General features: G+C 71.0%; 58 protein-coding genes and 1 riboswitch (2 of these 59 running past the window's edge). Of the genes, 17 read left to right on the top strand and 41 right to left on the bottom strand.

Annotation, left to right across the window (positions count from 1 at the left end; genetic code table 11):
- The 3 genes in view from pknB to NYZ95_RS13810 are tightly spaced (at most 52 nt apart) and all read left to right on the top strand, a layout consistent with a single transcriptional unit that may run on beyond the window.
- Nucleotides 1–1,218, top strand: the 3' portion of a protein-coding gene (pknB, locus tag NYZ95_RS13820) for a Stk1 family PASTA domain-containing Ser/Thr kinase (protein ID WP_262851891.1). Its footprint begins 828 nt before the window's first position; the window shows 1,218 of its 2,046 coding nt (coding positions 829–2,046); the start codon falls outside the window, past its left edge; the stop codon is at nt 1,216–1,218.
- A gap of 52 nt (nt 1,219–1,270) precedes the next feature.
- Nucleotides 1,271–2,155 (top strand): deoxyribonuclease IV, encoded by an 885-nt coding sequence (locus NYZ95_RS13815; protein ID WP_262851890.1) that lies wholly within the window; start codon nt 1,271–1,273, stop codon nt 2,153–2,155.
- Nucleotides 2,152–3,069, top strand: coding sequence for a DMT family transporter (locus NYZ95_RS13810; RefSeq protein WP_262851889.1), 918 nt, complete (start codon nt 2,152–2,154; stop codon nt 3,067–3,069). The genes NYZ95_RS13815 and NYZ95_RS13810 overlap by 4 nt, the downstream gene beginning before the upstream one ends.
- Nucleotides 3,070–3,177: 108 nt before the next feature.
- Here the strand turns inward: NYZ95_RS13810 and pdxY are convergent, their stop codons facing one another.
- Complete coding sequence (pdxY, locus tag NYZ95_RS13805; protein ID WP_262851888.1) at nt 3,178–4,035, bottom strand: pyridoxal kinase PdxY; 858 nt, start codon at nt 4,033–4,035, stop codon at nt 3,178–3,180.
- 35 nt (nt 4,036–4,070) lie between these two features.
- On the opposite strand from pdxY, the gene NYZ95_RS13800 reads away from it, so the two are divergent.
- On the top strand, nt 4,071–4,697 hold the full coding sequence (locus tag NYZ95_RS13800) for a flavin reductase family protein (protein ID WP_262851887.1): 627 nt from the start codon (nt 4,071–4,073) through the stop codon (nt 4,695–4,697).
- A 122-nt stretch (nt 4,698–4,819) separates the two neighbouring features.
- Here the strand turns inward: NYZ95_RS13800 and NYZ95_RS13795 are convergent, their stop codons facing one another.
- From NYZ95_RS13795 to NYZ95_RS13775, 5 genes are read right to left on the bottom strand one after another with little or no spacing between them, the layout of a single operon-like run.
- On the bottom strand, nt 4,820–6,154 hold the full coding sequence (locus NYZ95_RS13795) for a class II 3-deoxy-7-phosphoheptulonate synthase (RefSeq protein WP_262851886.1): 1,335 nt from the start codon (nt 6,152–6,154) through the stop codon (nt 4,820–4,822).
- 45 nt (nt 6,155–6,199) lie between these two features.
- Complete coding sequence (locus tag NYZ95_RS13790; RefSeq protein WP_262851885.1) at nt 6,200–7,225, bottom strand: ATP-dependent 6-phosphofructokinase; 1,026 nt, start codon at nt 7,223–7,225, stop codon at nt 6,200–6,202.
- Between the two features lie 32 nt (nt 7,226–7,257).
- Nucleotides 7,258–7,902, bottom strand: a complete 645-nt coding sequence (locus NYZ95_RS13785) for a response regulator (protein ID WP_262851884.1) — start codon at nt 7,900–7,902, stop codon at nt 7,258–7,260.
- Nucleotides 7,903–7,912: 10 nt separating this feature from the next.
- Nucleotides 7,913–9,073, bottom strand: a complete 1,161-nt coding sequence (gene macS / locus NYZ95_RS13780; protein ID WP_262851883.1) for a MacS family sensor histidine kinase — start codon at nt 9,071–9,073, stop codon at nt 7,913–7,915.
- An 11-nt stretch (nt 9,074–9,084) separates the two neighbouring features.
- On the bottom strand, nt 9,085–9,807 hold the full coding sequence (locus tag NYZ95_RS13775) for a lysophospholipid acyltransferase family protein (RefSeq protein WP_262851882.1): 723 nt from the start codon (nt 9,805–9,807) through the stop codon (nt 9,085–9,087).
- Between the two features lie 130 nt (nt 9,808–9,937).
- Here NYZ95_RS13775 and NYZ95_RS13770 point away from each other — a divergent pair, with 130 nt between their 5' ends.
- Nucleotides 9,938–10,726 carry an alpha/beta hydrolase gene (locus NYZ95_RS13770; RefSeq protein ID WP_262851881.1) on the top strand — a complete coding sequence of 263 codons (789 nt, stop codon included), beginning with the start codon at nt 9,938–9,940 and terminating at the stop codon, nt 10,724–10,726.
- On the top strand, nt 10,723–11,157 hold the full coding sequence (locus NYZ95_RS13765; protein ID WP_262851880.1) for a hypothetical protein: 435 nt from the start codon (nt 10,723–10,725) through the stop codon (nt 11,155–11,157). The genes NYZ95_RS13770 and NYZ95_RS13765 overlap by 4 nt, the downstream gene beginning before the upstream one ends.
- Nucleotides 11,158–11,160: 3 nt before the next feature.
- Here NYZ95_RS13765 and NYZ95_RS13760 read toward each other — a convergent pair whose 3' ends face one another.
- The 10 genes from NYZ95_RS13760 to NYZ95_RS13715 all read right to left on the bottom strand — a co-directional run bounded on the left by NYZ95_RS13760 (nt 11,161) and on the right by NYZ95_RS13715 (nt 21,773).
- Nucleotides 11,161–12,162, bottom strand: coding sequence for a Gfo/Idh/MocA family oxidoreductase (locus NYZ95_RS13760; protein WP_262851879.1), 1,002 nt, complete (start codon nt 12,160–12,162; stop codon nt 11,161–11,163).
- Nucleotides 12,159–13,313, bottom strand: a complete 1,155-nt coding sequence (locus NYZ95_RS13755; protein WP_262851878.1) for a Gfo/Idh/MocA family protein — start codon at nt 13,311–13,313, stop codon at nt 12,159–12,161. The genes NYZ95_RS13760 and NYZ95_RS13755 overlap by 4 nt, the downstream gene beginning before the upstream one ends.
- Nucleotides 13,310–14,218 carry an ATP-binding cassette domain-containing protein gene (locus NYZ95_RS13750; RefSeq protein ID WP_262851877.1) on the bottom strand — a complete coding sequence of 303 codons (909 nt, stop codon included), beginning with the start codon at nt 14,216–14,218 and terminating at the stop codon, nt 13,310–13,312. Before NYZ95_RS13750 ends, NYZ95_RS13755 begins: the two co-directional genes overlap by 4 nt.
- Nucleotides 14,215–15,252, bottom strand: a complete 1,038-nt coding sequence (locus tag NYZ95_RS13745) for an ABC transporter permease (RefSeq protein ID WP_262851876.1) — start codon at nt 15,250–15,252, stop codon at nt 14,215–14,217. Before NYZ95_RS13745 ends, NYZ95_RS13750 begins: the two co-directional genes overlap by 4 nt.
- Before the next feature lie 70 nt (nt 15,253–15,322).
- The gene (locus NYZ95_RS13740) at nt 15,323–16,285 is read right to left on the bottom strand and encodes a sugar ABC transporter substrate-binding protein (protein WP_262851875.1); all 963 of its coding nucleotides are present in this window, start codon (nt 16,283–16,285) and stop codon (nt 15,323–15,325) included.
- Nucleotides 16,282–18,201 carry a 3D-(3,5/4)-trihydroxycyclohexane-1,2-dione acylhydrolase (decyclizing) gene (gene iolD / locus NYZ95_RS13735; RefSeq protein WP_262851874.1) on the bottom strand — a complete coding sequence of 640 codons (1,920 nt, stop codon included), beginning with the start codon at nt 18,199–18,201 and terminating at the stop codon, nt 16,282–16,284. The genes NYZ95_RS13740 and iolD overlap by 4 nt, the downstream gene beginning before the upstream one ends.
- A complete protein-coding gene (gene iolB, locus NYZ95_RS13730; protein ID WP_262851873.1) occupies nt 18,198–19,058 on the bottom strand; it encodes a 5-deoxy-glucuronate isomerase in 861 nt (286 codons plus the stop codon). Before iolB ends, iolD begins: the two co-directional genes overlap by 4 nt.
- The gene (locus NYZ95_RS13725) at nt 19,055–19,951 is read right to left on the bottom strand and encodes a Cgl0159 family (beta/alpha)8-fold protein (protein WP_262851872.1); all 897 of its coding nucleotides are present in this window, start codon (nt 19,949–19,951) and stop codon (nt 19,055–19,057) included. Before NYZ95_RS13725 ends, iolB begins: the two co-directional genes overlap by 4 nt.
- Nucleotides 19,948–20,907 carry a 5-dehydro-2-deoxygluconokinase gene (gene iolC, locus NYZ95_RS13720; protein WP_372500475.1) on the bottom strand — a complete coding sequence of 320 codons (960 nt, stop codon included), beginning with the start codon at nt 20,905–20,907 and terminating at the stop codon, nt 19,948–19,950. The genes NYZ95_RS13725 and iolC overlap by 4 nt, the downstream gene beginning before the upstream one ends.
- Nucleotides 20,904–21,773, bottom strand: coding sequence for a TIM barrel protein (locus NYZ95_RS13715; RefSeq protein ID WP_262852043.1), 870 nt, complete (start codon nt 21,771–21,773; stop codon nt 20,904–20,906). Before NYZ95_RS13715 ends, iolC begins: the two co-directional genes overlap by 4 nt.
- Before the next feature lie 123 nt (nt 21,774–21,896).
- Here NYZ95_RS13715 and NYZ95_RS13710 point away from each other — a divergent pair, with 123 nt between their 5' ends.
- Entirely contained in the window at nt 21,897–22,637 is a 741-nt protein-coding gene (locus NYZ95_RS13710) for a GntR family transcriptional regulator (protein WP_262851871.1), read from the top strand.
- Here the strand turns inward: NYZ95_RS13710 and NYZ95_RS13705 are convergent.
- The 6 genes from NYZ95_RS13705 to NYZ95_RS13680 all read right to left on the bottom strand — a co-directional run bounded on the left by NYZ95_RS13705 (nt 22,618) and on the right by NYZ95_RS13680 (nt 27,177).
- Nucleotides 22,618–23,649 (bottom strand): ROK family glucokinase, encoded by a 1,032-nt coding sequence (locus NYZ95_RS13705; RefSeq protein WP_308212245.1) that lies wholly within the window; start codon nt 23,647–23,649, stop codon nt 22,618–22,620. The genes NYZ95_RS13710 and NYZ95_RS13705 overlap by 20 nt on opposite strands.
- Nucleotides 23,650–23,659: 10 nt before the next feature.
- Nucleotides 23,660–24,604 carry an ROK family glucokinase gene (locus tag NYZ95_RS13700; protein ID WP_262851870.1) on the bottom strand — a complete coding sequence of 315 codons (945 nt, stop codon included), beginning with the start codon at nt 24,602–24,604 and terminating at the stop codon, nt 23,660–23,662.
- Nucleotides 24,595–24,963 (bottom strand): hypothetical protein, encoded by a 369-nt coding sequence (locus tag NYZ95_RS13695; RefSeq protein ID WP_262851869.1) that lies wholly within the window; start codon nt 24,961–24,963, stop codon nt 24,595–24,597. Before NYZ95_RS13695 ends, NYZ95_RS13700 begins: the two co-directional genes overlap by 10 nt.
- An 85-nt stretch (nt 24,964–25,048) precedes the next feature.
- A complete protein-coding gene (locus NYZ95_RS13690) occupies nt 25,049–26,266 on the bottom strand; it encodes an ArsA family ATPase (protein WP_262851868.1) in 1,218 nt (405 codons plus the stop codon).
- Nucleotides 26,263–26,712: an SRPBCC family protein gene (locus tag NYZ95_RS13685; RefSeq protein WP_262851867.1), complete on the bottom strand. Its 450-nt coding sequence runs from the start codon at nt 26,710–26,712 to the stop codon at nt 26,263–26,265. Before NYZ95_RS13685 ends, NYZ95_RS13690 begins: the two co-directional genes overlap by 4 nt.
- A gap of 36 nt (nt 26,713–26,748) precedes the next feature.
- Nucleotides 26,749–27,177 carry a hypothetical protein gene (locus tag NYZ95_RS13680; RefSeq protein ID WP_262851866.1) on the bottom strand — a complete coding sequence of 143 codons (429 nt, stop codon included), beginning with the start codon at nt 27,175–27,177 and terminating at the stop codon, nt 26,749–26,751.
- A gap of 95 nt (nt 27,178–27,272) precedes the next feature.
- Here NYZ95_RS13680 and NYZ95_RS13675 point away from each other — a divergent pair, with 95 nt between their 5' ends.
- Complete coding sequence (locus NYZ95_RS13675; protein ID WP_262851865.1) at nt 27,273–29,066, top strand: AMP-dependent synthetase/ligase; 1,794 nt, start codon at nt 27,273–27,275, stop codon at nt 29,064–29,066.
- Nucleotides 29,067–29,183: 117 nt separating this feature from the next.
- Here the strand turns inward: NYZ95_RS13675 and NYZ95_RS13670 are convergent, their stop codons facing one another.
- Both NYZ95_RS13670 and NYZ95_RS13665 read right to left on the bottom strand, forming a co-directional pair.
- On the bottom strand, nt 29,184–30,188 hold the full coding sequence (locus NYZ95_RS13670) for a C40 family peptidase (RefSeq protein WP_262851864.1): 1,005 nt from the start codon (nt 30,186–30,188) through the stop codon (nt 29,184–29,186).
- Nucleotides 30,189–30,223: 35 nt separating this feature from the next.
- A riboswitch (cyclic di-AMP (ydaO/yuaA leader) is annotated at nt 30,224–30,371 on the bottom strand.
- Nucleotides 30,372–30,487: 116 nt separating this feature from the next.
- On the bottom strand, nt 30,488–30,751 hold the full coding sequence (locus NYZ95_RS13665) for a hypothetical protein (RefSeq protein WP_262851863.1): 264 nt from the start codon (nt 30,749–30,751) through the stop codon (nt 30,488–30,490).
- Nucleotides 30,752–30,857: 106 nt separating this feature from the next.
- Here NYZ95_RS13665 and NYZ95_RS13660 point away from each other — a divergent pair, with 106 nt between their 5' ends.
- Nucleotides 30,858–32,636 (top strand): DEDD exonuclease domain-containing protein, encoded by a 1,779-nt coding sequence (locus NYZ95_RS13660; protein ID WP_262851862.1) that lies wholly within the window; start codon nt 30,858–30,860, stop codon nt 32,634–32,636.
- Nucleotides 32,637–32,683: 47 nt separating this feature from the next.
- Nucleotides 32,684–32,968 (top strand): Lrp/AsnC family transcriptional regulator, encoded by a 285-nt coding sequence (locus NYZ95_RS13655; protein ID WP_262851861.1) that lies wholly within the window; start codon nt 32,684–32,686, stop codon nt 32,966–32,968.
- Between the two features lie 3 nt (nt 32,969–32,971).
- Here the strand turns inward: NYZ95_RS13655 and trpD are convergent, their stop codons facing one another.
- Together trpD and NYZ95_RS13645 are read right to left on the bottom strand one after the other, a co-directional pair.
- Nucleotides 32,972–34,027 (bottom strand): anthranilate phosphoribosyltransferase, encoded by a 1,056-nt coding sequence (gene trpD / locus NYZ95_RS13650; RefSeq protein ID WP_262851860.1) that lies wholly within the window; start codon nt 34,025–34,027, stop codon nt 32,972–32,974.
- Nucleotides 34,024–34,458 carry an Rv3143 family two-component system response regulator gene (locus tag NYZ95_RS13645; protein WP_262851859.1) on the bottom strand — a complete coding sequence of 145 codons (435 nt, stop codon included), beginning with the start codon at nt 34,456–34,458 and terminating at the stop codon, nt 34,024–34,026. Before NYZ95_RS13645 ends, trpD begins: the two co-directional genes overlap by 4 nt.
- A gap of 46 nt (nt 34,459–34,504) precedes the next feature.
- Here NYZ95_RS13645 and ctaE point away from each other — a divergent pair, with 46 nt between their 5' ends.
- From ctaE to qcrB, 4 genes are all read left to right on the top strand, one after another.
- Nucleotides 34,505–35,179, top strand: coding sequence for an aa3-type cytochrome oxidase subunit III (gene ctaE, locus NYZ95_RS13640; RefSeq protein ID WP_443677480.1), 675 nt, complete (start codon nt 34,505–34,507; stop codon nt 35,177–35,179).
- Between the two features lie 129 nt (nt 35,180–35,308).
- Nucleotides 35,309–36,139, top strand: a complete 831-nt coding sequence (gene qcrC, locus NYZ95_RS13635; protein ID WP_262851857.1) for a cytochrome bc1 complex diheme cytochrome c subunit — start codon at nt 35,309–35,311, stop codon at nt 36,137–36,139.
- Nucleotides 36,136–37,233 carry a cytochrome bc1 complex Rieske iron-sulfur subunit gene (qcrA, locus tag NYZ95_RS13630; RefSeq protein ID WP_262851856.1) on the top strand — a complete coding sequence of 366 codons (1,098 nt, stop codon included), beginning with the start codon at nt 36,136–36,138 and terminating at the stop codon, nt 37,231–37,233. The genes qcrC and qcrA overlap by 4 nt, the downstream gene beginning before the upstream one ends.
- On the top strand, nt 37,226–38,938 hold the full coding sequence (gene qcrB, locus NYZ95_RS13625) for a cytochrome bc1 complex cytochrome b subunit (protein ID WP_372500474.1): 1,713 nt from the start codon (nt 37,226–37,228) through the stop codon (nt 38,936–38,938). The genes qcrA and qcrB overlap by 8 nt, the downstream gene beginning before the upstream one ends.
- 203 nt (nt 38,939–39,141) lie before the next feature.
- Here the strand turns inward: qcrB and NYZ95_RS13620 are convergent, their stop codons facing one another.
- The 12 genes from NYZ95_RS13620 to NYZ95_RS13565 all read right to left on the bottom strand — a co-directional run bounded on the left by NYZ95_RS13620 (nt 39,142) and on the right by NYZ95_RS13565 (nt 50,386).
- Nucleotides 39,142–40,356, bottom strand: a complete 1,215-nt coding sequence (locus NYZ95_RS13620) for a L,D-transpeptidase (RefSeq protein WP_262851855.1) — start codon at nt 40,354–40,356, stop codon at nt 39,142–39,144.
- 112 nt (nt 40,357–40,468) lie between these two features.
- The gene (locus tag NYZ95_RS13615; RefSeq protein WP_262851854.1) at nt 40,469–40,864 is read right to left on the bottom strand and encodes a cytochrome c oxidase subunit 4; all 396 of its coding nucleotides are present in this window, start codon (nt 40,862–40,864) and stop codon (nt 40,469–40,471) included.
- On the bottom strand, nt 40,861–42,609 hold the full coding sequence (gene ctaD / locus NYZ95_RS13610) for an aa3-type cytochrome oxidase subunit I (RefSeq protein ID WP_443677479.1): 1,749 nt from the start codon (nt 42,607–42,609) through the stop codon (nt 40,861–40,863). Before ctaD ends, NYZ95_RS13615 begins: the two co-directional genes overlap by 4 nt.
- Nucleotides 42,606–43,511, bottom strand: a complete 906-nt coding sequence (gene ctaC, locus NYZ95_RS13605) for an aa3-type cytochrome oxidase subunit II (RefSeq protein ID WP_262851853.1) — start codon at nt 43,509–43,511, stop codon at nt 42,606–42,608. The genes ctaD and ctaC overlap by 4 nt, the downstream gene beginning before the upstream one ends.
- A gap of 133 nt (nt 43,512–43,644) precedes the next feature.
- A complete protein-coding gene (locus NYZ95_RS13600; protein WP_262851852.1) occupies nt 43,645–44,625 on the bottom strand; it encodes a carbohydrate kinase family protein in 981 nt (326 codons plus the stop codon).
- Between the two features lie 130 nt (nt 44,626–44,755).
- Entirely contained in the window at nt 44,756–45,118 is a 363-nt protein-coding gene (gene erpA / locus NYZ95_RS13595; protein ID WP_262851851.1) for an iron-sulfur cluster insertion protein ErpA, read from the bottom strand.
- Nucleotides 45,119–45,274: 156 nt separating this feature from the next.
- Nucleotides 45,275–46,390 carry a glycerate kinase gene (locus NYZ95_RS13590; RefSeq protein ID WP_262851850.1) on the bottom strand — a complete coding sequence of 372 codons (1,116 nt, stop codon included), beginning with the start codon at nt 46,388–46,390 and terminating at the stop codon, nt 45,275–45,277.
- A gap of 4 nt (nt 46,391–46,394) precedes the next feature.
- Complete coding sequence (locus NYZ95_RS13585) at nt 46,395–47,669, bottom strand: aspartate aminotransferase type Ic (RefSeq protein ID WP_262851849.1); 1,275 nt, start codon at nt 47,667–47,669, stop codon at nt 46,395–46,397.
- 62 nt (nt 47,670–47,731) lie between these two features.
- On the bottom strand, nt 47,732–48,316 hold the full coding sequence (gene pspAB / locus NYZ95_RS13580; RefSeq protein WP_372500473.1) for a PspA-associated protein PspAB: 585 nt from the start codon (nt 48,314–48,316) through the stop codon (nt 47,732–47,734).
- Nucleotides 48,317–48,323: 7 nt separating this feature from the next.
- Nucleotides 48,324–49,223, bottom strand: a complete 900-nt coding sequence (gene htpX, locus NYZ95_RS13575; RefSeq protein ID WP_262851847.1) for a zinc metalloprotease HtpX — start codon at nt 49,221–49,223, stop codon at nt 48,324–48,326.
- A 120-nt stretch (nt 49,224–49,343) separates the two neighbouring features.
- Nucleotides 49,344–49,622, bottom strand: a complete 279-nt coding sequence (gene pspAA, locus NYZ95_RS13570; protein ID WP_262851846.1) for a PspA-associated protein PspAA — start codon at nt 49,620–49,622, stop codon at nt 49,344–49,346.
- Nucleotides 49,619–50,386, bottom strand: a complete 768-nt coding sequence (locus tag NYZ95_RS13565; RefSeq protein ID WP_262851845.1) for a PspA/IM30 family protein — start codon at nt 50,384–50,386, stop codon at nt 49,619–49,621. Before NYZ95_RS13565 ends, pspAA begins: the two co-directional genes overlap by 4 nt.
- A gap of 161 nt (nt 50,387–50,547) precedes the next feature.
- Here NYZ95_RS13565 and NYZ95_RS13560 point away from each other — a divergent pair, with 161 nt between their 5' ends.
- On the top strand, nt 50,548–51,123 hold the full coding sequence (locus NYZ95_RS13560) for a DUF3043 domain-containing protein (protein WP_262851844.1): 576 nt from the start codon (nt 50,548–50,550) through the stop codon (nt 51,121–51,123).
- A 12-nt stretch (nt 51,124–51,135) separates the two neighbouring features.
- Here NYZ95_RS13560 and NYZ95_RS13555 read toward each other — a convergent pair whose 3' ends face one another.
- Nucleotides 51,136–51,336: a hypothetical protein gene (locus NYZ95_RS13555; protein WP_262851843.1), complete on the bottom strand. Its 201-nt coding sequence runs from the start codon at nt 51,334–51,336 to the stop codon at nt 51,136–51,138.
- A gap of 17 nt (nt 51,337–51,353) precedes the next feature.
- Entirely contained in the window at nt 51,354–52,445 is a 1,092-nt protein-coding gene (gene gcvT, locus NYZ95_RS13550; protein WP_262851842.1) for a glycine cleavage system aminomethyltransferase GcvT, read from the bottom strand.
- 38 nt (nt 52,446–52,483) lie between these two features.
- Between gcvT and NYZ95_RS13545 the strand changes: the two genes are divergently transcribed.
- Nucleotides 52,484–53,998, top strand: coding sequence for a leucyl aminopeptidase (locus NYZ95_RS13545; protein WP_262851841.1), 1,515 nt, complete (start codon nt 52,484–52,486; stop codon nt 53,996–53,998).
- Between the two features lie 16 nt (nt 53,999–54,014).
- Here NYZ95_RS13545 and NYZ95_RS13540 read toward each other — a convergent pair whose 3' ends face one another.
- Nucleotides 54,015–54,377 (bottom strand): hypothetical protein, encoded by a 363-nt coding sequence (locus NYZ95_RS13540; protein WP_262851840.1) that lies wholly within the window; start codon nt 54,375–54,377, stop codon nt 54,015–54,017.
- Between the two features lie 169 nt (nt 54,378–54,546).
- On the opposite strand from NYZ95_RS13540, the gene lpdA reads away from it, so the two are divergent.
- A protein-coding gene (lpdA, locus tag NYZ95_RS13535; protein WP_262851839.1) for a dihydrolipoyl dehydrogenase crosses the window boundary here: on the top strand, nt 54,547–54,710 show its 5' end (the start). It continues 1,219 nt past the right edge of the window; 164 of the gene's 1,383 nt are visible here — the first part of the coding sequence; it begins with the start codon at nt 54,547–54,549; the stop codon falls past the right edge of the window.

Below are 54,710 nucleotides of genomic sequence, written 5' to 3'. Positions count from 1 at the left end.
CGCTCAGCGCTCGAGGCCCACGTCGTGGACGACATCGAGCTGACGCAGGACCTGCGCCTCCACCGGATCGTGGCCGCCGGCAGCGACGACCTGCTCGCGACCAGCGTCTCCCCCGCACCCACGCTCGCGACGACCGCCGCCGCGCACGACGCGTACCCGCAGGCGGAGTCGCACAGCACCTCGCTCGCGACACCGCAGGCCCCGGCTCCCGTCCTCGAGCCCTCGCCTCCGTACGACCCCGGGTACGAGGCGACGCGCACGGTCACGCGCGACGCGGCCGGCATCCCGACGGCGCCGGTCGACCACGCCCGTGCCAGGGCGGCGGCAGGACGCCAGCGCCGACGCGGGCGCCGGATGCTCGTCGTCGCGCTCGCCGCGGCGCTCGTCGCGGCTGCGCTCGGGTGGTGGTTCGGTGTCGCTCGGTTCGACCAGGCCCCCGACCTCACGGGCCTGCCGCTGGAGCAGGCACGTGCCGAGGCGCAGCGCGACGGCTACACGGTGGACACGGCTGGCAGCGCGTTCAGCGAGACGGTGCCGGCCGGGTCGGTCGTGTCGACCGACCCCGGACCCGGCGGACGGATCCTCCCCGACGGCACGATCACGCTGACCGTCTCCAAGGGCAAGGAGCGGTATGCGTTGCCCGATCTCGCCGGCTCCACCGAGGAGGAGGCCGAGAAGGCCCTCGCCGACATCAAGGCGGTCGTCGGCGGCATCGACCGCAAGTTCAGCGACGACGTCGAGTCGGGCCGGGTGATCGCCACGTCCCTGGCGGTCGGGCGCATGCTCAAGCCCGGCACGGCCGTCGACCTGGTGGTCAGCAAGGGCCGCCGCCCCGTGGAGGTCGAGGACTTCACCGGCAAGAAGCTCCCGCAGGCGCAGCGCGCCCTCGAGAAGGCGGGGCTCGTCGTCGCCGTGGAGCGGACGTACGACGACAAGGTCCCCAAGGACGAGGTGCTCTCCCAGGATCCCGCCGACGGCACGGCGTACAAGGGCGACACTGTCACGCTGACGGTCTCCGACGGCCCCCAGCCCGTGGAGGTCCCCGGCGTCGTCGGCAAGAACGTCGACGACGCGAAGGCGCTCCTGGAGGCGGCCGGGTTCAAGGTGAAGGTCGAGAAGGAACGCATCCACTTCGGCAGCAACCTGGTCTCCCGGCAGTCCCCCGGCGGTGGCGACGAGGCACCTCCAGGCTCGACGATCATCCTGCGCATCGTCTGAGACCCGCTCGACCGAGAGCGGGACCTCCGGGTAGCCGCCCTAGAATGGGGCCGTGCCCTCCCCCTCCACCCCTCCGCCGACGCATGCCCGCAACCCGTTGGGGGCGCACGTCCCCGTCGGCCCCGGCCTGGCGAAGGGCGCCTGGCGCGCCATGCGCGACCTCGGTGGCGACACGCTCCAGGTGTTCACCGGCAACCCGCGGGGGTGGGCGGCGTCGGCAGGCGACCCTGCTCAGGACGCCGCGTTCCGCGCGCTCTGCGAGGCCGAGGACGTGCCTGCGTTCGTCCACGCCCCGTACCTCGTGAACCTCGGCAGCCCGAACCCGGCCACGTACGAGAAGTCCGTGGCGAGCGTGGCGCACAACCTGGCTCGTACGCAGGCGATCGGCGCCCGAGGACTCGTCGTGCACACCGGCTCGTGCGTCGACGACGGCGCGTACGACGCCGCGCTCCGGCAGGTCCGCGAAGGCCTGCTCCCGCTGCTCGACGCCCTCCCTGACGACGGGCCCCGGCTGCTGCTGGAGCCGACCGCAGGGCAGGGGCGCTCGTTGTGCGCGAAGGTCGACGAGCTGGAGCCGTACCTCGACGCGCTCGAGCACCACCCCCGCGTGGGGATCTGCCTCGACACCTGCCACGCCTTCGCCGCCGGCGAGCCTCTGGACGAGCCGGCGGGTGTCGCCGCGACCCTCGAGCGTCTGGTGGAGGTCGGCGGCGCCGGCCGCCTCGCGCTCGTCCACGCCAACGACTCCAAGGACGTCCGCGGCAGCTTCAAGGACCGCCACGAGCGGATCGGCGTGGGCCACCTCGGCAAGGACCCGTTCGCGGCGATGCTCGCGCACCCGGCCACCGAAGGCGTGCCCTTCGTCCTCGAGACCCCAGGTGGCGCCGACGCGTGGCGCGAAGACCTGGCGCTCCTGGCCTCCCTCCGCCCGCAGTGAGCACCCCCGAGAGCGCCGTCGAGCCGGTCCCGCGCTCGTACGGGTTCCTCGCCGCCGCCGCGCTGCTGGCCGTCACCGCCGCGTGGGGGTCGACGTTCTTCCTCATCAAGGACCTCGTCGAGGTCGTCCCGCCCGTCGACTTCCTCGCTGTGCGGTTCGCGATCGCCGCCGCGGCCCTGTTCCTCCTGCGGCCGAGGACCGTGCTCGCTCTGCGCGGCGACAGTCTGCGCCGCGCGGTGGTGCTCGGTCTCGTCTACGGCGGCGCCCAGATCCTGCAGACCGTCGGGCTCGCGCAGACCTCGGCGAGCGTGTCGGGGTTCGTGACCGGGATGTACGTGGTCTTCACCCCGATCCTCGCCGCGCTCGTGCTGCGCCAACGGATCGGCGTCCTCGTGTGGATCGCGGTCGGCGTCGCGACCGTGGGGCTCGGGTTCCTCTCGCTGGAGGGACTCGCGATCGGCTATGGCGAAGGCATCACGCTGCTGTCCGCGCTGCTCTACGCCCTGCACATCGTGATGCTCGGCGCCTGGACCTCCGCCCGGGAGGCGTACGCGCTGGCGGTCGTGCAGATGGCGGTGATCGCGGTGCTGTGCTTCGCGATCAGCGCCCCCGGCGGCGTCGTGCTCCCGCAGACGGGTGGCCAGTGGGTGAGCATGGTCTACATGGCGCTCGTCGCCGGTGCGTTCGCGATGCTCGCGCAGACGTGGGCGCAGGCGCACCTCCCGGCAACCCGGGCGGCGATCATCATGTCGATGGAGCCGGTGTTCGCCGCGGCGTTCGCGATCGGGTTCACCGACGAGTCGCTGACCCTCCGCACGCTCGCCGGCGGCGCGCTGGTCCTCGCGGCGATGCTGCTCGCCGAGACCGCTCCCCGACGGCACGTCGAGGCCGAGGTCCCCCACCTCTCCCAATAACCCCTCGCGAGTCACGCTCTGCGCCCCCGCGAGTCACCCCGTACGTCCGCCGGGTCCGTACGATCGCGGCGAGTGACTCGCGGGCGAAAAGGGAGGGAGGCGGGAGGGTCAGCGGAGGCGTTCGACCGCGAACTCCATGGGCGGGTCCGCGATGACGTCCTGAGCGGCGACGATCTCCATCTCGCCCGCACCCGTACGGCGCGTGTGGTCGAGGATCCCGTAGATCGACGACGCGACCTTGCCGAGGGCGTCCGGGACGTCCATGCCGGACTGGAGCAGCCGGCCCAGGAACATCGAGGTCGTCGCGTCACCCGAGCCCGCGACGACGTTCATCTCGAGCTTCGGCGTCGTCACGACGTACGCGCCGGAGTCGTCGACGGCGACCATCGAGATCGTCTCCTCGCTGGGGTCCAGGACCTCCACGGAGGTGACCAGCACAATGCGGGGTCCGCGGGCGCGCAGCGTCGCCACCGCCTCGAGCAGCGCGTCGAGCGTGTCGACCTCCGCGCCCGTCAGCAGCTCCAGCTCGAACTGGTTGGGGCTGGTGATGTCGGCGGCGGGGACGATCCGGTCGCGCATCAGCTCGGCGATCCCCGGGCGGACGTACACGCCCCTGCCCCGGTCGCCGATGACCGGGTCCGCGCAGTACACGGCGTCGGGGTTGGCGGCCTTCACCTTCGCGACGGCGTCGAGGATCACCTCGGCGACCTCCGGCGAGCCCTGGTAGCCGGAGAGGACGGCGTCGAGCTGCGGGAAGACTCCGCGCTCGCCCACCCCGGTGATGACGTCGGCGACCTGGGAGGCCTCGAAGACCGCGCCACGCCACACGCCGTAGCCGGTGTGGTTGGAGAACGCGACGGTGTTGACCGGCCACGTGTCGACGCCGAGGCGCTGCAGCGGGAAGACGGCCGAGCTGTTGCCGGCGTGACCGTACGCGACGGAGGACTGGATCGAGAGGACCTGCACGACCGACAGCGTACGACGTCCCGTACGGTCGCAGAGTGCCGCCTGCAGCAGACCACCACTTCTACCGCCCGTCGGAGGGCCACCGCCTGCCGCACGACCCGTTCAACGCGATCGTGGCGCCGCGGCCGATCGGGTGGATCTCCTCACGCAGCGCCGAGGGCGTCGTCAACCTCGCCCCGTACAGCTTCTTCAACGCCTTCTCGTACTCCCCGCCGTTGGTCGGCTTCGCCAGCACGAGCTACAAGGACAGCGTCGCGAACGCCGAGACGACGGGTGTCTTCTGCTGGAACCTCGCGACCGAGGACCTCGCTGAGGCCATGAACGCCACCTCGGCGACCGTGCCGCCCGACATCGACGAGATGCAGCTCGCCGGGCTCACCCCGGTGCCCGGGGACGTCGTCGGCGTACCCTTCGTGGCCGAGAGCCCTGTCGCGTTCGAGTGCCGGACCGCCCAGGTCCTACGACTCGCCGGCGCGGACGGTACCCCTGCGCAGAGCTGGCTGACCATCGGCGAGGTCGTGGGGGTGCACATCGCCACCGAGCTGCTGCACGACGGGATCTACGACACCGCGCGGGCTCGCCCGCTGCTGCGCGCCGGCGGCCCGACTGCCTACTTCGGCATCAGGCCCGAGAACCGCCTCGACATGCGCCGCCCCCGCTGAGCCGCCGCGGCCGTCGCTACGGTTTGCCACGCTGACGCGGCAACCCGCGGTTGGCGCGGCGTGCTTGCCCCGCCAACCGAAGTCTCCCACGCTGGCGTGGCAAACCGTGAGCCGACGCGGGCTCAGCGCTGGCGGAGCATCTCCGCGACCAGGAAGGCCAGCTCGAGCGACTGCGCGCGGTTGAGCCGAGGGTCGCACAGGGTCTCGTAGCGGTGGGCGAGGTCGGCGGCGACGAGCTTGCTGCCGCCGCCCACGCACTCCGTGACGTCGTCGCCGGTGAGCTCGACGTGGACGCCGCCGGGCCACGTACCGAGGGAACGGTGGACCTCGAAGAATCCGCGCACCTCGTCGATGACGTCGTCGAACTCGCGGGTCTTGTAGCCGTTGTCGGTCGCGAAGGTGTTGCCGTGCATCGGATCGGTGATCCAGGCCACCTGGACGCCCGCCGCCCGGACCTTCTCCACGAGCTCGGGCAGCAGGTCGCGGATCTTGCCCGCACCGAAGCGGGTCACGAACGTGAGCTTGCCCGGGACGTTGTCCGGGTTGAGCTTGCGCGCGTACGCCAGGGCGTCGTCCGGGGTGGTCGTGGGGCCGAGCTTGATGCCGACCGGGTTGGCGATCCGGCTGAGCAGCTCGACGTGGGCCCCGTCGAGCTGACGGGTACGCTCACCGATCCACAGGAAGTGGCCGGAGACGGCGTACGGCTTGCTCGTCCGCTGGTCGATCCGCGTGAGGGCCTGCTCGTACTCGAGGATCAACGCCTCGTGAGACGAGTAGAAGTCCACCGTGTGGAACTCCTCGGGATCGACGCCGATCGCGTCCATGAACGCGAGCGCCTTGTCGATCTCGTCACCGATCGACTCGTACTGCGCGCCGACCGGGCTGTTGCGGACGAAGTCGGAGTTCCAGGCGTGCATCTTGCGCAGGTCGGCGTAGCCGCCCTGGGTGAAGGCACGCGCGAGGTTCAGGGTGGCGGCGGAGGCGTGGTAGACCTCCACGAGCCGCTGCGGATCGTGCGCACGGGCCTCGGGCGTGAAGTCGAAGCCGTTGACCGCGTCACCGCGGTAGGCCGGCAGCGTGACCCCGTCGCGGGTCTCGGTGTCGCTGGAGCGCGGCTTGGCATACTGGCCCGCCATCCGGCCGATCTTGACGACCGGCACGCTGGCGGCGTACGTGAGCACGACCGCCATCGACAGCAGGACACGGAGCTTGTTGCGGATGTTGTCCGCGTTGACGCCGTCGAAGGTCTCGGCGCAGTCGCCGCCCTGGAGGACGAACGCCTCGCCACGCGCCACCGCGGCGAGCTTCTCGCGCAGCTGGTCGGCCTCTCCGGCGAAGACCAGCGGCGGCATCCCGCGCAGGCGGTCCACGGCCGCGTCGCGCGCGGCGGGGTCGAGGTAGGTCGGCTGCTGCGCCGCACCGAGGGCGCGCAGCTCTTCGAGGGTCGGGATGCTCACCTTCTCAGGGTACGACGCGCCCCCCGAGGCCCCTTCGGCGTCTCGTCACCCGAGCAACGAGGAGAACCCGGCGATCATCTCCGGAGGCACCGTCTTGAGGCGGCCCACGCCCTCGGCGAGGCGGGAGCGGAGGATGTCGTCGCCGCGCAGCGCGATCATCGCGCCCCAGTCCTCGTCCAGGACGGCCTCGACCGCCTCGAGCCCGTACCGGGTCCCCAGGATCCGGTCGTACGCCGTCGGTGTACCGCCGCGCTGGGTGTGGCCGAGGACCACGGTCCGCGGCTCCTGACCACCCCGCTTGGTCATCTCCTCCGCCAGCCACGCACCGACTCCGCCGAGCTGGACGTGTCCGAACGCGTCCGTGCCGCCGCCCGACAGCACGGCCTCTCCCTCGACCGGCAGGGCGCCCTCCGCCACGACGACGATCGGCGCCCGACCCTCCTCGCGTACGGCACCGCAGCGCGCGAGCACGTCGTCCACGTCGAACGCCTGCTCGGGGATCAGCAGGGCATCGGCACCGCCGGCGAGCGCGGCGCGCAGGGCGATCCATCCCGCGTGGCGGCCCATCACCTCGACGACCATCGTGCGGTGGTGCGACTCCGCCGTCGTACGGAGCCGGTCGACCGCCTCGGTCGCGATGCCGACCGCGGTGTCGTGCCCGACGGTGATGTCGGTCGCCGAGAGGTCGTTGTCGATGGTCTTCGGGACACCCACGACCGGCACGCCGGCCTCGGCGAGGGCGTGGGCGACGCCGAGCGTGTCTTCTCCGCCGATCGCGATGAGCGCGTCACAGCCTGCCGCCGCGAGCCCCTCGCGTACGCGGTCGATCCCGCCGTCCATGCCGACGGGGTTGGTCCGCGAGGATCCGAGGATCGTGCCGCCGCGGTCCAGGATCCCCGCCACGTCGTCGCGGCCCAGCGGACGGACGTCCACGTCGAGCGGCCCTCGCCAGCCGTCGCGGAAGCCGACGACCTCGGCCGCCGGCGCAGCCGCTGCCCGCAGCACGACCGCACGCAGGACGGCGTTCAGCCCCGGGCAGTCTCCGCCGCCGGTGAGCACTCCGATGCGCATCGTGTTCTCCCGTCCGCGCCGATCCGTGCGTCCTACTCGTCGAGCCCGCGCTCGATGGCGTACCGCACGAGCTCGACGCGGTTGTGGAGCTGGAGCTTGCGGAGCGTGTTCTGCACGTGGTTCTGAACCGTGCGGTGGCTGAGCACCAGGCGCTCGGCGATCTGCTTGTAGGTCAGCCCCTTGGCGACCAGCCGGAGCACCTCGGTCTCACGTTCGGTGAGTCGCGGTGCGTCCGGCTCGTCGGCCGGCGGCGCCTCCGACAGTCGACGGTACTCTCCGAGGACCAGTCCGGCGAGGCCTGGCGTGAAGACGCTCTCGCCTCGGGCGACGGCCTGGACGGCGTCGAGCAGCGCCTCGCGTGACGCCGACTTGACGAGGTAGCCGCTGGCCCCCGCTTTGACGGCGTCCAGCACGTCCTGCTGCTCCCCCGACGCGCTCAGCACGAGCACCTTCGTGTCGAGGCCGCGCCGGGTCAGCTGAGCGGTCACCTCGACGCCGTCGGGAGCCGGGATGTTGAGGTCGAGGAGCAGCACCTCGGGCCGGGTGGCGAGCACCCGGTTGATGGCCTCCGTGCCGTTCGCCGCTGTGGCCACGACCTCGAGCCCTGCCTCGGTCAGGTCCCGGGCCACGCCTTCTCGCCACAACGGGTGGTCGTCGACCACCATCACTCGCACCATGCGCGGCACCTTACCGTGCCGAGGCAGCCCCAGGCACACGCTTCAGGGGGACGACGAGCTCCCACTCGCAGCCCTGTCCAGCGGTGTCGACGAGCACGGCCTCCCCGCCGAGATCGCGCAGCCGCCCTCGGATCGAGTTGGCCACGCCGAGCCGGCCCTCGGCCTCGGCCCGCTCGAGGCGCCCCTCCGGGATCCCGGGGCCGTCGTCGCGGACGCTGACGACCACCCTGTCGCGCTCGGCCTCGAGCAGGATCCACGTCGACGCGTCCGGGCCCCCGTGGAGGACGGTGTTGGCGCGGCAGGCGAGCACCGCCGCGAGCACCTCCTCGACCACCTCGCTCGGCAGCATCACGGGCCGGCTGGGCGTCGCCACGCTGACGGTCGGCTCCGCGAGCGCGTCCAGCGCGCGTCCGAGGTCGGCGACCGCTCCGTCACCCGTGGACTCGTCCCGGGCCCGCGACTGGATCAGGCTGCGCAGGGCCAGCTCCTGCTCCCCCGCGAGCCGCCCGAGCTCGGCGGCCTCGCCGCCGATCTCGTTGCCCCGCCGCTGCACCAGCGCGAGGACCTGCAGGACCCCGTCGTGGACGGCCCGAGCGAGCCGCTCGCGCTCGGTCGCCATCGCGGCGGCCCGCTCGGCCTCGACGCGACGTACAGCCGAGACGCGCAGCGCGTGCGCGCAGTAGCCCACGAGCATGGCCGCCAGGACCATGAGGAAGATGTTGCCGACCGTCGAGGAGTTGACCGTCGGGCGCATGGTCACGTCGACGCTCTGGACGATCGCGGTGGCGAGGAGACCTCCGGTGACACCCCACCGCACGGCCCAGCACAGCACCACCGTCGTCACCCAGTACGTCGTCAGGGTGAAGGTGTGCTCGGCCAGCATCTCGGGCGTGTGGACGTACTGCGTGGAGCGCAGCAACGCCAGGGTGACGAGCATGTCGACCACGAAGACCCACGACGCGCGGTGGCGCGGCTCGTACAGCCAGGTCACGATGCCGGACCAGACGACCATGACGCCGATGAGCACCCACGCCGTCACGGGGTGCTCGAAGTCGCGCCAGCGCGCGGCGTTGACACCGACGGCGTAGACGAGCGTGACGGCCCGCAGCACCGTGAGGACGCGGTAGAACTGGTCGTCCACCTGCTGCGCGGCGCGCGTCACGCGGTCCATCGCGCAGCTCCCTACGAGGCCTTCGGGAGCTCGTGGACGTCCGGCTCCGCCGTGGCCTCGGGCTCGGGCTTGCGGGACCGCGAGGCGTACGTGTCGACGTACTCCTGGCCCGACAGGCGCATGATCTCGTACATGATCTCGTCGGTGATCGCGCGGAGGATGTAGCGGTCGTCGGCCATCCCCTCGTACCGGCTGAAGTCGAGCGGCTTGCCGAAGCGCACCGTCGGGCGCGTGTAGCGGCCGAAGATCTTGCCCGGAGGCGCCACGACGTTGGTGCCCGTCACGGCGACCGGGATCACGGGCGCCCCCGACTCGAGGGCGAGGCGCGCCACGCCCGTACGACCGCGATAGAGGCGACCGTCGGGCGAGCGGGTGCCCTCGGGGTAGATCCCGCACACCTCGCCCTTCGACAGCAGCCGCAGCTGGGTCCGCAGTGCCCCCTCCGAGGCCCGCCCCCCTGTCCGGTCGATCGGGACCTGGCCCGTGCCGGAGAAGAAGTTCTTCTGGAACCAGCCCTTGATGCCGGGAGTCGTGAAGTACTCCGCCTTCGCCACGAACGTCACGCGGCGCGGCGAGATGAGGGGCATGAAGAGCCAGTCGCTGTACGAGAGGTGGTTGCTCGCGAGGATCACCGGCCCTTCGGCCGGGACGTTCTCGGCGCCCGAGGCCTCAGGCCTGAACACGAGCTTCAGCACCGGGCCAAGGACGACGTACTTGAGCAGCCAGTAGAGCAAGACTTCCCCTCCTCGATCAGCGAAAGCGTACATTGCGCGGCCCGCGGCCCGCCGTTGACTGCACCGGAGGGCCGCCGGAGTCTTCCGGTCCCCTGGCACGTACCGCGCCTGGTGGGCGAAGATGGGAAGCATGGCCCACGCCCCCACGCTCCACCCTCTGGCCCACCCGTTGGCTCTCGACGGCGGGCCGACCGGCGTGCTGCTCATCCACGGCTTCACCGGCTCTCCTGCCTCGATGACGCCCTGGGCGCGCCACCTCGCAGCCGAGGGGTTCACCGTCCGCGTTCCTCGCCTTCCCGGCCACGGCACCACCTGGCAGGAGCTCAACCGCACGCGCTGGCAGGACTGGTACGCCGAGGTCGACCGCACGCTCGACGAGCTGCGCACCCGATGCGACCATGTCGCCGTCGCCGGCTTGTCGATGGGCGGCACGCTCGCGCTCCGGCTCGCCGAGCAGCGGCCGGCCGACGTCGACGCGATCGTCCTCGTGAACCCGGCGGTGAGCTCTACCGACCGCCGGCTCGCCGCGCTGCCCGTCCTTCGCCACGTCGTCCCGTCGCTGGCCGGGATCGGCAACGACATCAAGAAGACCGGCGTCGAGGAGTCGGGGTACGACCGTACGCCGCTGCACGCATTGTGGTCGCTGACGCGGCTGTGGGCGGACGTCCGCGCCGACCTCCACCGGATCATGCAGCCGCTGCTGATGTTCCGCTCGGCAGTGGACCACGTCGTGGACCCGTCGTCCGGGCGCCTCGTCCTCGCGGGAGTCTCCTCGGCCGTGGCGATCGAGGTGGTGCTGGAGGACAGCTTCCACGTCGCGACGCTCGACAACGACGCCCCGCGGATCTGGGAGGAGTCCGCGGCGTTCGTCGCCCGTCACGCCAGCTCCAGCCCGCAGGAGAGCGGTCCGGGACGATGAGCGGCCAGTCCTCCGACGACGAGGAGTTCGAGCGGATCGTGGCCGGCCTGGAGCTCTCGCTCCCCGACGTCGACGACGAGCCGGACGCGCCCGCCGACGCGCCGCCGCCGTTGACCGCGGCGCAGGGGGTCTTCCAGCCTCGCTGGTCCGACCCGCTTCCCGAGGAGGCCGACGACGACTGGGGAGACGACGACTTCGTGCCCCCTGAGCCGGAGCCTCTGCCACCGGGCGACCGGTGGAGCCGCGCGGCGTGGGCGGGCCTGATCGGCGGGCCGGCGCTGCTGTTCGTGCTGGCGATCATCGGCGCCCCCGTGCCCGGCATCATCCCCGCACTCGCCGTCGTGGCGTTCGTGGCGGGTCTGCTGGTGCTCCTCGTCCGCCGCGGCGACCACGACCGGGGCGACGACCCCGACCACGGCGCGGTGCTCTGACGCTCAGCCGACGGCGTACAGCGCGGGGCGCGGGACCCGGTCGACGGTCTGCCGGCGCCCACTGGTGAGCGCGGCCACGCCCGCCTCCGCGACAGCGTTCGCCGCATAGCCGTCCCAGGCGCTCGGCCCGTCGACGCCGCCCGCGCGGGCGGCACGCGTCCAGGCCGTGAGCTCTGCACGGTAGGCGTCGGCGAAGTGGGCTACGAAGTCGTCGGCGATCTCGACTCCCTCGACGCCGGCGATCCTGGTGCTGACCGGCGGTGTCGGGGCGAGCGCGGCGGTGCCGGCGGTCCCGACGACCTCACAGCGGACGTCGTAGCCGTACCCGGCGTTGACGAACACCTCGACGGTCGCCAGCGCTCCTCGCGCCATCTCCAGCGTCGCCAGCTGCGGGTCGGGCAACCCGTCACGTACGGGTGACTCGACCCGGAGGGCGACCACCTCGTCGTCGAGCAGCCAGGCCACGGTGTCGAGCTCGTGGATCATCGAGCCCGTGAGGATCCCCGGGCCGGTCACGCTGGTCGAGCTGGACGCGTTGCGGTGCACGTTGTGCACCACACGCACCGCGCCGAGCGCGCCGGACGCGACCGTCTCCTTGAGCCGTACGTAGCCGGGGTCGTACCGGCGCATGAAGCCGACCTGCACGAGCCTGCGTCCCACGGCCACCTCGGCCTCGACGACGCGCAGGGCCTCCTCGGCGGTGACCGCCAAGGGCTTCTCGCACAGCACCGGCTTGCCCGCCGCGAGGCAGGCGAGGACGAGGTCGGCGTGCGTCGAGTCGGGTGAGGCGACTACGACGGCGTCGACCTCGGCGGACCCGATCAGCTCCTCGGCCGAGGCCGCAACCTCTCCCTGGGCTGCGGTCGCGACCTGCTTGGCCCGCGTGACGTCACGGTCGTAGACCCGGGTCACGGCGGTGCCGGGCACCGCCGTCGTGAGCGTACGGACGTGGTCGGCGCCCATCGCGCCGGCACCGACGACGCCGATCCGCAGGAGCGCGCTCACAGGGTCACCCACCGGCGCTCGGCGACCGACGTGCGCATCGCGTCGACCGTGTCGGCCGCGACCACCGCGTCGTGGATCGTCGCCCCGTACGGCTTGCCCTCGGCGACGGAGCGGACGAAGCGCTCGGCCTCGATCACCTTGAGGTCGTCGTAGCCCATCGCGATGCCGCCACCGGGCTGGAAGGCGCCGAGCTCCCCGTCGCCCGGCCTCACGAACCAGGTGGCGTACGAGGCGTCCTGGAAGTCCTGGTCGAGGCACACCCGCAGCTCTCCCATGCGCCGGAAGTCCCAGGCGAGCGCGCCTTGCGTGCCGTGCACCTCGATGCCGTACGTGCACTGCTCGCCCACGGAGGCCCGGCTCGACGACAGCGTCCCCCTCGCGCCACCGGCGAAGCGCAGCAGCGCGCCGACGTAGTCCTCGTTCTCGACGTCGACGAGCGGCCCCGCCCCTCCTCGCGCGAAGTGCGACGCCGCACCGACCGCGGGCGGACGCTGCGCGATGAACCGGGCGTCGTCGGCCACCAGCTCGGCGATGTCGCCGACGACGAACCGCGCGAGGTCGGACGCGTGGCTGACGAGGTCGCCCAGGACGCCCGAGCCGGCCGGTGCCTCCTGGAACCGCCAGGTGAGCGCGCCCTGCGGGTGTGCGGCGTAGTCGGAGACGAACCGCACGTCGACGTGCGTGACCGCTCCGAGGCGCCCCTCTTCGACCAGCGCCTTGGCGCGTGCGACCGCCGGAGCGTTGCGGTAGTTGAACCCCACCGCGGACTGCACGCCGGCGGCATCGACGGCGGCGGCGATCGCGCGGGTCTCCGCCGACGTCCGGCCCGCGGGCTTCTCGATCCAGAGATGCTTGCCCGCCTGCGCCACCGCCGTACCGACCTCGGCGTGGATGTCGTTGGGGCCGGTGACGGACACCGCGTCGACGTCCTCGCGCTCGAGGAGCTCGCGCCAGTCGGCGTACGTCCGCGCGCACCCGTACGCGGCGCGGGCGCGGACGAGACGGTCGTCGTCGGCGGTGTCGGCGACCGCGACGAGCCGCGGCCGCCGCGGCGCGTCCGGGTAGTGGTGCGCGAGCCGGGCGTACGCACGGGCGTGCGCCTGGCCCATCCACCCGAACCCGACGACGGCGACCCGCAGCTCTCGGGTCATGCCCGGGTCTGCCCGTCCGACGTCGCCGCCGCGTCGGCGACGATCTCCTGAGCGATCGCGGAGTCCGCGCCGAGGTCGCGACTCAGCTCGTGGCCGAGCGCCTCGAGCTCCTCGCCGCCGGCCATCATCGCCGTCAGCTCGTCGAGCGTCATCTCGGACTTCGGGAAGTCCCCCATGCTGCGGCCACGCCGCAGCAGGACGAACCGGTCGCCCACCGGGTAGGCGTGGTGGGGGTTGTGCGTGATGAAGACGACGCCGAGCCCGCGCTCGCGCGCCTTGGCGATGTACTTCAGCACGACCCCGGACTGCTTGACGCCGAGGGCGGCCGTCGGCTCGTCGAGGATCAGCACACGGGCGCCGAAGTAGACCGCGCGGGCGATGGCGACGCACTGCCGCTCGCCGCCCGACAGCGTCCCGATCGGCTGATCGACGTCGCGCAGGTCGATCCCCATGTCGGCGAGCTCCTTCTTGGTGGTGCGCTTCATGAAGTCGATGTCGAGCCGACGGAGCGGACCCACGCCCTTGGTCGGCTCCGACCCGAGGAAGAAGTTGCGCCAGACCGGCATCAGCGGCACGACCGCGAGGTCCTGGTAGACGGTGGCGATGCCGAGGTTGAGCGCCGCACGCGGGCTGGAGAACTGCCGCGCGACGCCGTCGACCAGCAGCGTGCCTTCGGAGTGCTCGTGCGCCCCGGCGAGGATCTTGATGAAGGTCGACTTGCCTGCGCCGTTGTCGCCCAGGACGCACGTCACCTCGCCCGCCTTCACGGTGGTCGTGACGTCGCTGAGCGCGATGATGTTGCCGTAGCGCTTGCCGATGTCACGGACCTCGATGATGGGCGTCCCGCGAGGCGGCGGCGCGCTGGTCGTGACCTCGCTGCGCTGCTCGTTGACTGCGCCGCTCATCGTGCGTTCTCCGCTCTCTTGCGCACCCAGTTGTTGATCAGGCAGGCCCCCAGGAGCATGACGCCGAGGACCGCCTTCAGCCAGTTGCTGTCCCAGCCCGAGTACGGGATCCCCTGGTTCACCATGCCGTAGATCAGCGCGCCGAGCGCCGCGCCGATCGCCGAGCCGTACCCGCCGGTGAGCAGGCAGCCGCCGACGACGGCGCAGATGATGTAGATGAACTCCTGCCCGATACCGGTGTTGCTCTGCACGGTGGAGGTCCGGAACAGGACCAGCATCCCGACGAGCCAGCCGGCGAACGCCGTGGTCATGAAGAGGCCGATCTTGGTCCGGAAGACCGGGACGCCCACCTGGCGTGACGCGCCCTGCGCCCCGCCGACGGCGAAGATCCAGTTGCCGGCACGGGTCCGCATCAGCACCCACGAGGCGAGGACGGTGACGGCGATCCACCAGAGCACCGAGACGTGGATCGTGGCACCGCCGACCGAGAAGGTCGACCCGAAGAGCTGCTTGGGCTGGTCGTAGAACGGGACGTTGGACATCCCCTGGATCGCGACCTGGCCGATGATCGTCTTCACCAGCGCGAGGTCGATGCCCTGCAGCACGAAGAACGTGCCGAGGGTCACGATGAAGCTCGGCAGCCCGGTCTTCATCACCATGAAGCCGTTGAGGGCGCCCACGCCCAGCGCGAGCACGAGGGCCACGAGGATCGCGACCCAGATGTTGAGGCCCCAGTGGGTCGTCAGCACGCCGACCGTGAGCCCGGTGAAGCCGGTCATGACCCCGGCGGACAGGTCGAACTCGCCGCCGATCATCAGCAGCGCCACGGCGACCGCCATGATGCCGATCGTCGACGAGGTCTGGAGCCAGGTGCTGGCCCCTGCGGGGGTGGCGAACGTCTCCGTCGTCAGAGCGAAGAAGAGGAAGACCGCGAGCGCGGCGATGAGAGCGCCGATCTCGGGGCGCTTGAGCAGCCGCGCCACGGGGCCGGTCGCTGCGATCCGTTCGTCGGGTTGTGCGGTAGCTGTCGCCATCGTCCTTCTCCTGTTGCGGTGGCTGCGAGGGATGGTGGGGCCCCGTCCCCCTGCGGGGCCCCACCGGGTGTCAGCGCGTGCCGTTCTTCGCGAACTCGAGGACGTCGTCGGCGTTCTCCTGGGTCACGAACGCGGGCCCGGAGTTGACCGGCTGGCCGCCGCCCACGTCGTTGCCGTTGAGGTTCTTCAGGTACAGCGTCGTCACGCCGAGGTAGCCCTGGACGTACGGCTGCTGGTCGACGGCGAACAGGATCTTGCCGTCCTGGATGTTGGTGATCACGTCCTCGGAGAGGTCGAAGGTGGCGACCTTCGCCTCGCTCCCTGCCTGCTCGACCGCGCCGACGGCGTCGATCGCGTACTGCCCGCCCAGGGCGAGCACACCGTCGATCGACGGGTCGGCCTGCAGCTTCGAGGTGATGCTCGCCTGGACGGCGGCGTCGTCGGTGCCGTCGACCTGCAGGTTCTCGACCTTGCCGCCGAGCGTTCCGGCGACGGCCTTGCACCGCTCCTCGAGGCCGACGTTGCCGGCCTCCTGGATCACGCAGACGACGTTCTTGAGGCCCTCCTCCTTCAGGCGCTGGCCCACGGCCTGCCCGGCGATCGTCTCGCTCTGACCCACGTGGGTGATCGCGCCGAACTCCTGGAAGCGATCGACGCCGGAGTTGATCGTGACGACCGGGATGCCTGCAGCGACGGCGGCCTCGATGGCCGTCTTCAGGCCGTCGGGGTTGGCCATCGAGACGACGATGCCGTCGACCTTGTCGGCGACCGCGCCGTCGATCTTCTGCGACTGGCCGGCCGGGTCGGGGTCGTTGTCGTACTGGACGGTGACGCCGTAGTCGTCGCCCGCCTGCTCGGCGCCGGACTTCACGCGGTCCCAGAACGCGTCGCCCGCGCTCGAGTGGGTGATCACGGCGTAGGTGAAGTCCTCCTTGTCGCCGGAGGCGCCGTCGTCGTCCTGGCCGGTGCCGCTGCACGCCGTCAGCGTCAGGCCGGCGGCCGCGACGATCCCGACGAGTCTGAGTGTTTTCATGGCTGGCGATCTCCTTGGTTTCTCGGGGGTCTGAGGGGGTGGCGCTGGCTCTGCTTGTGCTTCTCGTACGTCACGCGGGCGTCGCGGGTGGTGTCGAGGGTCGACACCTCCGCGACCGGCACGTCCCACCAGGCCGGGCTCTCGGGCGCCGGCACCATCGGGTCCGTCTCGACGTGGATCACGGTCGTCCGCTCCGACGCCTTGGCGCGGCGCAGCGCGGCGCGCAGGTCCTCCAGCGTCTTCGCCGAGACGACCTCTGCCCCGAGCGACGCGGCGTTGGCCGCCAGGTCGACGGGCAAGCGGTCGCCGTCGAGCCCGGACGGCGTCCGGTAGCGGTAACGCGTCCCGAAGCGCTCGGAGCCCACGGACTCCGAGAGCGCACCGATCGACGCGAAGCCGTGGTTCTGTACGAGCACGACGATGATCTTGACATCCTCGGCGACGGCGGTGACCAGCTCGGTGCTCATCATGAGGTACGAGCCGTCTCCGACCATCACCACGACGTCACGCGGATCGCCCGCGTCGTCGGCCGCCATCTTCACGCCGAGACCCCCGGCGATCTCGTATCCCATGCAGGAGTAGCCGTACTCGACGTGGTAGCCCTTGCGGTCGCGCGTGCGCCACAGCTTGTGGAGGTCGCCCGGCATCGAGCCTGCGGCGCAGACCACGACGTCGCGCGGGCCGGTCTCCTCGTTCACCGCTCCGATCACCGCGGACTGCGCGAGCGGCGGCCCGTGCTCGACCCGGTACGCCGCCTCGACGACCGCGTCCCACTGCCGCGCCCGCTGGGTGGCGTCCTCGGTGTGCTCGGCCGGGGCACGCCAGCCCGCGAGGGCGTCGGTCAACGCCTGCAGGCCCGTACGGGCGTCGGCGACGAGCGGGACCGCCGACTGCTTGTGCGCGTCGACCGACGCCACGTTGAGGTTGACGAAGGTGACGTCGGGATCGGCGAACACCGTGCGCGACGCCGTCGTGAAGTCGCTCCACCGCGTGCCGACGCCGATGACGACGTCGGCCTCGTTGGCGAGCGCGTCGGCAGCAGCCGTCCCGGTGGCCCCGATCGCGCCGACCGCCTGCGGGTGGTCGTACGGCAGCGAGCCCTTGCCGGCCTGCGTCTCGGCCACCGGGATCCCGGTCGCCTCGGCGAAACTGCGCAGCGCCTCGTCGGCGCCGGAGTAGATCACGCCGCCGCCGGCGACGAGCAGAGGGCGCTGCGCCGAGCGGATCAGCGCGGCGGCCTGGGCGAGCACGGCGGGTTCGGGGATCGGTCGTGCGACGTGCCACACCCGGCGGGCGAACAGCGCGTCGGGCCAGTCGTACGCCTCGGCCTGGACGTCCTGCGGCAGGCACAGGGTGACCGCCCCGGTCTCGGCGGGATCGGTCAGGACCCGCATCGCGGCGAGCAGCGCGGCAGGCAGCTGCTCCGGACGGGTGATCCGGTCCCAGTAGCGCGACACCGGGCGGAAGGAGTCGTTGACCGAGACGACGCCGTCGGCCGGGTCCTCGAGCTCCTGCAGGACCGGGTTCGCGACGCGAGTGGCGAAGACGTCGCCCGGCAGCAGCAGGACCGGCAGCCGGTTGATCGTCGCGAGCGCTGCACCGGTGACCATGTTGGTCGCACCAGGCCCGATCGACGCCGTCACCGCGAAGGCCGCCATGCGGTCGCGCTGCCGGGCGTACGCGACGCCGGCGTGGACCATCGCCTGCTCGTTGCGGCCCTGGAGGTAGCGCAGCGCGTGGGGGTCGCCCGAGCGCGCGCGCTCGAGGAGCGCCTCGCCGATCCCGGCCACGTTGCCGTGCCCGAAGATGCCCCAGCAGCCGGCGAAGAACGCCGACTCCTCGCCGTCGCGCTCGACGTGCTGCGCCTCCAGGAACCGGACGACGGCCTGGGCGACCGTCAGGCGGGTCGTGCTCATCGCGCTCCTCCCATCGGGAGCCGGGGGTCGACGGCCTGGTCGGTCCAGGTCTCGCGCACCCAGGCGTGCTGCGGGTCGTCGCTGATCAGCCAGGCCCGGTCCTCGCCGGGTCCCGCCATCACGTTGAGGTAGTAGAGGTCATACCCCGGCGCCGCCATCGACGGACCGTGCCAGCCGTACGGGATGAGGACGACGTCGCCCGTGCGTACCTCGACCAGCTCGTCGATCGGCGCGCCGTCGTGGCCGTAGACCCGCTGGTAGCCGATCCCGGGGCCGCCAGGCCCGTCCGCGACCTCGAAGTAGTAGATCTCCTCGAGCGCGCTCTCGGACTCACCCTGCTCGTCGTGCTTGTGAGGCGGGTAGGACGACCAGTTGCCGGCGGGCGTCAGCACCTCGCAGACGATCAGGCGGTCGGCCTCGAACGTGTCCGGCAGGCACAGGTTGTGGACCTGACGGCTGGCGCTGCCCGCCCCGCGCAGCTCGACCGGGACGTCAGCAGCGTCGGCGTGGCGGAGCGGGAGCGTCCGCTCGCACCGCGCCGAGGCGAGCGCGAAGCGGCCACCGTCGTCGCTCGTCACGGTGAACGCCGCGCCGCGCGGGACGTACACGAAGTCGCTCGGGCCGGCGAACACGTCCGGCCGGCCCGCCACGACGAGCTCCTCGTCGCCGCAGCGCACCCGGCACGACCCCGACAGCGAGAGCACGAGCGTCTCGGCGTCCCCAGTCTCGGCGTCGTACGCCTCCCCCGGCGCGAGCCGCACGACGCGCAGGCCGCTGAACCCCCAGCCGGCGTCCTGCGGCGTCACCTCGAGCACGACGGGGCCGTCCGGACTGCTGTGGCGCACGTGCCCGCTCATCGGGAGATCATCTCCACGGTCGCGTCCACGGCGGCTTCGACGTCGCCGTCGGGCGGGTAGAGCAACGAGCGACCCACGACCATCCCGCGGACCTGAGGGCTCGCCAGCGCCTTCGACCAGGCGGCGAACTGGGCGTTCTGGTCCGACGACACCTCGCCGCCGAGCAGCACGACCGGGAGCGTCGTCGCCGCCAGCACCGCGTCCATGTCGTCGACGACAGGGAGCTTCAGCCAGGTCCGCGAGGACGTGCCCCCGAGGCCTGCGGCCACCGTCGCGGAGCGTACGACCGCCTCGGTGCTGAGGTTGTTGCGGACGCGGCCCCGCTGGTCGCGAGAGGACAGGAACGGCTCGACCATCGCCGCGAGCCCGTGCGCGGCGAGGTCGTCGACCGCTCGTGCGCACGCCTCCATCGTCCGCACCGTAGCGGGGTCGGTGGGATCGATGCGCAGCAGCATCTTGCCGCCCTGGAGCCCAGCCCTGTCGATGGCGGCCGCGTCGTACCCGGTGAAGCGGTCGTCGATCTCGAACGCGGTGCCGGCGAGTCCGCCGCGGTTCATGGAGCCGAAGACGACCTTGCCCTCCAGCACGCCCATCAGCATGAGGTCGTCCACGAGGTCGGCGGTGCCGAGGAAGCCATCGACTCCGGGCCTCTCCAAGGCGCGGACGATCCGGTCGAGCAGCCGAGCGCGGTCACCCATCGCCAACGGCTCGTCGCCGGCCCGCAGCGCACCGCGTGCCGGGTGATCGGCGGCGACCAGCAGGAGCCTGCCGGTCTGCCCGCTGAGCCCGTCGGGCTGGCGGCGCTCCTGCGCAAGGTGCACGATCGACTCCGGCTGGCGTACCCGGGCCTCGACCAGCTCGGCGACCGTGGCGCCGGTGACCCGCGTGCTCATGCGTCGCCTCCCAGCATCGCGGTGACCTGCGCGACGTCGGGCATCGCGTCGGCACAGGCGAGCTGGCCGGCGACGTAGGCGCCGGCCGCGTTGGCGAAGGTCAGCGTCCGGCGCAGGTCCCAGCCCTCGAGCAGGCCGTGGCAGAGGGCTCCGCCGAACGCGTCGCCCGCGCCCAGCCCGTTGACCACCTCGACGGGGACCGCAGGCACCGTGACCTGCCCGTGCGCGTCCGTCCCCAAGACACCGGCCGGGCCCTGCTTGACCACCGCGAGGTCGACGCCGGCGTCGCGCAGCGCTTTCGCCGCGGACTCCGGGTCCGTCTCCCCGACGGCGACCTCGCACTCCTCGCGGTTGCCGACCGCCACCGTCACGTACGGCAGCGCACGCGCGACCTGCGCGCTCGCCTCGCTCGCCGACTCCCAGAACATCGGTCGGTAGTCGAGGTCCAGGACCGTGACGCCGCGTCCCCCGCGCGCTTCCAGGGCCGCGAGGGTGGCCTCCCGGCTCGGCTCCTGCGAGAGCCCGGTCACCGTCACCCAGAACACGTCTGCGGCGCGGACGGCGTCGAGGTCGAGCTCGTCGGTCCGGATCTGGAGGTCGGGTGCCGTGGGAAGGCGGTAGAAGTACAGCGGGAAGTGGTCCGGAGGGAAGATCTCGCAGAAGGTCACGGGGGTCGGCAGCCCTGCCACGGGGGTGACGAACCGGTCGTCGACGCCGAACCCGCCGAGCGCCCGGTGCACGAACCGCCCGAAGGGGTCGTCACCGGTGCGGGTGATCACCGCCGCGCGCCGACCGAGACGGGCCGCGGCGACGGCGACGTTCGTCGCGCTCCCCCCGAGGAACTTGCCGAACGACGTGACCTCGTCGAGTCCCACCCCGATCTGCTCGGGGTACACGTCGACACCGACGCGACCCATCGTGAGGACCTCGAAGGACGTGCTCTCGTGCGCTGTCACGGGGCGACCTCCTGCAGGTAGGCGAGACTCGCCCGGACGTCGGCGAGCGGGCCCTCCCCCTCCGGCTCGTGGTCGAGCATCACGTCCTGCTCCAGCACGTACCACCCCTCGTACCCGTGTGCCTCGAGCAAGGCGACCATGCCGGCGACGTCGACGTCGCCCTGGCCGAGCGGGCGGAAGAGGCCGTCCCTTACGGCGTCGCTGAAGGTGACGCGGCCGCTTCGCACCCCGCCCGCCAGCGCCGCGTCGACGTCCTTGAGGTGGACGTGGGCGACCCGGCCGGTGTGCTCCTTGGTCAGGAGGACCGGGTCTACCCCGGCGGCCATGAGGTGCCCGGTGTCGACGCACAGCGCGACCCGCGAGCGCCCCAGCACCGTCTCCACGTCGTCGGAGCCCTCCACCATCGTCCCGATGTGCGGGTGGAGCACCGCCTTGAGCCCACGTCCCTGCGCGCGGTCGTGGAGGGCGTCGAGGTGCGCGCAGAGCGTCGCCCACTGCGCGGCGCTCAGGGTCGGCCGGGCGTCGTACCCGTTCACGCCCGTGGCGGCGGCGAGGACGACGACGTCGGCGCCGGCAGCCACGCACGCGTCGGCGAAGGTGTCGAACGTCGGGGTCGGGTCGGCGGCCTCGTCGTGGAGCACCACCGGCAGGAACCCGCCGACCGCCTTCAGTCCGTGGGCGCGGAGCACCGCAGCCTTGGCGGCCGGGTCGTCGGCCAGCCACCCCTCCGGCCCGAACTCGGTCGCCTCGAGACCCACCTCGCGCATCTCCGCAAGCACCCGGTCCCTCGACATCTGGACACCCCATCCGTCGACCTCGCACACGCCCCACGAGATCGGGGCGCCGGCGATCCGGCCTCGCATCATCTCCACCCGCCTTCGTCGCTGCGCACACCTGGTTTCGTCAGTGTGGCGAGCGTCACGATGCAGTGTCAACCATTTGTCCTGACATATAGACGTACTGACGTGACGGGGTCCTATAGTGCTGCCATGGGTGCTGGGCCAGAGATCTCCCTCGACCGGTCGAGCCCGGTCCCGCTGTACTTCCAGATCGCCGAGCAGCTGGAGGGGGCGATCGTCAGCGGCACGCTCGCGCCGGGTGACAAGATCGCCAACGAGCTCGCGCTCGCGGACCGCCTGGGCCTCTCCCGACCGACCGTCCGCCAAGCCATCCAGGTGCTGGTCGACAAGGGCATGGTCGTGCGCAAGCGGGGCGTCGGGACGCAGGTCGTGCACGGCACCGTCCGTCGCTCGGTCGAGCTCACCAGCCTGTACGACGACCTCACCGCTGCAGGCCAGGACCCGCGGACCGAGGTGCTCGGGCTGCAGCGGATCGAGGCCGACGAGGTCGTCGCGCGCGAGCTCCAGCTCGAGCCCGGCGCCGCCGTCTGGTCGCTCGAGCGCATCCGCTTCATCGGCGACGAGCCGCTCGCCCTCATGCACAACCTGCTGCCGGCCTCGCTCCTCGACCTCGACGCGATCGACCTGACCGAGGTCGGTCTCTACGCGGCCATGCGCGGCGCGGGGATCTGGATGCGGGTCGCCAAGCAGCGCATCGGCGCGCGCCGCGCCGACGCCCGCGAGGCGCGGCTGCTCGGCGAGCGCCGCAGCGCTCCCCTGCTGACCATGCAGCGCACCGCCTACGACGACGCAGGACGGGCCGTCGAGTACGGCGAGCACGCGTACCGGCCCGACCTCTACGCCTTCGAGATCACGCTCGTCGACCGCTGAGCCGTCCGAGCGCACCGCCCTCGGTGCGGGGACGACGCCGGCGGTTGCGTCGCGACCGGCGACGCATCGTGCGCGCCATGTCCGCCGCGCCGATCATGCCGGCGTCGTTGCCCAGGTGTGCGCGCACGATGAGCGCCTCAGGACGGAACCCGCGGCCCGTCAGCGTCCGCCGGAACGCCTCGCGCGCCGGCTCGAGCAGCAGCCCGTCCGCGTCCGAGACGCCGCCGCCGACCACGAACAGGCCGGGGTCGAAGGCGGCCGCGAGGTTCGCGATGCCGATCCCGAGCCACGAGCCGACCTCGTCCAAAGAACGGATCGCGTCCTCGTCGCCCTCTCGCGCGAGCCCGCACACGACCAGCCCGTTCACCTGCTCGAGGTCACCGTCGACGCGCTCGAGCAGCCGCTTGCCGTAGTCCTCGCCGCGCTCGACCGCCGCACGCGCGTCACGGATCAACGCGTTCCCGCTCGCGTACTGCTCGAGGCAGCCGTGGTTGCCGCACTCGCACGCACGCCCGCCGGGCACCACGATCATGTGCCCGAACTCCCCGGCGATGCCGAAGCGACCGCGGTGCGGACGGCCGTCGATGACCAGCGACCCCCCGATGCCGGTGCCGAGGGTCAGGCAGATCATCGCCTCTTCGTTCTGCGCAGCACCGAAGCGCCACTCCGCCCAGGCCGCGGCGTTGGCGTCGTTGTCGACGAGGACCGACAGCCGCGTACGCCGCTGCACGGCGTCGCGCAGCGGCTCGTGCCGCCAGGCGAGGTGCGGGGAGAAAAGGACGGTCGACTGGGTGGCGTCGACGAACCCTGCCGCACCGATCCCGAGCGTCGTCACGTGGTGGTTCTGACGCAGCTTGGCGACGATGTCACCGATCGCGTCGAGGACGGCCGCAGGGCTGGTGGTCGGGGTGTCACGGCTCACGCGTTCGAGGACGTGGCCGTCGAGGTCGACGACGCCGGCCTTGACCCGCGTGCCGCCGATGTCGATCCCGATCGAGAGTCTCTCTGCCATCAGCGACCCGTCACCGTGCCCGTGCCAGGTCGGCGGCACCGATCATGCCGGCGTCGTTGCCGAGGCTGGCAGGACGCAGCACCGCCTGCGGGCGATAGACCGGGGCCGACAGCGAGCGCAGGAATGCCGCGTGCGCCGGCTCGAGGAGGAGGTCGCCGGCCTTGGCGACGCCACCGCCGATCGCGACCACGCTGGGGTCGATCACCGCCGCCAGGCTCGCGATGCCCTCACCGAGCCAGCGACCGACGTCGGCGATGAGGTCGATCGCCATCGCGTCGCCCTTCTGCGCCTGCTCGGTCACCATCTGGCCGGTGACCAGCGAGACGTCGCCGCCGACGAGGTCGGCCAGAGGCTTCGCGAGGTCGATCTGCGCGGTGATGCGGTCACGCGTCTCCCGTACGAGGGCGCGCCCGCTCGCGTACTGCTCCCAGCAGCCGTACTGGCCGCACCCGCACCGGATCCCTGCCGGGACCATCCGCAGGTGGCCGATCTCGCCGGCGACGCCGAAAGCCCCGCGGTCGAGGCGCCCGCCCTGGATGATGCCTCCGCCGATCCCCGTCCCGACGGTCACGAGAAGCATGTCGTCGACATCGGCGCCCGCGCCGAAGCGGAACTCGCCCCACGCCGCGGCGTTCGCGTCGTTCTCGATCACCACAGGGAGGTCGACCAGGTGCTCCAGGCGGTCCGCGAGCGGCTCGTCGACCCACTTGATGTTGGGTGCGAACAGGACCGTACGGCGCGCGGCGTCGACGAATCCCGCAGCCCCGACGCCGACCGCCTCGACGGGATGGTCGCGCTTGAGCATGTTCACCGACTCGGCGACCGCGTCGCCGATCAGCGTCGGGTCGGTCGCGGGCGTCTTGCGCCGGTCCTGGGCGACGACGGCACCGTTCTCGTCGACGACTGCGACGGCGATCTTCGTCCCGCCGATGTCGACTCCGACCGTCACTCCCATGGCCCGTCCTCCACGTCGATGTTCTCCACCGGGCCGTCGGCGCGCGTGCCGGCGTCCCCTGTCCGGGGCGTTGCCCAGGACTCCACCACACCACGAGCCGCGAGGGTGAGCGAGGTCAGCGCTGCCACCAGGTGCTCGGCCACCTCCGGGCGCGCGTGCCGCACGACCGTGAGGAGCTGGCAGAGGGGACAGTAGTCGCACACGTCGGGGCGGTGCTCGTGGGGCGTCGTCGGCGCATCCGGGTCGGCGTCGTCTGCGGCGAACCGGCCGTCGGCGGCCTGCTGTGCCAGCACGCGGGCGAGCTTGATCGCCTCCTGCGCCAGGGTCCCGACGTCGTCGCCGCCACTCGGTGCAGTCATGCGTCTCCTCGTACGGGTGCCGGTCGGGGACAGCGCGGGTGGGGTCGCCCGATCCTATCGAGCAGGACGACCAGGGCAGCAGCGGTCACCACGTCCCGCGCCCGTCGGCCGGCGCCACGAAGCGTACGGCGAGCCGGCCGGCGTCGAGGTGAGCACCGCTCACCGTGTGACGGGAGAGCATCGTCGGCAGCGCCAGCACGCGGCGGTACGACCCCACGGTGACGACCAGGTCGGAGCCGTGCCGGGTCAGGCCGACATCTCCCCCGGTCGCGAACGGCAGCGCCAGCCGGACCTCCACCTCGTCGTCGCGCGGCACCACCTCCATCGCCGCGGGGACGTCCGGGACGGCGACGGGGTCGGACGCGCCGTAGGTGCCGCGCGCCAGGTCCGCGAGCGCCGCGGCCCCCACCGGCTCGCGCGACGCGTACGCCGCCTCCCACACCGGGAGCGGCGCGAACGACGCCGCCACCTCCACCAGCGTCTCGCGCTGGGTCTCGGCCCACCTCCGGCGCCACGGGTCGTCGCCGGAGTCGGGGAAGACCCGGTTCGCGACGACACCGTCGACCCGGTAGCCGTAGAGCGACAGCGTCGTCAGCGCCCGCCGTGCCTCGGCGACGACCACCGACTCGGGCGTGAGCACGAGGCGCACCGTCGACTCAGGAGCACCGAGGATCGTCCGCACCTCGCTCAGGTCGGCGTGCAGGCGCCGTGCTGCCTCACCGACGCCCGGCTCGGGCACCGGCACGCCCGCCGCGCGTGCGAGCGTCGGCGTCACCGCGCGGGCGACCCGGGCTCCGGAGGTGGCGAGCCGGTCGAGGTACCAGCCGAGCGCCTCCGGCAGCGCGAGCAGCCGGAGGGTCTCCGCGGTCGGCGCGCAGTCGACCACCACGAGGTCCCACGCACCGGAGACGACCTGGTCGCGCAGCGCCAGCAGGGCCAGCACCTCCTCGGCGCCGGGGAGCACCGTGATCTCCTCGGCGGTGATCGGATCGGCTCCGGCGGCGTCGAGCACCGCACGCAGGTAGCGCTGGATCGACGCCCACGACGCCTCCAGACGCCGCTGTGCGTCGACCTGCTGGATCCAGACGCACTCCGTCACCGGCACCGGCTCGTCGGTCGCCTCCCCGCGCGCCACCCCGAACGCGTCGGAGAGCGAGTGCGCGGCGTCGGTCGACAGCACGAGCGTGCGTGCGCCGCGCTCGCCCGCGAGGACCGCCGTCCCCGCAGCGGTCGTGGTCTTGCCGACGCCGCCCTTGCCGGTGAGCAGGACGACGCGGGTCCGCCCGCGTCCGCGTACGGTCACGCCGACGTCGACTCGACGCGCTTCTTCAGACCCTTGAGGGCGGTGTCGATGATGACCTTCTCGGCCTTGCGCCGCAGCATCCCGAGCAACGGGATCGAGACCTCGACCGCCAGGCGGTAGGTGACGCGGGTCGACCCGTCCCCGAGCGCGTCGAGGACGTACGCCCCGTCCATGCCCTTGAGCATCGTGCCGGGCTCAGCGATCTCCCACTCGACCTTGCGGTCGCCGTCCCACGTGTAGCTCAACGTGTAGGTGTCGCGGATCGGCGTCGCGTCGAGGACGAACTGCACCTCGGTCGCGCGGGCTCCGAACTCGTCGAGCGCGACGACCTGGGCCTCCTTCACCCCGGTCGCCCACGAGGGATAGGACGGGAAGTCGGCGATGACCGCCATGATCGCGCCAGGCTCGGCGTCGACCACGATGTCGCTGGTCGTCTGATCGGCCATCGAGAGCCTCCTTCGCGATCGGTGCTGGCCCCGACCTTATCGCGCGCTTCTGTCAGCCCCGGCACGCCCGCGTGCGGCGTGCTCGGTCGCGGCCGGAGCGACCCCGACCTCGCGCTCCGCGTCGAGGGTGTCGCGCACGTCGGTGACCCAGCGCTTCAGGCGCTCACGGTACGCCCGGTCGAGCCGCACGCGCGCCCGCTCCGAGCGCGGTGGCGTCGCCGGGTCGGCTTGCAGGAACACGTGCACCACGGTGCCTTCGGCAAGCTCCTCGAGCCACACCTCCGCGGTGCCGTCGAGCGCGCCGGAAACCGTCCAGCGCTTCCCTCGGAGGCCGCGGTCCTCGAAGCACGCGAGCTGCAGGTCGGGAACCACCTCGGCCCACACGGCCTCGACGCACAGGACCTTCCGCAACGCGCGCGGCGGGACTGCCACGTACGTCTGGTCGATCACATCGACGGCCGGCATCGGGTCTCCTTTCGGGGTGCTCCGGGCGATGACTGTAACCTGCCCGAGGGGGAGTACGTCTTCTCGACGTACCCGTACTTCTGAACGGAGGCAGCGTGCGTACCTACGCAACCCCAGCCACGTACCAGGTCCCGGAGACCGGGAGCATCACGAACGACGTGCTGGCGTGGCTGGACAAAGATCCCGGTCGGATCGCGTTCCAGCGCAAGGTGGACGACACCTGGACCGACGTCTCGATCTCGCAGTTCCGCGACGAGGTCGTCGGCCTCGCGAAGGGCTTCATCGCTGCCGGCATCGCCTCCGGCGACCGCGTCGGGATCCTCGCCCGGACGTCGTACGAGTGGACCCAGGTCGACTATGCGCTGTGGTGGATCGGCGCTGTCAGCGTCCCGATCTACGAGTCGTCTTCCGTGGAGCAGATCGCCTGGATCCTCGCCGACTCCGGCGCCGTCGGTTGCGTCGTCGAGAGCGACGTCCACGCCAAGCGGGTCGAGGAGTCGCGTGACCAGCTCGGTGACCTCCGTCTGCTCTGGCGCATCGACGACGGTCTCGAGCAGCTCGCGGTGTCCGGGTCGAGCGTCTCGGACGAGGAGGTCGCCGCACGTCGCGACGCCGTCGCCCCGTCCGACCTCGCGACGATCATCTACACCTCCGGCACCACGGGCCGGCCGAAGGGCGCCGAGCTCACGCACGCCAACTTCATGTTCGAGCTCGCCGGCGCCATCGAGATCCTCCCCGAGATCTTCGACCGCGACGACGCGGTGACGCTCTTGTTCCTGCCGCTGGCGCACGTCTTCGCGCGGATCATCGAGGTCGGTTCCGTCCGCGCCGGGGTCGCGCTCTCGCACACCCCCGACGTCAAGAACCTGCTCCCCGAGCTCGCAGAGATCAAGCCGACGTTCATCCTGGCCGTGCCGCGAGTCTTCGAGAAGGTCTACAACGGCGCCAGCCAGAACGCCCACGCCTCCGGCAAGGGCAAGATCTTCGACATCGCGACCTCCACCGCCATCGCGTACAGCCGTGCGCGTGAGGCCGGCAAGCGCATCGGCCCGGTCCTCAAGGTCAAGCACGCCCTCTTCGACAAGCTGGTCTACACCAAGCTGCGTGCGGCGATGGGCGGTCGCGTCGAGCACGCGATCTCCGGCGGCGCGCCGCTCGGCGAGCGGCTCGCGCACTTCTTCTCCGGTATCGGCATCACGGTCATCGAGGGCTACGGCCTCACCGAGACCACGGCCGCGCTCTGCGCCAACATCGTCAGCGACTCCAAGATCGGGACCGTCGGGCGCCCCTTCCCCGGCACCGAGGTCCGTGTCGCCGAGGATGGCGAGCTGCTGTTCCGCGGCGGCCAGGTCTTCCGCGGCTACTGGAACGCCCCCGAGGCGACCGCCGCGTCGCTCGACGCCGACGGCTGGTTCCACACCGGTGACGTCGGTGAGATCGACTCCGAAGGCTTCGTGACGATCACCGGCCGTAAGAAGGAGATCATCGTCACCGCCGGCGGCAAGAACGTCGTCCCGGCCGTGCTCGAGGACCGCATCCGTGCGCACGTCCTCGTCAGCCAGGCCGTCGTCGTCGGTGAGGGCAAGCCGTTCGTCGGCGCGCTCGTCACGCTCGACGCCGAGGCCGTCGGCCCCTGGCTCGAGCAGCAGGGCCGCCCGGCCGACACCCCGATCGCCGAGCTGGCCGAGGACGCCGACGTCATCGCCGCGATCCAGCTCGCGGTCGACGAGGCCAACACGCACGTCTCGCGCGCAGAGTCGATCCGCAAGTTCCGCATCCTGCCGATCGACTGGACCGAGGAGGGCGGCCAGGTGACGCCGACCCTCAAGCTCAAGCGCAACGTCGTGATGCGCGAGCACCGCGACGACGTCGAGGCGCTCTACCAGTAGCGCAGGGCGCGCACCGCGTACGACTGAGCCCCGGCCCACCGCGAGGTGGACCGGGGCTCAGTCGTAGGTGAAGGCGAGGTCACCGGGTGAGATCACCCGACGCTGTCTCGACGCGCGTCACCCGACGCGACGGATCCCCGACACGGGCATCACGTCGACACCCACGACCTCGACGCTGCGGCCCGGCCGCGGAGCGTGGACGATCTTGCCGTTGCCGATGTAGATGCCGACGTGGCTGACCGGGCTGTAGTAGAACACCAGGTCGCCGGGGCTCATCGACGAGCGCGACACCGACGCGCCCATCCGCGACTGCGCGGCGGACGAGTGCGGGAGCGACACGCCGGCCGCACCGAACGCGGCCATCGTGAGGCCGGAGCAGTCCCAGCTGTTCGGACCCGCCGAGCCGTACGAGTACGGCTCACCGAGCTGCGCGAGGGCGAAGTCGATGGCCTTCTTCGCGCGGCCGGAGGCGTTCACCTTGGGCGCGCTGGACGATGCCCGGTCGTCGTCGCCACGCGAGGTGCCGCCGTGGTCGCCGTTGTAGACCTCTTCGCGCTCGGCGGGCGTGAGGCGCTCGACCAGGTCCTCCGCCTCGGCGACACGCTTGTCGAGCGTCGTCTGCTGCTTCTTCATCTCCGCCTGGGCGTCGGAGATGACCTCGAGCTTCGAGGAGAGCTGCTTGCGCCGTACCTCGAGCTCGTCGGCCTCGCGCTCGAACGCCGCGAGCCGGTCGGCCTGCGTGCTGTTGTACGACTGGAGCGCCGCCAGGCCGTTGAGGAACTCGTCGGGGTCACCGCTGGCCAGGAGCTGGGTCGTCGGCCCCATCGGCGAGCTGGTCAGACGGTCGGTGATGGTCTTGGCGAGGTCGTTGCGGACCTCGTCGACCTCGGATTCCTGCGCCTTGACGTCGGCGCGGAGCTTCTTGATCTGCTTCTTGGCGCTGTCGACCTCGGTCTTGAGCTCGAGGTAGCGCTCGTTCGCCTGCTCGGCTTCGTGGCTGAGCTTCGCCACCTTGCGCTGGGCCTCCGAGAGGCTCGGCGTCTGGGGATCTGCTGCGCTCGGCGACGCGCTGAGCGTCGCGGCGAGAACCACTCCTGAGCCAGCGGCGACAGCTGCCCTCATCGACAGCTTCCGGCCGTTCCGCACGTCGGACGGTCTCCTTCGCGTTCTCGACGCCTACCGGGTGAGCTGACGGGTTCGGGCCAAGAACGTGCCCTTCCGCGCCGGGTGCAGCGCGGATTCACCCCAGGAACATGTGGGTCCCCGGCTCCAGCGTCGATCGGGGGATCTCGGCCGAACTAGGCGGCGTGCCTGCGCCCTCCGGGGTAGAGAACTCCTCAGGCACGCGAGCCTCACCCTACGCAAGGTCGGGGCCAAGAATCAACGAGGCAGCCCGACCGGTTGTGGACGGGTGTCGCTGCTCACTCCTCCTCGCCGTCCGGGCTCTCGACGGCGGTCACCAGACGCAGCGGAGGCAGCAGTCCGGCCGTGCTCAGCGCGGCGAGCGCCGCGCCCTCCTCGGCGTCGAGGCTGACGGCGTCGTCGGGGGGTCCGAGGAGGGCGGTGACGACGCAGTCGCCGCAGGCCGCCGGCCTGGCCAGACAGCGGCCGCAGTCGATCGTGAAGGACTCGCCGTGGCCCGTCGCCGGTCCCGGCTGCTGGTGGAGCACGCGAGATTCGTTCATGCTCGGCACGCTACGTCGGCAGGCTGACAGAAAGCCGGGGCACCGACACGCCGTACGTCGCGGGGATCCGTCCGTCCTGTCAGAGCGCCGACCTAACGTCAGCGTCATGACAGCCCCCTCCCCCGCCCCTGCGACGGCCGTCCAGGGGACCCTCGACGAGCTGGGTCGCGACCTCTCCGCCGTCACCTTCTGCGTCGTCGACCTGGAGACGACGGGCGGCTCTGCCGCCGCCGGCTCGATGATCACCGAGATCGGCGCGGTGAAGGTGTGCGGCGGCGAGGTGCTCGGCGAGTTCCAGACCCTCGTCGACCCCGAGGGCGAGATCCCGACGTTCATCACCGTCCTGACCGGCATCACCGACGCGATGGTCGTGGGAGCTCCCCGCATCGGTGAGGCGCTGCCCTCGTTCCTGGAGTTCGCCCGCGGGTGCGTCCTCGTCGCGCACAACGCGCCTTTCGACGTGGGCTTCCTCAAGCACTTCGCGACCGCGCTCGACCTTCCGTGGCCGGGTTTCGAGACGCTGGACACCGCACGCCTGGCGCGCCGCGCGCTCGTCCGCGACGAGGTCCCCAACTGCAAGCTCGGGACCCTCGCGCGCCACTTCCGCTCGACGACGACCCCGAACCACCGCGCCCTCGCCGACGCCCGGGCCACCGTGGACGTGCTCCACGCGCTGCTCGAGCGCGTCGGCACGATGGGTGTGTCGACGATGGAGGAGCTCGCGACCTTCAGCGCGCGCGTCAGCGCCGCCCAGCGCAAGAAGAGCCGGCTGGCCGACCACCTCCCCCGCTCTCCGGGCGTGTACCTGTTCCGCGACCGTCACGACCACGTCCTGTACGTCGGCACGTCGAAAGACCTCCGCACCCGGGTCCGGTCGTACTTCACCTCGAGCGAGACCCGCACCCGGATGGGCGAGATGATCACCCTCGCCACGCGGGTCGAAGGCATCACCTGCGCCACCGCCCTCGAGGCACAGGTGCGCGAGCTGCGCCTGATCGCGCACCACAAGCCTCCGTACAACCGGCGTTCGCGCCATCCGGAGCGCGCCACCTGGATCAAGCTCACCCGGGAGCCGTGGCCACGGCTGTCGTACGTCCGAAAGACCGACGACGACGCCGACTACCTGGGGCCGTTCACCCGGCGTGCCACGGCGGAGCGGGCCGCCGCGGCGCTGTACGAGGCCTTCCGCATCCGTCAGTGCTCGGGACGTCTCCCGCTGCGTCCCTCGCGCACGGCGTGCGCCCTCGCCGAGATGGAGGGCTGCCTCTCACCCTGCGACGGGTCGACCACCACGGCCGAGTACGCCGCGGAGGTCGCGCGTGTCCGTACCGCGATCGTCGCCGACCCCTTCGAGGTCGTCGCCGCCTCCACCACCCGCATGCGGACCCTCGCCTCACAGAGCCGCTTCGAGGACGCCGCACGGGAGCGCGACCGCCTGGTCACCCTGCTCCAGGCGACGCACCGCAGTCAGCGACTCTCCGCGCTCCTGTCGTGCGCCGAGGTCGTTGCAGCGCGTCCTCTCGACCCCTCCTGGCGGGAGTGGGAGGTCCACGTCGTCCGGCACGGTCGGCTGGTCGCCTCCGGCGTCATGCCGGCCTCCGCCCCCTCGCGCGCCTGGGTGGACGCGCTGCGCTCCACCGCCGAGACCGTCGTGCCGGAGCAGGCGCCGGCAGCCACCGCGGCAGAGTCCGAGCTCGTGCTGCGCTGGCTGGAGTCGGACGGCATCCGCCTGGTCGACCTCGACGGCCAGTGGGCGAGCCCCGCCCGCGGGGCAGGACGCCACCTCTCGATCGTCGAGGCGGCCGAGCGCTCGCGTGCGGTCGCCGCGCCCTTCGACGAGGCCAGATCCGACGGCTGGCGCACCGAGCACCGGCCGCGCCGCTGACGAGTAGGCTGCCCCGCGTACCCCCGACTCGTCCGCCAGGAGGGCCCGTGATCACTGCGATCGTGTTCATCAACGCCGAGGTCGACCGCATCCCCGAGGTCGCGGAGGAGATCGCGGCCCTGGAGGGCGTCAGCGAGGTCTACTCGGTCACCGGGCACATCGACCTGATCGCGCTGGTGCGCGTGCGCCGCACCGAGGACATCGCCGACGTCGTCGCCGACCGCGTCAACAAGGTCGCCGGCGTCCGGTCGACCGAGACCCACATCGCGTTCCGCACGTACTCCCAGCACGACCTCGAGTCGGCCTTCAGCATCGGCGGGGAGTTCGAGTAGGTCTCAGGCGTCGCGCTGCGAGGCTGCCGCCCACTCGTCGAGCGCCCGCAGCGCGGCGCCGGAGTCGAGCGCCTCGCGCGCCTTCGCCGTGCTGCGCTCCATGCGCGTGAGGAGGTCGTCGGTCGACCCCTCGTACGCCGCGAGCCCCGCACCGGCGTTGAGCACCACTGCGTCGCGGACCGGCCCCTGCTCACCCTCGAGCACCCGCCGGAACACCTCGGCGTTGTAGGCGGGGTCGCCGCCCCGCAGCGCCTCGGCCGCCGAGAGCGTGAACCCGAGGTCGCGGGGGTCGAAAGCCTGCTCAGAGACCGACTTCTCGCCCTCCGGGCCCGCCACGACCCACACCCGCGACGTCGTCGTGGTGGTGATCTCGTCGAGCCCGTCGTCGCCGCGGAAGACCAGGGCGTCGACGCCGCGGCGGGCGAACACGCCGGCCACGACCGAGGCCATCCGGGCGTCGGCGACCCCGACGGCCATCGCTGCGGGACGGGACGGGTTGGTCAAGGGCCCGAGGAAGTTGAACGCCGTCGGGATACCGAGCTCCTTGCGCGGAGCCGCGGTGAAGCGGAACGACGCGTGGAACACCGGCGCGAAGCAGAACGTGATCCCTGTCTCGCTGGCCAGCGCGGCCACGCGCTCCGGCGTGAGGTCGAGCCGGACCCCGAGCTTCTCGAGGACGTCGGCGGCGCCGCTGGCGCTCGAGGCGGCCCGGTTGCCGTGCTTCACCACGAGGGCGCCGGCACCACGCATCGTGACCGCCGACATCGTGGAGATGTTGACCGTCTTGGCACGGTCACCGCCGGTGCCGACGATGTCGACCGTACGGCCCGGGACCTCGATCGTGCGGGCATGCTCGAGCATCGTGGCGGCCAGCCCTTCGACCTCGGCCACCGTCTCCCCCTTGGCCCGCAGCCCCACCGCGAAGCCCGCGATCTGCGCCGGAGTCGCGTTGCCGCTGAGGATCTCCTCCATCGCCCAGGACGTCTGCTCCGACGAGAGGTCGTCGCCGGCGACGAGCGCGCCCAGGACCTCCGGCCAGCGAGGGGAGGCCAGGGTCATGCCGACGCCGCCGAGGCGGGCGCCAGGAGGGCGAGGACGGCGTCGGCGAGACGCAGCGGGTCGACCGGGTGGTGCGAGACGCCGTCGGCGCGCGACCACGTCGCGAGCCAGGCGTCCTGCTCGCGGCCGGTCAGCACCAGCAGCGGCGGGCAGCGGTAGATCTCGTCCTTCAGCTGACGGGCTACCCCCATGCCACCGGCAGGAGTAGCCTCGCCGTCCAGGATCGCCAGGTCGATGCGGCCGGCGTCCATCTGCTGCAGGACGACCGGCAGGGTGGCGCACTCGACGTACTCGACCGGCGGGAGGTCCGGGTGGATCCTGCGCCCCAGGGCGCTCACCACCTCGGCCCGCGTGCCGGAGTCGTCGGAGTAGACGAGGACGCGGAGGGAGGTCTGGCGTTCGGACGCGACTTCGGTGCTGGGATCGCTCACAGCGCGATGGTAGCGAGTCCCGAGGCACTTCAGGCAGGGGTCGGGGATGCCTCGCCTACCCCGGGGGTTAATAATGACACCCGTGGCGACGACATCTGTGATCCCAGCATCCCGCCTGCACGGGCAGCCCAACCGACCGTCGCAGGTCACGGTCGGAACTGTGGTCTGGCTTTCCAGCGAGCTGATGTTCTTCGCGGCGCTCTTCGCCGCGTACTTCACGATCCGCGCGGTCAGCCCCGAGCTCTGGGCGCTCGAGACCGCCAAGCTGAACATCCCGTTCGCCACCGCGAACACCACGATCCTCGTGCTCTCGTCGGTCGCCTGCCAGTGGGGCGTCTTCGCCGCCGAGCGCGGCAAGGTCGGGCGCACCGGCAAGATCTGGCAGTTCCGTGAGTGGGGCCTCCGCGAGTGGTTCGCCCTGACCTACATCATGGGCGCGGTCTTCGTCGCCGGTCAGGCGCTGGAGTACGTCGAGCTCGTGCACCACGGCATCACGCTCTCCTCGTCCGGGTACGGGTCCACGTTCTACCTCGCGACGGGCTTCCACGGCATCCACGTCATCGGCGGCCTGATCGCCTTCCTGCTGGTCATCGGCCGCACGTTCATGGCGAGGCGCTTCACGCACGAGCAGGCCATCTCGGCGATCGTCGTCTCGTACTACTGGCACTTCGTCGACATCGTGTGGGTCGGGCTCTTCCTGACGATCTACGCCCTGCAGTAACGGGCTCGCCGCTGCCCGTCCTCGGCGGCTCCAGCGGCGAACCTTCAACAGAAGAACGTAAACAAGGCTTTAATCGAAAGATGACGTCCCTTCGGGGACGTCGCTGGCAAGGGGAACGAGGTTCACTCCGTGCGGTTCTTGTCCACCCACCGAAGGCACCCGCTCGCGGGCTACGCGGTGCTGCTCTTCGGCCTGCTCCTCGCGGGCGCGCTGTACTACGCCTTCGCCCCCGGCAAGGCCCAGGCCGACACCGCAGGTGACACGGCCAAGATCGAGCAGGGCCGCGAGCTCTTCCTCGTCGGGTGCGCCAGCTGCCACGGCCTGAACGCCGAGGGCATCATGACCCGCAGCGACGGCAACTACGGCCCGTCGCTGATCGGTGTCGGCGCGGCCGCCGTCGACTTCCAGGTCGGCACCGGGCGTATGCCGATGGCGCAGACCGCCCCGCAGGCTCCCCGCAAGGACCCCGTGTACGACGAGGAGGAGACCGAGGCGCTCGCCGCGTACGTCGCGTCCCTCGGCCCCGGCCCGGCCGTCCCCGACGAGGAGTACACCGACGTGTCGGACGTCTCCCAGGAGGAGCTGACGCGCGGCGGGGAGTTCTTCCGCACGAACTGCACCGCATGCCACAACTCGGTCGGCGCCGGCGGCGCTCTCCCCAGCGGCCGCTACGCCCCCACGCTGCGCGACGTCAGCGGCAAGCACATCTACGAGGCCATGCAGACCGGTCCTCAGCAGATGCCCGTCTTCAACGACGACGTCATCACTCCTGAGGACAAGCGCGCCATCATCGCCTACATCAAGAACGTGCAGGCGCAGCCGCAGGGCGGCTTCGGCGGCGGCGGCCTCGGTCCTGTCGTCGACGGCATGTTTGCCTGGATCATCGGAATCGGCGGTCTCGTCGCTGTCGCCGTCTGGCTGGCAGCGCACGGCGCCCGGGTGAAGAAGAAGAGGTCATGAGCTCCGAATCCCACGAGCAGCCGACGGACGGCGTCGCCAAGCCGACGAGCGACGAGCTCGCCACGCCGGCGCGCAACGACATCGAGCCTGCCGAGCCGATCGAGAACCCGGGGCTGCCTGAGCACCTTCCGCGTCCGACCGACGTCGATCCCAAGCTCGAGAAGCGTGCCGAGCGCCAGGTCGCCGGCATGTTCACGGCCGCGATCATCCTGACGATCGGCTTCTGCGTCGCGTACTTCGCCATCCCGAAGGACGCCGAGATCTTCGGCTGGTTCTCCCTGAACCTCGCCCTCGGCCTGACCCTCGGCGGCGCGCTGTTCCTCATCGGCATCGGCGCCATCCAGTGGGCCAAGAAGCTGATGAACGACCACGAGGTCATCGAGATGCGTCACCCGGCGCGCTCGTCCGACGACGACCGCGAGGCTGCCCTCGAGGTCCTGGACGAGGGTGTCTCGGACTCCGGCTTCGGCCGTCGTCCGCTCATCCGGCGCTCCCTCATCGGTGCCGTCGCGATCCTGGGCCTCCCTGCGATCGTGATGCTCCGCGACCTCGGCCCGCTTCCGGGCAACAAGCTGTTCCACACCGTCTGGCGCAAGGGGATGCGCGTCGTCAACGACGTCTCGGGCATCCCGCTGCGTCCGGGTGACATCGAGGTCGGCCAGCTGGTCAACGCCCAGCCGGCCGTGTTCTTCGAGACCGACAGCCACGGCCACGCGCTGTTCCACGGCACGAAGCTCCTCCAGGCCAAGGCGAAGGCGTCCGTCATCGCGGTCCGGATCCGTCCCGAGGACATCAAGCCTCGCAAGGGACAGGCCAACTGGGACGTGGACGGCATCATGGTCTACTCCAAGATCTGCACGCACGTCGGCTGCCCGATCAGCCTCTGGGAGCAGCAGACGCACCACCTGCTCTGCCCGTGCCACCAGACCACGTACGACCTCGCCGACGGCGGCAAGGTCATCTTCGGCCCCGGCAAGCGCCCTCTCCCGCAGCTCCCGCTCGCGGTGGATGCGGAGGGCTACCTCATCGCCACCAGCGACTTCCACGAGCCGGTCGGCCCGAGCTTCCCTGAGGTGAACCAGCACCGTGACTGAGACAGCAAGCCCCACGGCAACGCCGCTCAAGGACACGAACTTCGGCAAGAAGTCCGCCGGTCCTGTCGAGTGGTTGGACGACCGTCTCGGCCTGGCCGGTGTCGTCCGCAAGAACATCCGCAAGGTCTTCCCCGACCACTGGTCGTTCCTGCTCGGTGAGATCGCGCTCTGGAGCTTCGTCGTGCTCCTGCTGACCGGGACGTTCCTGACGTTCTGGTTCCAGCCGAGCATGGCCGAGGTGCCCTACAACGGCTCGTACGAGCCGTTGAGGGGGCTCGAGATGTCACAGGCGTACGCCTCGACGCTCAACATCTCCTTCGACATCCGCGGCGGTCTGCTGGTCCGTCAGATCCACCACTGGGCCGCAGCGCTCTTCATGGCGGCGCTGATGGCCCACATGCTGCGCGTGTTCTTCACGGGCGCGTACCGCAAGCCGCGCGAGATCAACTGGCTGATCGGCATCGGCCTCTTCGCCGTCGGCCTGATCGAGGGCTTCGCCGGCTACTCGCTCCCCGACGACCTTCTCTCGGGCACGGGCCTGCGCTTCGTCGACGGGCTGATCCGCTCGATCCCGATCGTCGGCAGCTACCTCGAGTTCTTCGTCTTCGGTGGCGAGTTCCCGGGTGAGCTGATCATCGCGCGTCTCTACATGGCGCACATCTTCTTGCTGCCAGGCATCCTGCTCGGCCTGATCGCTGCCCACATGCTGCTGCTCGTCTACCACAAGCACACGCAGTGGCCTGGCCCCGGTCGTACCGAGAAGAACGTCGTCGGCTACCCGATGCTCCCCGTGTACGCGGCCAAGGCCGGCGGCTTCTTCTTCGTCGTCTTCGGCTTCACGGCACTGATGGCAGCGGTCATCCAGATCAACCCGATCTGGACCTACGGCCCGTACAACCCGTCCGAGGTCACCGCCGGCTCGCAGCCGGACTGGTACATGGGCTGGGTCGAGGGCGCGGTCCGCATCATGCCCAACTGGGAGTTCACGATCGGTCCGGAGACCTTCTCGCTGAACGTCTTCATCCCGGCTGTGCTCCTCATGGGTCTGCTCTTCACGGTGCTGGCGATCTGGCCGTTCTTCGAGTCCTGGGTCACCGGCGACAAGAAGGAGCACCACCTGCTCCAGCGCCCGCGCAACGCCCCGACCCGTACGGCGTTCGGCGTCGCCGGGATGACGTTCTACGGCATCTGCTGGATCGCCGGCGGCAACGACATCATCGCGCTGAAGTTCAACCTGGACATCTTCACCATCACCTGGCTGGCGCGGATCGGCGTCTTCGTCGGACCGGTCATCGCGTTCATCATCACGCGCCGGATCTGCATCAGCCTGCAGCGCAAGGACAACGACGCCGTGCTTCACGGGTACGAGACGGGCATCATCGTCCGCTCCCCCGAGGGGTCGTACGCCGAGGCGCACGCTCCCCTGCCGACGGACGTGGCCTACACGCTCACTGCGCGGCCGCGCGTGCCGGAACTCACCGCTCCGGAGGCCGAGGACGAGGACGGTGTCCGCAACCCGGAGGGCCGCAAGGCGCGTCTGCGAGCGTGGGCCAAGCGGTTCTTCTACGCCCACGACGTCGACAAGCCGACGCGTGAGGAGGTCGTGGAGTCCGAGCACCACTTCCACGACGAGGTCTACCCGCCGCACGACTTCCCGGACGATTTCTCCGGCGTCAGCGAGACGGGTGTTCCGAAGCACCACTGAGCTCGCTCAGGCGAAGGCCCCGCTCCCCCACTCGGGGGGCGGGGCCTTCCCCTTTCCCCTCGCGAGAGACCCCCGCACCCCTCGCGAGAGACCTCTCTATGTCTCGCGAGAGACCTCCGTACGGAGGTCTCTCGCCGCCGGTACGGAGCTCTCTCGCCGCCGGTACGGGGGTCTCTCGCCGGTGGTGCGGGGGTCTCTCGCGGTCAGGAGAGGGCGGAGCCCTTGGCGAACTGGGCGTACGAGATGTTCCAGTCGGTCCAGCCGTTCTGGGGCTCCAGGACCTTGCGGTCGGAGTTGACGAACTTCACGGGATCACCGATGTGGGAGATCCCGTAGAGCCATGCCGCGTTGCTCGTGCTGAGCCCGGTGCAGCCGTGGCTGACGTTGGCACTCCCCTGCGAGCCGGTCGACCAGGGAGCAGCGTGGATGAACTCCCCCGAGTTGGTGACGCGCATGGCGTACCGGACGTTCTCGATGTTGTAGTACTCCGAGTCGCCCTCGGAGATGCCGGTCGTGGCGGCGTCCATCCGCTTCGACGGGTACTTCTCCATGATGACCTTGGTGCCGTTGCGGGTCTGGAACCCCGGCTTGCCGGTCGTCGCGGGGAGGACGCGCGCAACCTTGCCGTTGATCTTCACGGTCGCCTTGTGGCGCGCGACGTCGACGACAGTCGTGACCGCACGCTTGGTGACCTGGAACGACGTGTCCCGGTCCTCCTGGCCCCAGACGCCCTTGGCCGTACGGACGCCGTTGATGCCGGCATGCACCTTCACCTTGGTGCCGGCGGGCCAGTACGTGCGTGGCCGGTAGTGGACCTCGGAGTCGCTCACCCAGCTCCACGTGCCGTCGACCTTGGGGGTGGAGGTGACGACGAGCCGCTTCTCGACCTCGGCCCGGCGCTTCACCGGGATGTCGAAGCGCACGATGACGGGCATCGCGACCCCGACGGTCTCACCGTCGCGCGGCGACACCGACGCGTACGCCTGCTGGTCGAGCGACAAGTCCTGCGTACGGAACTGCCGCGACTCGGTCGCCGAGCGGCCGTCCTCGTCCTGCGTCGTCACAGCGAGGGTGTAGCGCTTGCCCGGCTCGAGGAGGGACGACGCCGCCCAGGACGTGCCGTCGGGCGTCAGATCGCCCTTGAGGGACGTCTTACGGGTCGCCCGGCCACCGTAGTGGGCGCTGACCGCGGTGATCGTCCCGCGGGCCGCCCCGACGGTGACTTCCGTGTCGACAGGAACGTTGCGCGCTCCGTCCTCGACGTTGAAGGTCAGCTCGGTCTCCGGGGTAGGCGACGAAGATGCGGTCGCCGCGGCGCCTGCGCGGTCGCTGTCAGCGTCGTCGCCTCCGGCCGAGCTGCAGCCGGCCACGAGGACCGCCACGAGGAGGACGCCGATCCCTCGGCGTCCTGATGGCATGACGGACCTGCGAGCGTGAACCTTCATGATCCCCCTCGAACATACGTACGTACGGCCTCCCCAGGGTAGCAACCGCTACCCGAGGAGGCCGTACGACGCCGTGAGGCGAGGATCAGTGGGCGTAGAGCCCGCGGTAGTACTCGAAGACCCAGCCGCAGAGCGCGATCACGCCGAACACGCTCGCGATCGCGAAGAGCCACCAGCCGAAGATGGCGCCGATCAGCATCACGAGGATGGCCAGGGCGGACCACAGCGGCCACCAGCTCCAGGGAGGGTAGAAGCCGTACTCGCCGGCGCCCTCGGCGATCTCGGCGTCGTCGCGGTCCTCCAGACGCGCCGGGATCTGCTTGGCGACCACACCGAGGAAGAAGGTGAGCAGGAGCGCCAGCAGGGCCGCCATCACCAGGGCCGTCGTGCCGGTCGGGTCCTCGGACGCGATCCAGTAGATCGGCGTCACGATCACGAGGAAGACCGAGACGGACGCGATGATCCAGGCTTCCGCCTTCATCGGGTACCACCTTCCGGGGTGTCGTCAGTGCGCTCGCGGAGCGACTCTTCGTGGCCCGAGAGATCCGGAGCGTCGGCGAACGGGCTGTCGAAGTCGTTGTCCGCGTGCTCGAGCATCGAGAGCTCCGGGTGGTGGAGGTCGAAGGCCGGGCTCTCGGAGCGGATCCGCGGCAGCGAGGTGAAGTTGTGGCGCGGCGGCGGGCTCGACGTCGCCCACTCGAGCGAGCGGCCCCAGCCCCACGGGTCGTCGACGCCGACCTTGGGGTTGGTGCGCGAGATCCACACGTTGTAGAAGAACGGCAGCGTGGAGATCGCGAGCAGCACGGCACCGATCGTGGAGACCTGGTTGAGCGTCGTGAAGCCGTCAGACGGCGAGTAGTCGGCGTACCGGCGCGGCATGCCCTCGACACCCAGCCAGTGCTGGACGAGGAACGTCAGGTGGAAGCCGACGAACAGCAGCCAGAAGTGGACCTTGCCGAGGCGCTCGTTGAGCATGTGGCCCGTCCACTTCGGCCACCAGTAGTAGAACCCGGCGAACATCGCGAACACGACCGTGCCGAAGACCACGTAGTGGAAGTGGGCGACCACGAAGTACGAGTCGGACAGGTGGAAGTCCAGGGCCGGCGAGGCCAGGATGACACCGGTCAGACCGCCCAGGAGGAAGGTCGTGAGGAAGCCGAGCGAGAACACCAGCGGCGTGTCGAAGCTGATGGACCCGCCCCATAGCGTGCCGATCCAGTTGAAGAACTTCACGCCGGTCGGGACCGCGATCAAGAACGTCATGAAGGAGAAGAACGCGAGGTCCACCGCTCCGGTGACGAACATGTGGTGGGCCCACACCGCGACCGAGAGGGCCGCGATCGCGAGGGTCGCCGCGACCAGACCGATGTAGCCGAAGATCGGCTTGCGGCTGAAGACGGGCAGGATCTCGCTGATGATGCCGAAGAACGGTAGGGCGATGATGTAGACCTCTGGATGCCCGAAGAACCAGAACAGGTGCTGCCAGAGGATCGGACCGCCCGTCGCCGCGTCGAAGACGTGGGTGCCGAGCTGACGGTCGGCGTACAGCGCCAGGAGCGCAGCGGCGAGGATCGGGAAGGCGATGAGCACCAGGAGGCTCGTGACGAGCACGTTCCAGGTGAAGATCGGCATCCGGAACATCGTCATGCCGGGGGCGCGCATCGTGAAGATCGTGGTCACGAAGTTGACCGCACCGAGGATCGTCCCCAAGCCCGACATGTAGAGGCCGAGGACCCACATGTCACCGCCGACGCCCGGCGAGTTCACCGCGTCCGACAGCGGCACGTACGCGAACCAACCGAAGCTGGCCGCACCGCCCGGGACGAAGAAGCCGGCGACCGCCAGCGAGCTGCCGAAGACGAACAGCCAGAAGCTGAACATGTTCAGTCGTGGGAAGGCGACGTCGGGCGAGCCGATCTGCAGCGGCATGATCCAGTTCGCGAAGCCGACGAACAGCGGCGTCGCGAACATCAGCAGCATGATCGTGCCGTGCATCGTGAAGAGCTGGTTGTACGTCTCTTCGTCGACGATCTGCGTGCCCGGAGCGGCGAGCTCGGCACGGATCAGCAGAGCGAGGATGCCGCCGATCAGGAAGAACGCGAACGACGAGACCAGGTACATCGTCCCGATCTGCTTGTGATCGGTCGTCGTGAGCATCGAGACGACGCGCTTGCCCAGAGGCCGACGCTGCGTGGTCTCGCTCAGAGGTTCGGCAACGGCGGTCACTCGTGCTCTCCGTTCTCTGCGTTCTGCGCCTCGGCGAGGCCCGCGATCTGGTTGGCCTCGACGCCACCCTGCGGCTCACCGATCTGGCCAGCAGCCTGCAGCTGCTGGAGGTGGGCGTCGTACTCCTCGCGGGAGACGACGTTCACCTTGAAGATCATGCGCGTGTGGTACAGGCCGCAGAGCTCGGCGCAGCGGCCGGTGAAGACGCCCTCGCGGGTCGGGGTCACGTCGAACGAGCCCTCACGACCGGGGATGATGTCCTGCTTGAAGTAGAACTCGGGGATCCAGAACGAGTGGTTGACGTCCGGCGACACGAGGTCGAAGCGGACGGACTCGTCGACCGGGAGCCAGAGCTCGGTCGGGTCGGCGGTGTCGCCGTAGTCGAAGACCGGCGTGCCCCCCGTCGCCTCTTCGTCGAGGTAGTTGAAGGTGAACTGCCACTTGCTGCCCACGACGGTGATGTGATGCTCGGGGTCTTCGACCTCCTCGAGCATGCCCGTCTGCGACTTCACCGTCTGCGCGAAGAAGATCGCGACGACGATGACCGGCGCGACGGTGTAGAGCACCTCGAGCGGCAGGTGGTAGCGCAGCTGAGAGGGGACCTCGTTGCCCGGACGGCGCCGGTAGCGCACCATCGCCCAGAACATCAGTCCCAGGATCAGCACGACGACCACGGCGCACGCGATCCACGCGGCGACCCACAGCACGAACATGTAGTCGACGCGATCGCTCGCACCCGGCGGAAGCGCCAGGCGCTCCCACTCGCTCGGGGAATCGGGCGAACAACCACTCAGCAGCACGATCGCTGCGACGGCGAAACCGAGCCCGACCGCCTTCGACCTGACCGGCCGCCGACGCTCGTCCTGTGCTCGCTCACCGCGCGCGAAGAGTTCCAGACCCACCAGGCGCCTTTCTGGCTCGTATCGACTCACACCGCAGTGTGCTTTTCCGGCGCCGCTGACGCGACGTGTACCGCCTCACTGCGAACAGAAGCACCCTACTCCAGAGCACTGAGGGGGGCCGTCGGAGGTCCCCTCAGAACGCAGGAAGGCGTTCGTCTACGATGTGGGCCGCCGCCGCGCCGTACTGGCCCCGGAGCCGCGCCAGGAGGTCCCTGCGCTTCAGCCGGTACTCCTGCGTCCCCGTCGTCTCCACGACGCTCGCCGCGAGCGCGCAGCCCAGCTGGGCGCACTGCTCGTGAGGCAGGTCGACGCCCAGGCCCGCCAGGAAGCCAGCCCGGAAGGCGTCTCCGACGCCGGTCGGGTCGACGGCACGGATCCCCGCGATCGCGGGGACCTCGGTCACGGTCCCGTCGGCCTCGAAGACGCTGACGCCGTCCGCTCCTCGCGTGACGACGCGCGTCCCGACCCGCTGCTGGATCTCGCCGGCGCTCCACCCGGTCTTCTTCTCGGTGAGCGCGGCCTCGTACTCGTTGCTGAAGAGGTACGTCGCGCCGTCGATGAGCGTACGGATCAGCGCTCCGTCGGCGAAGGCGAGCTGCTGGGAGGGGTCGGCGGCGAACCGGTAGCCCCGCGTCCGGCACTCCTCGGTGTGACGGACCATCCCCTCGGGGTCGTCCGGACCGATCAGCACGATGTCCCAGCCGCCGACGCGGTCGTAGATCGGCTTGAGCTCGATCTCCCGCGCCTCGGCCATCGCGCCGGCGTAGAAGGTGGCGATCTGGGCCTGCGCCGCGTCCGTGGTGCAGACGAAGCGCGCGGTGTGGCGGGTCTGGGAGATGTGGACGCCCGCACAGTCCACGCCGTGGCGCTCGAGCCAGGACCGGTAGTCGTCGAAGTCCTGCCCGACGGCCCCGATCAGGACGGGCTCCTTGCCCAGGGCGGCGAGCCCGAAGGCGATGTTGGCGCCGCAGCCCCCTCGCCGGATCTCCAGGTCCTCGACGAGGAACGACAGGGAGAGCTTGTCGAGCTGCTCCACGACCAGGGAGTCGGAGAACTTCCCGGTGAACGTCATCAGGTGATCGTTGGCGATGGACCCGGAAACGGCGATCTTCAAGGGTGCTCCTCGGAGTGGGGCGCGTGCCAGGACACGATAGTCGTCCCGGCGGGCACGCGGCGAGGGCCGCCCGGTCGCCCGGACGGCCCTCGCCGAAAGTCAGTGGCTCTGGTGGTCGATGACCCGCTTGTCAGTGGAAGGAGTCACCGCACGCGCACGAACCGGTCGCGTTGGGGTTGTCGATCGTGAAGCCCTGCTTCTCGATCGTGTCGACGAAGTCGATCTTCGCGCCGTGGAGGTACGGCACGCTCATGCGGTCGACGACGAGGGACACGCCGTCGAACTCGCGGGTCTCGTCACCGTCGAGGGTGCGCTCGTCGAAGAACAGCTGGTAGCGCAGACCGGAGCAGCCTCCGGGCTGAACGGCGATACGGAGCGCGAGGTCATCGCGACCCTCCTGCTCGAGAAGGCTCTTCACCTTGGCGGCAGCGCCGTCAGTGAGCTCGACGCCGCTGACAGTCTCTGTGGTGCCGTCGGTGCTCTGCACGGTCATGTGTTCTCCCGAAGTCTCTGGTGCGGGCTCGTCCGTAAGAACGAACAGGGCGCCTCGTCATCTCATTCCCACCGTACGTCACCACGATACGCAGCAGGAACCGCAGCGCCGCAAGGCTGCCACCAGCGTACGCCGTGCACCGAAGCGCCGGCCGCCTCAGGCGTACGACCAGGTGCGCGCCACCCGCTCGGCGAGCCGCGCCAACCGCTCCCCCGGATCGGCACCCGCCTGGGCCTCCAGCAGGTCGGCAGCGGCGTACGCCGCCTCCACCCCCATCGCACGGCGCTCGCGCGCGCCGACCTCGACCCGGTCGGCCAGCACCACGCACGGCCGCAGCGCGGCGGCGGCGACGGCTGCGACGCCGTAGACGACCGTCCCCTCGCGCGACGTCACGTCGTAGGAGAGGGTCCCGGTCAGGACGAGGTCGCTCGCCCTGGCGGCGTCGAGGAGCCCGACGGTCTCGGCGACCGTGGCGACCCCGGGCACGACGCTCGCACCGAGGGCCTGGAGGGCGAACCCCACGCCACCTGCGGCGCCGGCGCCGGAGGCGTCGGCGCCCTTGCGCCGGGCGGGCTCTGCCCCGCAGGCGGCCACCACGAAGGCGTCCAGGAGCGCGTCGGCACGCGCGACGTCGGCGTCGCCGAGCCCCAGGCCCGGCCCGTCGGTCTTCACGGCCCCGAACAGCCCCAGCAGCGGGCGGCCGATGTCGGTCGCGACCACGAGCTCAGCCGTCCCGAGCCGGGCGCGTACGGGGTCCAGGTCGACCGCGGTGATCCCGGCGAGCCGCTCGGCGCCGGCGTCGAGAGGGACGTCCGCCCGCCCGCCGAGGGCGGCCAGCAGCCCCGCGCCCCCGTCGAGCGCAGCGCTGTCGTCGAGGCCGACGACGACCCGCGCAGCGCCGACCTCGAGAGCGAGGGCGACGAGCTCGCCGACGCCCGCGCTCGTCGCCGCCAGAGGGTCTCCCCCGGCGCCCAGGTGCGCGCCGCAGGCCGATGCCGCCTCCACGAAGGCCGTACGAGTGCCTCCGCTCTCGACGACCAGCACCGTGCCGGGCACGGGCGCACCGGACGGGCCGCGCACGTCCCGCTCGATCCGCTCGCCCCGCAGCGTGGCGTCGAGGGCGTCGACGAAGCCGCGCCCCGCGCCCGACATCGGGACGACGTCCAGCACGTCCTGGGGTGCGGTGCGCGACCACCCCGTTGCGAGGGCCTCCCCCGCCGCAGGGGCGCTCAGCAGCCCTGCGTACGCCTCTGGGGCGACAAGCACCCGCACGGGATCAGGCCAGGGCCTTCTCGGCGGCGGCGAGGAGCACGCACGTGGCCAGCGCGTCCATCGCGGCACGCACCTCGTCGACGCTGGGGAACGACGGCGCGATGCGGATGTTGCGGTCGCGCGGGTCCTTGCCGTGCGGGAACGACGCGCCGGCCGGGGTCAGCGCCACCCCGACGCCCTTGGCCAGCTCGACCACGCGGGAGGCTGTGCCGTCGACGACGTCGAGGCTGACGAAGTAGCCGCCCGCCGGGCGCGTCCACGTGGCGACGTCGTACGCGCCGAGGCGCTCGCTGAGGATCTCCTCCACGGCGGCGAACTTGGGCTCGAGCAATGCGCGGTGCCGGCGCATGAGCGTACGCACGCCCTCCGCGTCACCGAAGAAGCGCGCGTGGCGCAGCTGGTTGACCTTGTCCGGACCGATCGAGGCGTACTTGAGGTGGCTCTTGAACCACGCGACGTTCGCCGGGGAGCTGCCGAAGAAGCCGACCCCTGCCCCGGCGAAGGTGATCTTCGACGTCGAGGCGAAGACCAGCACGCGGTCGGGGTGGCCCTCGGCGGCGGCCAGCCCGAGGGCGTCAGCGCCTGCCGACTCGTCGTCGGTCAGGTGGTGCACGGCGTACGCGTCGTCCCAGAAGATGCGGAAGTCCGGCGCAGCTGCGGGCATCGCCATCAGGCGGGCCGTCACCTCCGGAGAGGTCACGCCACCGGTGGGGTTGGCGTACGTGGGGACCAGCCACATGCCCTTGATGGCGGGGTCGGCGGCCACGAGCGCCTCGATCTGCTCGACGTCGGGGCCGTCCTCACGCATGTCCACGGGGACCATCTCGATGCCGAACGACCCCAGCAGGCCGAAGTGGCGGTCGTACCCCGGCACCGGGCAGATGAACTTCACGGTCTCCTCGGCGGCCCACGGGCGCGGCGACTCGGCGAAGCCGTGGAGCAGCGCCCAGACCAGGGTCTCGTGCATCAGCGTCAGGCTGGAGTTGCCCTGAGCGAGGAGCTGGCCGACGGGGATGCCGAGGAGCTCGGCGAAGATCTCGCGCAGCTCGGTGAGGCCGTCCAGCCCGCCGTAGTTGCGGGTGTCCGTGCCGTCGGCCGCGCGGTAGTCCTCCTCGCCCGGCAACGACAGGAGCGTCTGCGAGAGGTCGAGCTGCTCCGGTGACGGCTTGCCCCGCGTGATGTCGAGCGACAGGCCGCGCCCACGCAGCTCTTCGTAGGCCGCACGCTGGGTCGACAGCAGGCTGCCGAGCGCATCACGATCAAGGGTGTCGATGCTCATGGAGTGTCCTCGCAAGACGTGGTCGAGAGTGCGTCGAAGGTCGGGACGCACCGGTGCGAAATCTATCGACTGCCTCCGCCGAGGCCCGGGGCGCCCCAGATGGCGAGCCAGCGGCCGAGGTCGTTCTCGATCGGGAGGTCACCGGTGACGATCCCCCGGACCTGCAGCTCCAGCGCGTTGTCGCGTCGCGGCTCGCCGAGCGGGACGAAGGGGTAGAACGTCCCACGCTTGTAGAGGTAGACCAGCCCGAGCGGCCGGCCGTCGGTCGTCGTGAAGTCGACGACGGAGCAGAGCAGCTGCGGCCCGAACCCGTTGTCGACCAGCGTGCTGTTCACGGCGTGCAGATCGGTGACGAGACCGCCCACGTCGTCCGGGTCGTGGCGGACGACCAACCACGTGAACCCGTACGAGTCGACCGTCCGCTCGACCTTCGGGCCACCGTCGGCGTCCAGCAGCTCCTGGACGTCGGACTGCATCGCGCTGAAGGCGGCGCCCTCGGTCTGGCGGTAGCAGACCGAGCCGACGCCGGTCGCCTTGATGCCGGCTGCAGCGTCGAGGGTGATCGCCGCCGACGGGAGGCTGAACAGCGCGTCGAGGTTGGCCTGGACCGGCTTGGAGCGGCCCATCAAGGAGTCCCAGAAACCCATCGCGGCCTCAGAGCGGACGGCCGAGGTCGGCCGAGATCGACGCGAGCTGCTCAAGGCGCTTCTCGACCGGCGGGTGCGAGCTCATCAGGCCGGCGAGCGAGTCGCGGGAGAACGCCGGGGTCGCGAAGAAGAACGCGCTCATGTTCTCGACCTGGCGCAGGTCCTTGCTCGGGATGCGGCCCATGTCACCGGTGATCTTGGTGAGCGCGGACGCCAGCGCCGACGGCTTGCCCGTCAGGTAGGCGCCGGAGCGGTCGGCGCTCAGCTCGCGGTAGCGCGACAGTGCCCGCGTGAGCAGGAAGCTGATGAAGTACGCGACGAGGCTGGCGATCCAGACGACCAGGAACATCAGCGCGGCGTTGTTGTTGCGGTCGCGGCTGTTGCCCATGAACGGGAACCAGCGGATGAGGAAGCCGGCGAGCAGACCGAGCGACGAGGCGACCGTCATGACCGAGACGTCCCGGTTGGCGACGTGGGCGAGCTCGTGGCTCAGGACACCTTCCATCTCTTCGGCGTCGAGGCGACGCAGGATCCCGGTGGTGACGCACACGGCGGAGTGGCTCGGAGAGCGTCCGGTGGCGAAGGCGTTCGGGAGGTCGGTGTCGGCGATCGCGACCGTGGGTTTCGGCATGTCGGCCAGTGCGCAGAGGCGGTCGATCATGCCGTGCAGCTCGGGGGCCTGCTCAGGCGTGACGACCCTCGCGCCCATCGACGCGAGCGCGAGCTTGTCGGAGAAGTACCACTGGGCCCAGGCCATCGCGACGACCACCACCGCGGCGACGGCCGCGTTGGGCATCACGGTGATCAGGACGGCACCGAACGCCAGGTAGAGCGCCACGAGGCCGAGGCTGACGGCACCCATCCGGCGCGTCAGACCGGCGTCGCTGCGGAAGCGTGTCCTCGACATGTTCCCTCTCTCGGGTCCCGCGGGCAGGGACCCACCTGTCCTGCTTCAACGCACGACGAGCCTCGGACGTTCCCGCGGAAACCACGTTCCGCGGGGACGACCGAGGTCGGGTGGTGCGGGTCAGCCGGGGATGAAGCCGTCGGCCCCGAGCAGGTCCTCGACCTCGGCGAGCGAGGCGTCCGACGGAGGCAGCACGAGGTCGGACTCGACGAGCTCCTCGTCGGGGACCTCCTTGCCGATCTGCCGGACGAGATCGAGGAGATTGGTCAACGCGTCGCCGAACGCCTCCTCGTCGTGTGCTGCCACAGCCGCCTCGACGGCGTCGTCGAGCCCGTTGAGGCGGTCGAGCGCGTCGTCGGCGACGTCGAACTGCCCCTCGGACATGATCCGGACGATCACGCCTGGCCCTCCTGCTTGGTGGTCTCGGTCGACTCGGGCGCGTCGAGCGCGGGCTTCTCCGCACCGGTGCCGAGCTGACGCTTCATCGACTCCAGCTCGGCGTCGACGCTCGAGCTCGAGGCGAGCGCGTCGAGCTCGCGGCTGATGTCGTCGTTCGGGCCCGCGGTGACGTCGTCGAGCGCACCGGACGCGAGCAGCTCGTCCACCGCACCCGCACGCGCCTGCATCTGCGCCGTCTTGTCCTCGGCACGCTGCACGGCCAGACCGACGTCGCCCATCTCCTCGGAGATGCCGGAGAACGCCTCGGTGATGCGCGTCTGGGCCTCCGCCGCCGTGTACGTCGCCTTGATCGTCTCCTTGCGCGTACGGAAGGACTCGACCTTGGCCTGGAGCCGCTTCGACGCGAGCGTGAGCTTCTCCTCCTCGGCCTGCAGCGACGCGTGCTGCGTGTTGAGGTCGGCGATCTGCTGGTCCAGGCCCGAGCGGCGGGTCAGCGCCTCGCGCGCGAGGTCCTCGCGGTTGGCCGCGAGAGCCTTCTTGGCCTGGTCCTGGAGCTTGGTCGACTGCTGCTGCAGCTGGTTGATCTGCAGCTCGACCCGCTTGCGGCTGGTCGCGACGTCGGCCACCCCACGACGGACCTTCTGAAGCAGCTCGAGCTGCTTCTGGTAGCTGTAGTCGAGCGTCTCGCGCGGATCCTCCGCCTTGTCGAGCGCTGCGTTGGCCTTGCTGCGGAAGACCATGCCCATCCGCTTCATGATGCCCATCGTGGAGTCTGTCCCCTTCACAAGATCAGGTGTTCCCTCCACCTTACGGGCAGCGGCGACCTTCTGGCACCGGAGGACGACAGGTAGTCTCGTACCATCCCCGCCGCCGCGACGGCCTGTCGTCAGGCGCCCGCGGCCCCACCCGACGACCCGAGGCAGCAGTGTTCCGACGCAAGAACGAGACCGACGCCCTCCCCGAGCCGGCCGCCCCTGAGCCCAAGCCCGACGGCAAGGGCCGCCCGACCCCCACGCGCAAGGAGGCCGAGGCGGCACGCAAGGCCGCGCTCAAGGCGCCGACCTCGCGCAAGGACGCGGCCCGGGCCGAGCGCGAGCGCCGGTCGAAGGAGCGGGTCAAGATCCGTGAGGCGATGTCGACCGGAGACGACCGCTACCTCCCGCCCCGCGACAAGGGACCGGTCCGACGGCTCGTCCGTAACATCGTCGACTCGCGGCGCAACGTCGGCGAGTACCTCATGCCGGTCCTCGTCATCATCCTGCTCGTGAGCCTGGTGCGCTCCCCGTGGGCGATCATGGCGATCTACGTGCTGTGGGTCCTGGTCATCGTCGGCGCGGTCGTCGACTCGTTCTTCCTGGTGCGCCGCGTCAAGCGCGAGGTCGGACAGCGCTTCCCCGACGCGAGCAAGCGCGGGCTCACGGCGTACGCGATCATGCGCAGCACCCAGATCCGGCGCCTGCGCCTGCCGAAGCCGCAGGTCGCGCACGGCGAGTCGTACTGAGGGGCCGCCCCCCTACGGGTGGAGCGACATCGGCCCGAAGACCTCGCGGCCGTCCTCGAACAGCGTGACCTGGTCGACCCCCTGGTCGACCAGGTCCGTGTAGACCTCGCCGACCCACGACTCGGCGTCGCCGCGGCTCGCGAACGTGCCGCCGTCGTCGTCAGGAGTCACCGGGGTGCCGTCAACGGTCTCGAAGTGCCAGGTCCACACCATGCCCGCAGCCTAGGGCTTCAGCGGGTGGACGACTCCACGAAGGGCGGTGCCGTGACGACGAACGTCTCCGTACGTCCGCGGACGTCGACGGTGACCTCGTCGCCCACCGCGACGCTCCGGTCCAGCAGCGCGAGCGCGATGCCCTTGCGCAGGGTCGGCGAGAACGTTCCCGACGTCACGCGGCCGACCTCCGCCCCGTCGGCGGCCACCGCCATCCCCGGCCGGGCGATGCCGCGGCCGGCCGCGACCAGGCCGCGCAGCAGCGGCACCTCTCCGGCCGCCCGCTGGGCCAGCAGGGCGTCACGACCCCAGAACTGCGGCTTGTCCCAGCCCACGGCCCACCCGACGCGGCCCATCACCGGTGAGATCTCGCGCGAGAGGTCCTGACCGTGCAGCGGGTAGCCCATCTCGGTGCGCAGCGTGTCGCGGGCTCCGAGCCCGCAGGCCCGGATGCCGTACGCCTCCCCGGCGGCCATGATCGCGTCCCAGGCGGCCACCGCTGCCGCGGCCGGAACCACCAGCTCGTACCCGCGCTCGCCGGTGTAGCCGGTCCGGCAGACCGTGATCGCCTCACCCCCGAGCTCGGCCTCGGCGTACGACATGTAGTCGTGCGAGACCGGCAGCCCGATCGCGGCGAGCGTCTCGTCGCTGCGCGGGCCCTGCACGGCCAGGACCGCGAAGTCGTGGTGCCGGTCGGTGATGGTGAGCCCGTCGGGGGCGCGCTCGCGGAGCCGGCGGACGACCTCGGCCGTGTTGGCGGCGTTGGGGACGAGGAGGACGTCGTCGTCGGCCCTGCGGTAGACGATGAGGTCGTCGACCACACCGCCGTCGTCGTCGCAGCACAGCGTGTACTGCGCCTGGCCGGCGCCTATCTTCGCGAGCGCGTTGGTGAAGCAGGTGTCGAGGTAGTCGACCGCGCCGTCGCCCTGCACGGTCGCCTTGCCGAGGTGGCTGACGTCGAAGACGCCGACGGCCTCGCGTACGGCCTTGTGCTCGGCGAGGACTCCCCCGCCGGCGTACTCCAGGGGCATCTCCCACCCGCCGAACTCCGCGAGCTTGGCTCCGAGCTCGAGGTGACGACGGTGCAGCGGCGACTGGGCAAGCGTCATGTCCGAAACCTATCCCGACCCTCGCTAAGGTGGCGGGCATGGCCTCGAAGCATGCAGAGCCCTCGTTCACCCTCAGCTCCGCCTCCCCCGCCTCGACCCGCGCCGACGTGGTCGTCATCGGGGTCGGACCCGACCTCAAGGCGCTCGCCCCTGCGGACTCGGTCGGACTCGCCTTCGGGCGTTCGTTCGGACCGACGCTGACCGCACTGGGCTTCCGCGGCAAGCCCGGCGACCTCGCTGTCCTCCCGACCGCCGGCGTCATCAAGGCCGCCACCGTCATCGCCGTCGGTCTCGCGCAGGACCCGACGCCGACCGCGCTGCGCAAGGCCGCCGCCAAGGCGGTGAAGGCCGTCCACAACGCGTCGACCGTGACCTTCGCGCTCCCGACCGCCGACGCGGGAGCGGTCCGCGCGATCGCCGAGGGGGCGCTCCTGGGCGGCTACCGGTTCGACCGGTACCGCACCCGCAACGAGGACCGCGAGGAGGCGGCCGACCGTCCCAACGCGGTCGTGATCCTCACCCGCCTGTCGCGTGACGCCGACGCGATCGCCGCGCTCGACGCCGCGCTGCCCACTGCGGCCGCGGTCAACCGCACCCGCGACTGGGTCAACACCGGCCCCGGTGACCTCACGCCCGCGACGTTCGCCGACGAGGTCGTCGAGGCGGCCAAGGACGTCTCCGGCGTCAAGGTCACCGTCTGGGACGAGGCTCGCCTCGCGAAGGAAGGCTGCGGCGGCGTCCTCGGCGTCGGGCAGGGCTCGACACACCCGCCACGCCTCGTCCAGCTCACCTACAAGCCCAAGAAGCCGGCCGCCCACCTCGCGCTCGTCGGAAAGGGCATCACCTTCGACTCCGGCGGTCTGAGCCTCAAGCCGGGCGCGAGCATGATGACGATGAAGTGCGACATGGCCGGCGCCGCATCGGTCGTGGCCGCCACGCTGGCCATCGCCGCGCTCGAGCTCCCGGTCCGCGTCACGTGCGTGGTCCCGATGGCCGAGAACATGCCGAGCGGGTCGGCCCTGCGTCCTGGTGACGTGCTGACGATCCGCGGCGGCACGACCGTCGAGGTCCACAACACCGACGCCGAGGGGCGCCTGGTGCTCGCCGACGCGCTCGTCGTCGCGAACGAGGCGGAGCCCGACGTCCTCGTCGACGTCGCCACCCTCACGGGCGCGTGCGTGGTGGCGCTCGGCGAGCGGACCGCCGGCGTCCTCGGCAACGACGACGCCCTGCGCAGCAAGGTCGTCGAGATCGGCGACGCGCTCGGCGAGGCGTTCTGGCCGCTCCCGATCACCGAAGAGGTGACGAGCCGCGTCAAGAGCTCCGACATCGCCGACCTCCGTCAGCACAACCCCAAGCCCGCCGGCGGGACGCTGTTCGCGGCCGCGTTCCTCCAGCAGTTCGTCGGCGAGACGACCTGGGCGCACCTCGACATCGCCGGCCCGGCGTTCAACGACGCGGGCGCCTACGACGAGGTGCCGAAGGGCGGGACGGGGGCGAGCGTACGGACGCTGGTCGGCCTGGCCGAGAGCCTCGCGAAGACGATCGACTGACCGCGACGCCGCCGGGTCAGCCCTCCGAGGCCTCGCGGTCGCGCCGCTTGCGCTCGGCGGCGACCCGGCGGTTGTACTCGCGCATGCGCTGGGGGTAGCCGACCACGGCGGCGTCGTACGTCGGCACCTGGTTCTTGTTGCCGAAGTCGTGCGCCCACGCCGCCGACGGGACACGCCGACGCGTCCACTCGCCGTCCTTGGCGACCAGCAGCAGCGTCACCTGCGAGACCGCCGTCGGCGGCTCGACGAACCCCTCGACGCCGGTGCGCCCCGCGAGGAACTTCTCGAGGTGGGCCCGATCGGTCGCGTCGGCGGCCCTGTCGGAGACCACGGCACCGCCACCGGTACGGCTTCGCTTCTTGCGGCGGAAGAGGCCCATCGGGTGTGCTCCTGCGGGTCGGGACGGCGCTGCTGCGGCGTGCTCGTCCCCCCAGTCTGCCGTACCGGTGGGTAGCGCCCCCACCTGTGCACCCCCTTGTGCGCAGTGACAAGATGAGGGGCGTCAGAAGCGGCGAAGACCTCGTCGTCGACACCATCGGAGGCCTTTCGTGACCCAGCCCGCCCCTCATGAGCTCGACGTCGTCGTGCTCGGTGGCGGCAGCGGCGGTTACGCGACGGCGCTGCGCGCCCGCCAGCTCGGGTTGAGCGTCGCGCTGGTCGAGCAGGACAAGCTCGGCGGCACGTGCCTCCACCAGGGCTGCATCCCGACCAA

The organism is Mumia quercus (genome assembly GCF_025506335.1).
Lineage (GTDB): Bacteria > Actinomycetota > Actinomycetes > Propionibacteriales > Nocardioidaceae > Mumia > Mumia quercus.
The sequence above is the reverse complement of the archived record's forward strand: the minus strand, read 5'-3'. Positions and strand labels throughout refer to the sequence as shown.

Excerpts from the sequence above, each read along its gene's own strand:
- NYZ95_RS13790 (WP_262851885.1), bottom strand. The coding sequence starts at position 7,225 with ATGCGCATCGGAGTGCTCACCGGCGGCGGAGACTGCCCGGGGCTGAAC.
- NYZ95_RS13785 (WP_262851884.1), bottom strand. The coding sequence starts at position 7,902 with ATGGTGCGAGTGATGGTGGTCGACGACCACCCGTTGTGGCGAGAAGGC.
- macS (WP_262851883.1), bottom strand. The coding sequence starts at position 9,073 with ATGGACCGCGTGACGCGCGCCGCGCAGCAGGTGGACGACCAGTTCTAC.
- NYZ95_RS13770 (WP_262851881.1), top strand. The coding sequence starts at position 9,938 with ATGGCCCACGCCCCCACGCTCCACCCTCTGGCCCACCCGTTGGCTCTC.
- NYZ95_RS13765 (WP_262851880.1), top strand. The coding sequence starts at position 10,723 with ATGAGCGGCCAGTCCTCCGACGACGAGGAGTTCGAGCGGATCGTGGCC.
- NYZ95_RS13755 (WP_262851878.1), bottom strand. The coding sequence starts at position 13,313 with ATGACCCGAGAGCTGCGGGTCGCCGTCGTCGGGTTCGGGTGGATGGGC.
- NYZ95_RS13750 (WP_262851877.1), bottom strand. The coding sequence starts at position 14,218 with ATGAGCGGCGCAGTCAACGAGCAGCGCAGCGAGGTCACGACCAGCGCG.
- NYZ95_RS13745 (WP_262851876.1), bottom strand. The coding sequence starts at position 15,252 with ATGGCGACAGCTACCGCACAACCCGACGAACGGATCGCAGCGACCGGC.
- NYZ95_RS13740 (WP_262851875.1), bottom strand. The coding sequence starts at position 16,285 with ATGAAAACACTCAGACTCGTCGGGATCGTCGCGGCCGCCGGCCTGACG.
- iolD (WP_262851874.1), bottom strand. The coding sequence starts at position 18,201 with ATGAGCACGACCCGCCTGACGGTCGCCCAGGCCGTCGTCCGGTTCCTG.
- iolB (WP_262851873.1), bottom strand. The coding sequence starts at position 19,058 with ATGAGCGGGCACGTGCGCCACAGCAGTCCGGACGGCCCCGTCGTGCTC.
- NYZ95_RS13725 (WP_262851872.1), bottom strand. The coding sequence starts at position 19,951 with ATGAGCACGCGGGTCACCGGCGCCACGGTCGCCGAGCTGGTCGAGGCC.
- NYZ95_RS13715 (WP_262852043.1), bottom strand. The coding sequence starts at position 21,773 with ATGATGCGAGGCCGGATCGCCGGCGCCCCGATCTCGTGGGGCGTGTGC.
- NYZ95_RS13710 (WP_262851871.1), top strand. The coding sequence starts at position 21,897 with ATGGGTGCTGGGCCAGAGATCTCCCTCGACCGGTCGAGCCCGGTCCCG.
- NYZ95_RS13705 (WP_308212245.1), bottom strand. The coding sequence starts at position 23,649 with ATGGCAGAGAGACTCTCGATCGGGATCGACATCGGCGGCACGCGGGTC.
- NYZ95_RS13700 (WP_262851870.1), bottom strand. The coding sequence starts at position 24,604 with ATGGGAGTGACGGTCGGAGTCGACATCGGCGGGACGAAGATCGCCGTC.
- NYZ95_RS13695 (WP_262851869.1), bottom strand. The coding sequence starts at position 24,963 with ATGACTGCACCGAGTGGCGGCGACGACGTCGGGACCCTGGCGCAGGAG.
- NYZ95_RS13685 (WP_262851867.1), bottom strand. The coding sequence starts at position 26,712 with ATGGCCGATCAGACGACCAGCGACATCGTGGTCGACGCCGAGCCTGGC.
- NYZ95_RS13680 (WP_262851866.1), bottom strand. The coding sequence starts at position 27,177 with ATGCCGGCCGTCGATGTGATCGACCAGACGTACGTGGCAGTCCCGCCG.
- NYZ95_RS13670 (WP_262851864.1), bottom strand. The coding sequence starts at position 30,188 with ATGAGGGCAGCTGTCGCCGCTGGCTCAGGAGTGGTTCTCGCCGCGACG.
- NYZ95_RS13665 (WP_262851863.1), bottom strand. The coding sequence starts at position 30,751 with ATGAACGAATCTCGCGTGCTCCACCAGCAGCCGGGACCGGCGACGGGC.
- NYZ95_RS13660 (WP_262851862.1), top strand. The coding sequence starts at position 30,858 with ATGACAGCCCCCTCCCCCGCCCCTGCGACGGCCGTCCAGGGGACCCTC.
- trpD (WP_262851860.1), bottom strand. The coding sequence starts at position 34,027 with ATGACCCTGGCCTCCCCTCGCTGGCCGGAGGTCCTGGGCGCGCTCGTC.
- ctaE (WP_443677480.1), top strand. The coding sequence starts at position 34,505 with ATGCCTCGCCTACCCCGGGGGTTAATAATGACACCCGTGGCGACGACA.
- qcrA (WP_262851856.1), top strand. The coding sequence starts at position 36,136 with ATGAGCTCCGAATCCCACGAGCAGCCGACGGACGGCGTCGCCAAGCCG.
- NYZ95_RS13620 (WP_262851855.1), bottom strand. The coding sequence starts at position 40,356 with ATGCCATCAGGACGCCGAGGGATCGGCGTCCTCCTCGTGGCGGTCCTC.
- NYZ95_RS13615 (WP_262851854.1), bottom strand. The coding sequence starts at position 40,864 with ATGAAGGCGGAAGCCTGGATCATCGCGTCCGTCTCGGTCTTCCTCGTG.
- erpA (WP_262851851.1), bottom strand. The coding sequence starts at position 45,118 with ATGACCGTGCAGAGCACCGACGGCACCACAGAGACTGTCAGCGGCGTC.
- NYZ95_RS13585 (WP_262851849.1), bottom strand. The coding sequence starts at position 47,669 with ATGAGCATCGACACCCTTGATCGTGATGCGCTCGGCAGCCTGCTGTCG.
- pspAB (WP_372500473.1), bottom strand. The coding sequence starts at position 48,316 with ATGGGTTTCTGGGACTCCTTGATGGGCCGCTCCAAGCCGGTCCAGGCC.
- htpX (WP_262851847.1), bottom strand. The coding sequence starts at position 49,223 with ATGTCGAGGACACGCTTCCGCAGCGACGCCGGTCTGACGCGCCGGATG.
- NYZ95_RS13565 (WP_262851845.1), bottom strand. The coding sequence starts at position 50,386 with ATGGGCATCATGAAGCGGATGGGCATGGTCTTCCGCAGCAAGGCCAAC.
- NYZ95_RS13555 (WP_262851843.1), bottom strand. The coding sequence starts at position 51,336 with ATGGTGTGGACCTGGCACTTCGAGACCGTTGACGGCACCCCGGTGACT.
- gcvT (WP_262851842.1), bottom strand. The coding sequence starts at position 52,445 with ATGACGCTTGCCCAGTCGCCGCTGCACCGTCGTCACCTCGAGCTCGGA.
- NYZ95_RS13545 (WP_262851841.1), top strand. The coding sequence starts at position 52,484 with ATGGCCTCGAAGCATGCAGAGCCCTCGTTCACCCTCAGCTCCGCCTCC.
- NYZ95_RS13540 (WP_262851840.1), bottom strand. The coding sequence starts at position 54,377 with ATGGGCCTCTTCCGCCGCAAGAAGCGAAGCCGTACCGGTGGCGGTGCC.